The organism is Dehalococcoides mccartyi 195 (assembly GCF_000011905.1).
GTDB lineage: Bacteria > Chloroflexota > Dehalococcoidia > Dehalococcoidales > Dehalococcoidaceae > Dehalococcoides > Dehalococcoides mccartyi.
In genome coordinates this window covers 576110-633780 of record NC_002936.3, presented here as the reverse complement: position 1 = coordinate 633780, position 57671 = coordinate 576110, and the positions used below count along the sequence as shown (strand labels likewise).

General features: G+C 49.1%; 60 protein-coding genes, 2 pseudogenes and 5 riboswitches (2 of these 67 running past the window's edge). Of the genes and pseudogenes, 24 read left to right on the top strand and 38 right to left on the bottom strand.

Annotation, left to right across the window (positions count from 1 at the left end):
* The 7 genes from DET_RS03600 to DET_RS03575 all read right to left on the bottom strand — a co-directional run.
* A protein-coding gene (locus DET_RS03600; protein WP_010936428.1) for an adenosylcobinamide amidohydrolase crosses the window boundary here: on the bottom strand, nt 1-177 show its 5' end (the start). 594 nt of this gene lie to the left of the window's left edge; the window shows 177 of its 771 coding nt (coding positions 1-177); its start codon is at nt 175-177; its stop codon lies off the left edge, out of view.
* Complete coding sequence (locus tag DET_RS03595) at nt 167-991, bottom strand: ABC transporter ATP-binding protein (protein ID WP_010936427.1); 825 nt, start codon at nt 989-991, stop codon at nt 167-169. Before DET_RS03595 ends, DET_RS03600 begins: the two co-directional genes overlap by 11 nt.
* Nucleotides 992-1002: 11 nt before the next feature.
* Complete coding sequence (locus DET_RS03590; protein ID WP_010936426.1) at nt 1003-2007, bottom strand: FecCD family ABC transporter permease; 1005 nt, start codon at nt 2005-2007, stop codon at nt 1003-1005.
* Between the two features lie 138 nt (nt 2008-2145).
* On the bottom strand, nt 2146-3162 hold the full coding sequence (locus DET_RS03585; RefSeq protein WP_010936425.1) for an ABC transporter substrate-binding protein: 1017 nt from the start codon (nt 3160-3162) through the stop codon (nt 2146-2148).
* 104 nt (nt 3163-3266) lie between these two features.
* A riboswitch (cobalamin riboswitch) is annotated at nt 3267-3385 on the bottom strand.
* A gap of 90 nt (nt 3386-3475) precedes the next feature.
* A riboswitch (cobalamin riboswitch) is annotated at nt 3476-3611 on the bottom strand.
* 159 nt (nt 3612-3770) lie between these two features.
* Entirely contained in the window at nt 3771-4256 is a 486-nt protein-coding gene (locus tag DET_RS03580) for a hypothetical protein (RefSeq protein ID WP_234943846.1), read from the bottom strand.
* 20 nt (nt 4257-4276) lie between these two features.
* The gene (locus DET_RS08850) at nt 4277-4399 is read right to left on the bottom strand and encodes a hypothetical protein (protein ID WP_268741269.1); all 123 of its coding nucleotides are present in this window, start codon (nt 4397-4399) and stop codon (nt 4277-4279) included.
* A 139-nt stretch (nt 4400-4538) separates the two neighbouring features.
* Entirely contained in the window at nt 4539-5381 is an 843-nt protein-coding gene (locus DET_RS03575; RefSeq protein WP_010936421.1) for a class I SAM-dependent methyltransferase, read from the bottom strand.
* A gap of 126 nt (nt 5382-5507) precedes the next feature.
* On the opposite strand from DET_RS03575, the gene DET_RS03570 reads away from it, so the two are divergent.
* From DET_RS03570 to rpiB (DET_RS03560), 3 genes are read left to right on the top strand one after another with little or no spacing between them, the layout of a single operon-like run.
* Nucleotides 5508-6023, top strand: coding sequence for a nitroreductase family protein (locus DET_RS03570; protein WP_010936420.1), 516 nt, complete (start codon nt 5508-5510; stop codon nt 6021-6023).
* 44 nt (nt 6024-6067) lie between these two features.
* Nucleotides 6068-8068, top strand: a complete 2001-nt coding sequence (gene tkt, locus DET_RS03565; protein WP_010936419.1) for a transketolase — start codon at nt 6068-6070, stop codon at nt 8066-8068.
* Nucleotides 8061-8519: a ribose 5-phosphate isomerase B gene (rpiB, locus tag DET_RS03560; RefSeq protein WP_010936418.1), complete on the top strand. Its 459-nt coding sequence runs from the start codon at nt 8061-8063 to the stop codon at nt 8517-8519. Before tkt (DET_RS03565) ends, rpiB (DET_RS03560) begins: the two co-directional genes overlap by 8 nt.
* On the opposite strand, the gene DET_RS03555 is transcribed toward rpiB (DET_RS03560), so the two are convergent.
* From DET_RS03555 to DET_RS03535, 6 genes and pseudogenes are all read right to left on the bottom strand, one after another.
* Nucleotides 8516-9178 (bottom strand): ribulose-phosphate 3-epimerase, encoded by a 663-nt coding sequence (locus tag DET_RS03555; protein WP_010936417.1) that lies wholly within the window; start codon nt 9176-9178, stop codon nt 8516-8518. The two genes, rpiB (DET_RS03560) and DET_RS03555, sit on opposite strands and share 4 nt — an antisense overlap.
* A 4-nt stretch (nt 9179-9182) precedes the next feature.
* The gene (locus DET_RS03550) at nt 9183-9809 is read right to left on the bottom strand and encodes a cyclase family protein (protein WP_010936416.1); all 627 of its coding nucleotides are present in this window, start codon (nt 9807-9809) and stop codon (nt 9183-9185) included.
* A 53-nt stretch (nt 9810-9862) separates the two neighbouring features.
* A pseudogene (locus DET_RS08915) lies at nt 9863-10306 on the bottom strand (universal stress protein); the annotation flags it as partial.
* A gap of 51 nt (nt 10307-10357) precedes the next feature.
* A pseudogene (locus DET_RS08910) lies at nt 10358-10753 on the bottom strand (OB-fold nucleic acid binding domain-containing protein); the annotation flags it as partial.
* Between the two features lie 76 nt (nt 10754-10829).
* Nucleotides 10830-11165: a hypothetical protein gene (locus DET_RS03540; RefSeq protein WP_041223348.1), complete on the bottom strand. Its 336-nt coding sequence runs from the start codon at nt 11163-11165 to the stop codon at nt 10830-10832.
* Complete coding sequence (locus DET_RS03535) at nt 11128-11709, bottom strand: hypothetical protein (RefSeq protein WP_010936447.1); 582 nt, start codon at nt 11707-11709, stop codon at nt 11128-11130. Before DET_RS03535 ends, DET_RS03540 begins: the two co-directional genes overlap by 38 nt.
* Nucleotides 11710-11838: 129 nt before the next feature.
* Here DET_RS03535 and DET_RS03530 point away from each other — a divergent pair, with 129 nt between their 5' ends.
* From DET_RS03530 to trxA, 11 genes are all read left to right on the top strand, one after another.
* Entirely contained in the window at nt 11839-13632 is a 1794-nt protein-coding gene (locus tag DET_RS03530; RefSeq protein WP_010936446.1) for a formate--tetrahydrofolate ligase, read from the top strand.
* Nucleotides 13633-13669: 37 nt separating this feature from the next.
* The gene (locus DET_RS03525; protein WP_010936445.1) at nt 13670-15592 is read left to right on the top strand and encodes an ASKHA domain-containing protein; all 1923 of its coding nucleotides are present in this window, start codon (nt 13670-13672) and stop codon (nt 15590-15592) included.
* Entirely contained in the window at nt 15589-16371 is a 783-nt protein-coding gene (locus DET_RS03520) for an AAA family ATPase (RefSeq protein WP_010936444.1), read from the top strand. The genes DET_RS03525 and DET_RS03520 overlap by 4 nt, the downstream gene beginning before the upstream one ends.
* Entirely contained in the window at nt 16371-17261 is an 891-nt protein-coding gene (locus tag DET_RS03515; RefSeq protein WP_010936443.1) for a bifunctional 5,10-methylenetetrahydrofolate dehydrogenase/5,10-methenyltetrahydrofolate cyclohydrolase, read from the top strand. Before DET_RS03520 ends, DET_RS03515 begins: the two co-directional genes overlap by 1 nt.
* Nucleotides 17262-17296: 35 nt before the next feature.
* Nucleotides 17297-18238, top strand: a complete 942-nt coding sequence (locus DET_RS03510; protein WP_010936442.1) for an acetyl-CoA decarbonylase/synthase complex subunit delta — start codon at nt 17297-17299, stop codon at nt 18236-18238.
* A gap of 59 nt (nt 18239-18297) precedes the next feature.
* Entirely contained in the window at nt 18298-20499 is a 2202-nt protein-coding gene (gene acsB, locus DET_RS03505; RefSeq protein ID WP_010936441.1) for an acetyl-CoA decarbonylase/synthase complex subunit alpha/beta, read from the top strand.
* Between the two features lie 20 nt (nt 20500-20519).
* Nucleotides 20520-21866 (top strand): acetyl-CoA decarbonylase/synthase complex subunit gamma, encoded by a 1347-nt coding sequence (gene acsC, locus DET_RS03500; protein ID WP_010936440.1) that lies wholly within the window; start codon nt 20520-20522, stop codon nt 21864-21866.
* Between the two features lie 18 nt (nt 21867-21884).
* Nucleotides 21885-22529, top strand: coding sequence for a DUF3786 domain-containing protein (locus DET_RS03495; RefSeq protein ID WP_010936439.1), 645 nt, complete (start codon nt 21885-21887; stop codon nt 22527-22529).
* Nucleotides 22530-22599: 70 nt separating this feature from the next.
* Nucleotides 22600-23274 (top strand): response regulator transcription factor, encoded by a 675-nt coding sequence (locus DET_RS03490; RefSeq protein ID WP_010936438.1) that lies wholly within the window; start codon nt 22600-22602, stop codon nt 23272-23274.
* A gap of 16 nt (nt 23275-23290) precedes the next feature.
* Nucleotides 23291-24436, top strand: coding sequence for a sensor histidine kinase (locus tag DET_RS03485; RefSeq protein ID WP_010936437.1), 1146 nt, complete (start codon nt 23291-23293; stop codon nt 24434-24436).
* Nucleotides 24437-24526: 90 nt separating this feature from the next.
* Nucleotides 24527-24850, top strand: a complete 324-nt coding sequence (gene trxA, locus DET_RS03480) for a thioredoxin (RefSeq protein ID WP_010936436.1) — start codon at nt 24527-24529, stop codon at nt 24848-24850.
* Between the two features lie 77 nt (nt 24851-24927).
* On the opposite strand, the gene cobU is transcribed toward trxA, so the two are convergent.
* The 13 genes from cobU to DET_RS03410 form a co-directional block, all read right to left on the bottom strand.
* A complete protein-coding gene (gene cobU, locus DET_RS03475; RefSeq protein WP_010936435.1) occupies nt 24928-25494 on the bottom strand; it encodes a bifunctional adenosylcobinamide kinase/adenosylcobinamide-phosphate guanylyltransferase in 567 nt (188 codons plus the stop codon).
* 53 nt (nt 25495-25547) lie between these two features.
* Nucleotides 25548-26150 (bottom strand): alpha-ribazole phosphatase, encoded by a 603-nt coding sequence (gene cobC, locus DET_RS03470; protein ID WP_010936434.1) that lies wholly within the window; start codon nt 26148-26150, stop codon nt 25548-25550.
* Between the two features lie 19 nt (nt 26151-26169).
* Entirely contained in the window at nt 26170-26934 is a 765-nt protein-coding gene (gene cobS / locus DET_RS03465; RefSeq protein WP_010936433.1) for an adenosylcobinamide-GDP ribazoletransferase, read from the bottom strand.
* Between the two features lie 37 nt (nt 26935-26971).
* Complete coding sequence (cobT, locus tag DET_RS03460; protein WP_010936432.1) at nt 26972-28030, bottom strand: nicotinate-nucleotide--dimethylbenzimidazole phosphoribosyltransferase; 1059 nt, start codon at nt 28028-28030, stop codon at nt 26972-26974.
* A gap of 155 nt (nt 28031-28185) precedes the next feature.
* Nucleotides 28186-28384: riboswitch (cobalamin riboswitch) on the bottom strand.
* Nucleotides 28385-28399: 15 nt separating this feature from the next.
* On the bottom strand, nt 28400-29506 hold the full coding sequence (locus DET_RS03450) for a pyridoxal phosphate-dependent aminotransferase (RefSeq protein WP_010936430.1): 1107 nt from the start codon (nt 29504-29506) through the stop codon (nt 28400-28402).
* Complete coding sequence (locus tag DET_RS03445) at nt 29490-30416, bottom strand: cobalamin biosynthesis protein (RefSeq protein WP_010936429.1); 927 nt, start codon at nt 30414-30416, stop codon at nt 29490-29492. The genes DET_RS03450 and DET_RS03445 overlap by 17 nt, the downstream gene beginning before the upstream one ends.
* Before the next feature lies 1 nt (nt 30417).
* The gene (locus tag DET_RS03440) at nt 30418-31188 is read right to left on the bottom strand and encodes an adenosylcobinamide amidohydrolase (RefSeq protein WP_010936428.1); all 771 of its coding nucleotides are present in this window, start codon (nt 31186-31188) and stop codon (nt 30418-30420) included.
* Nucleotides 31178-32002, bottom strand: coding sequence for an ABC transporter ATP-binding protein (locus DET_RS03435; RefSeq protein WP_010936427.1), 825 nt, complete (start codon nt 32000-32002; stop codon nt 31178-31180). Before DET_RS03435 ends, DET_RS03440 begins: the two co-directional genes overlap by 11 nt.
* 11 nt (nt 32003-32013) lie before the next feature.
* Entirely contained in the window at nt 32014-33105 is a 1092-nt protein-coding gene (locus DET_RS03425; RefSeq protein ID WP_041223347.1) for a FecCD family ABC transporter permease, read from the bottom strand.
* 51 nt (nt 33106-33156) lie between these two features.
* Nucleotides 33157-34173 (bottom strand): ABC transporter substrate-binding protein, encoded by a 1017-nt coding sequence (locus tag DET_RS03420; RefSeq protein ID WP_010936425.1) that lies wholly within the window; start codon nt 34171-34173, stop codon nt 33157-33159.
* Nucleotides 34174-34277: 104 nt separating this feature from the next.
* Nucleotides 34278-34396: riboswitch (cobalamin riboswitch) on the bottom strand.
* 90 nt (nt 34397-34486) lie between these two features.
* A riboswitch (cobalamin riboswitch) is annotated at nt 34487-34622 on the bottom strand.
* A gap of 159 nt (nt 34623-34781) precedes the next feature.
* The gene (locus DET_RS03415; protein ID WP_234943846.1) at nt 34782-35267 is read right to left on the bottom strand and encodes a hypothetical protein; all 486 of its coding nucleotides are present in this window, start codon (nt 35265-35267) and stop codon (nt 34782-34784) included.
* A gap of 20 nt (nt 35268-35287) precedes the next feature.
* A complete protein-coding gene (locus tag DET_RS08845) occupies nt 35288-35410 on the bottom strand; it encodes a hypothetical protein (protein ID WP_268741269.1) in 123 nt (40 codons plus the stop codon).
* Between the two features lie 139 nt (nt 35411-35549).
* Nucleotides 35550-36392 carry a class I SAM-dependent methyltransferase gene (locus tag DET_RS03410; protein ID WP_010936421.1) on the bottom strand — a complete coding sequence of 281 codons (843 nt, stop codon included), beginning with the start codon at nt 36390-36392 and terminating at the stop codon, nt 35550-35552.
* Nucleotides 36393-36518: 126 nt separating this feature from the next.
* Between DET_RS03410 and DET_RS03405 the strand changes: the two genes are divergently transcribed.
* The 3 genes from DET_RS03405 to rpiB (DET_RS03395) are packed head-to-tail and all read left to right on the top strand — an operon-like array spanning nt 36519 to nt 39530.
* A complete protein-coding gene (locus tag DET_RS03405; protein ID WP_010936420.1) occupies nt 36519-37034 on the top strand; it encodes a nitroreductase family protein in 516 nt (171 codons plus the stop codon).
* Between the two features lie 44 nt (nt 37035-37078).
* Entirely contained in the window at nt 37079-39079 is a 2001-nt protein-coding gene (gene tkt, locus DET_RS03400) for a transketolase (protein WP_010936419.1), read from the top strand.
* On the top strand, nt 39072-39530 hold the full coding sequence (rpiB, locus tag DET_RS03395) for a ribose 5-phosphate isomerase B (protein WP_010936418.1): 459 nt from the start codon (nt 39072-39074) through the stop codon (nt 39528-39530). The genes tkt (DET_RS03400) and rpiB (DET_RS03395) overlap by 8 nt, the downstream gene beginning before the upstream one ends.
* On the opposite strand, the gene DET_RS03390 is transcribed toward rpiB (DET_RS03395), so the two are convergent.
* From DET_RS03390 to DET_RS03370, 4 genes are all read right to left on the bottom strand, one after another.
* Nucleotides 39527-40189, bottom strand: a complete 663-nt coding sequence (locus DET_RS03390) for a ribulose-phosphate 3-epimerase (protein WP_010936417.1) — start codon at nt 40187-40189, stop codon at nt 39527-39529. The two genes, rpiB (DET_RS03395) and DET_RS03390, sit on opposite strands and share 4 nt — an antisense overlap.
* A 4-nt stretch (nt 40190-40193) precedes the next feature.
* Nucleotides 40194-40820, bottom strand: coding sequence for a cyclase family protein (locus DET_RS03385; protein WP_010936416.1), 627 nt, complete (start codon nt 40818-40820; stop codon nt 40194-40196).
* A 53-nt stretch (nt 40821-40873) separates the two neighbouring features.
* Complete coding sequence (locus DET_RS03380) at nt 40874-41737, bottom strand: universal stress protein (protein WP_010936415.1); 864 nt, start codon at nt 41735-41737, stop codon at nt 40874-40876.
* Nucleotides 41738-41897: 160 nt separating this feature from the next.
* On the bottom strand, nt 41898-42587 hold the full coding sequence (locus DET_RS03370; RefSeq protein WP_010936414.1) for a DUF5343 domain-containing protein: 690 nt from the start codon (nt 42585-42587) through the stop codon (nt 41898-41900).
* Between the two features lie 239 nt (nt 42588-42826).
* On the opposite strand from DET_RS03370, the gene DET_RS03365 reads away from it, so the two are divergent.
* The 4 genes from DET_RS03365 (at nt 42827) to DET_RS03350 (ending at nt 45929) form a co-directional block, all read left to right on the top strand.
* The gene (locus tag DET_RS03365; RefSeq protein WP_010936413.1) at nt 42827-43036 is read left to right on the top strand and encodes a hypothetical protein; all 210 of its coding nucleotides are present in this window, start codon (nt 42827-42829) and stop codon (nt 43034-43036) included.
* Nucleotides 43037-43096: 60 nt separating this feature from the next.
* Nucleotides 43097-44299, top strand: coding sequence for a cell division protein FtsA (gene ftsA / locus DET_RS03360; protein ID WP_010936412.1), 1203 nt, complete (start codon nt 43097-43099; stop codon nt 44297-44299).
* Between the two features lie 32 nt (nt 44300-44331).
* Entirely contained in the window at nt 44332-45462 is a 1131-nt protein-coding gene (ftsZ, locus tag DET_RS03355) for a cell division protein FtsZ (RefSeq protein WP_010936411.1), read from the top strand.
* A 116-nt stretch (nt 45463-45578) separates the two neighbouring features.
* A complete protein-coding gene (locus DET_RS03350; protein ID WP_010936410.1) occupies nt 45579-45929 on the top strand; it encodes a hypothetical protein in 351 nt (116 codons plus the stop codon).
* A gap of 49 nt (nt 45930-45978) precedes the next feature.
* Here DET_RS03350 and DET_RS03345 read toward each other — a convergent pair whose 3' ends face one another.
* The 7 genes from DET_RS03345 to DET_RS03315 all read right to left on the bottom strand — a co-directional run bounded on the left by DET_RS03345 (nt 45979) and on the right by DET_RS03315 (nt 52713).
* Nucleotides 45979-46800, bottom strand: coding sequence for a metal ABC transporter permease (locus DET_RS03345; protein WP_010936408.1), 822 nt, complete (start codon nt 46798-46800; stop codon nt 45979-45981).
* Nucleotides 46797-47561, bottom strand: coding sequence for a metal ABC transporter ATP-binding protein (locus tag DET_RS03340; protein WP_010936407.1), 765 nt, complete (start codon nt 47559-47561; stop codon nt 46797-46799). The genes DET_RS03345 and DET_RS03340 overlap by 4 nt, the downstream gene beginning before the upstream one ends.
* A gap of 2 nt (nt 47562-47563) precedes the next feature.
* Complete coding sequence (locus tag DET_RS03335) at nt 47564-48436, bottom strand: metal ABC transporter solute-binding protein, Zn/Mn family (RefSeq protein ID WP_010936406.1); 873 nt, start codon at nt 48434-48436, stop codon at nt 47564-47566.
* Nucleotides 48433-48864: a Fur family transcriptional regulator gene (locus DET_RS03330; protein ID WP_010936405.1), complete on the bottom strand. Its 432-nt coding sequence runs from the start codon at nt 48862-48864 to the stop codon at nt 48433-48435. The genes DET_RS03335 and DET_RS03330 overlap by 4 nt, the downstream gene beginning before the upstream one ends.
* Before the next feature lie 133 nt (nt 48865-48997).
* Nucleotides 48998-50014: a D-alanine--D-alanine ligase family protein gene (locus DET_RS03325; RefSeq protein ID WP_010936404.1), complete on the bottom strand. Its 1017-nt coding sequence runs from the start codon at nt 50012-50014 to the stop codon at nt 48998-49000.
* The gene (locus DET_RS03320; protein ID WP_010936403.1) at nt 49986-51305 is read right to left on the bottom strand and encodes a KamA family radical SAM protein; all 1320 of its coding nucleotides are present in this window, start codon (nt 51303-51305) and stop codon (nt 49986-49988) included. Before DET_RS03320 ends, DET_RS03325 begins: the two co-directional genes overlap by 29 nt.
* 142 nt (nt 51306-51447) lie before the next feature.
* Nucleotides 51448-52713 carry a hypothetical protein gene (locus tag DET_RS03315; protein ID WP_041223446.1) on the bottom strand — a complete coding sequence of 422 codons (1266 nt, stop codon included), beginning with the start codon at nt 52711-52713 and terminating at the stop codon, nt 51448-51450.
* Nucleotides 52714-52795: 82 nt separating this feature from the next.
* On the opposite strand from DET_RS03315, the gene DET_RS03305 reads away from it, so the two are divergent.
* The 3 genes from DET_RS03305 (at nt 52796) to DET_RS03295 (ending at nt 56875) form a co-directional block, all read left to right on the top strand.
* Nucleotides 52796-53128: a YkgJ family cysteine cluster protein gene (locus tag DET_RS03305; protein WP_010936401.1), complete on the top strand. Its 333-nt coding sequence runs from the start codon at nt 52796-52798 to the stop codon at nt 53126-53128.
* Nucleotides 53129-53282: 154 nt separating this feature from the next.
* Entirely contained in the window at nt 53283-55844 is a 2562-nt protein-coding gene (locus DET_RS03300) for a PAS domain S-box protein (protein WP_010936400.1), read from the top strand.
* 26 nt (nt 55845-55870) lie between these two features.
* A complete protein-coding gene (locus DET_RS03295; RefSeq protein WP_010936399.1) occupies nt 55871-56875 on the top strand; it encodes an HD domain-containing phosphohydrolase in 1005 nt (334 codons plus the stop codon).
* Here DET_RS03295 and DET_RS03290 read toward each other — a convergent pair.
* Nucleotides 56872-57671, bottom strand: partial view of an adenosylcobalamin-dependent ribonucleoside-diphosphate reductase gene (locus DET_RS03290; protein WP_010936398.1) — the end only. The gene runs 1000 nt beyond the window's last position; only the last 800 of its 1800 coding nucleotides appear in the window; its start codon lies off the right edge, out of view; the stop codon is at nt 56872-56874. The genes DET_RS03295 and DET_RS03290 overlap by 4 nt on opposite strands.

The following is a 57671-nucleotide window of genomic DNA, read 5'->3' as shown; positions in this document are numbered from 1 at the left end:
ATTGCAGACTGCCTTGACCTTGCGGTAACCCTGCCTGCCGGAAAGTGCCCGCCGTTCTTCGGGAAAAGTAACCACTAAAGCATTGGCGGGAACACCCCAGACCTCATGCTCAATAACCTCGGCCTTTATGCCGTGAAATTCGGCAACTGTCCGGATATTTACCTTCTCAGCGGGCACCCGTGCCTCCCTTTTCGCCGTTTGCACAGCGGGTATTACCTAAACGCGGCAGTACCGCCGGAAGTCCGCTTAGGGGATGAGTATGGACATAACTGCCGGGGCCGTAAACACGGCTGATATTTTCAGTGGTTATTACCTCGGCCGGACTGCCGTCTGCATGAATGCCGTTGTGATCAATAAGTATCAGCCTTTCACAATAGTGGGCAGCCAGATTAAGGTCGTGCAGGGCGGCAATTACGGTAATATTCCGTTCGCGGCACTCTGATTTTATAAGGTCAAGTACCTCTATCTGGCGGCCTATATCCAGATTGGAAGTAGGCTCATCCAGCAAAATAGCCTCGGTTTTCTGGCATAACGAACGGGCAATGACTACACTTTGTATTTCACCACCCGAAAGTTCGCCTATTTGTCTTTCAGCCAGATGCAGTACCCCTGCCCTCTCCATCGCCTCCCAGGCAATGGCAATATCCTTGCGGCTTTCATATTGAAACGTTCCCATATGAGGGTTTCGGCCCATCAGGACAATCTCAAAAGCGGTAAAAGCGCTGGGAAGTACCGGTATCTGAGGCACAACCCCTACCATCTTAGCCAGCTCCAGGCGGGGAATAGTACGCGAATCACGCCCGTTTATGTAAATATGCCCCAGACGCGGCTCTATAACTCTGGCCAAAGATTTTATCAGGGTAGACTTGCCTGAACCATTCAGCCCTACCAAGCCTATCATTTCACCGGGCATGGTTTTAAAGCTGACATTCCTCAAAACATCAACCGCACCATAGGCCAGGGTTATATCCCGGACTTCAAGTTCAAACATTTTTCATATACCTAAAAGAGCATTCGGGTGCGTTTTCTAAGCAAATACAGGAAAAAGGGCGCACCCACCAGTGCCGTAATAGCCCCCACCGGGATTTCATTGGGAGCAACCAACGTACGGGAGGCAATGTCAGCCATTATCATAAATACCGCCCCCACCAGAGCCGAAAGCGGCAGCAGGAAACGGTAATCCGCCCCCCAGATTAGTCTCACGGCGTGGGGAACTATAATACCCACAAAACCGATAATACCCACAAAAGATACCGCTGCGGCTGTTATCAGGGTAGCTGCCGTAAGGAGGAAGATTTTCATCCGCTCCACATCTACCCCCAGTTCCTGAGCCTGCTCTTCACCCAGCTGAATAAGGTTCAGCGAACGGGCAAATAAAAGTATAACTATAGTACCTATGATTACAATAGGTACAACTATTTTTACACTGTCCCAGGCAGCCATAGAAAAACTGCCCATCAGCCAGAACATAACAGAGTGAATCTTGTCGCCGCTGACCGTAATCAAATACGATACAACAGCCGTAAGGAATGAGCCCAGTGCCACACCGGCCAGTATCAAAGTGGTAACCGTAAGGCGGTTTCCCACCCTGGCCAGCATATACACAACACCTACCGCCCCGAACGCCCCCACAAAGGCAAACAGCGGGGTTGCGAAAATACCCAGTATATCAAAACCGATACCTAGTATCAGCCCCAGTACAGCGCCTACCGCCGCCCCTTGGGCCACACCGATAAGATAAGGGTCTGCCAGAGGGTTACAGAAAAGCCCCTGATATGTAGCCCCGGCCACAGCCAAAGCCATACCCACCACTCCGGCCAGCAGGACTCTGGGCAAACGGATATCCCAAATAATAGTCTGGGTATTTACAGTCCAGTCAGGGCTGATATGTATAAAGGGGATTTTTGAAATTATAATGGATATAGTGGTAAAAAACGGCACTTCAACCGAGCCGAATGAAATAGCAAAGATTGCCGCCAGCAGCAGCAATCCAAGCAACCCGAGCATTGCATAAAGCCTGCCCTGCTAGTGAGGGTGCAGACCGCCGGGTACTGCCGGGCAGTTTTCTTTATTCAGACTTGTATTAACACCCATTCTTACCTGCAAAACTGTGGGGCAGGTATATACCTGCCCCAGCCGAATTCTTTATCCGCTGAAAGCCCCGAATATTTCAGGGTGGAGCATCTGGGCCAGCTGCTCCAGAGCATCTACAATCCGCGGGCCGGTACGGCCGATAAGGTCTGTATTGATACTATATATATTGCCGTTTATTCTGGCATCAATAGCCGCCAGACGGGGCTCATCCTGCATAAAAATCAGCGGCGCATCCGCCCCTGAACCCATACCGGTACCCACCACTATCACCTGGGGATTAGCCCCGAGTACTGTTTCCAAACTAATGGTAGGATAAGCTTCTACAGAATCAGCAGTAATACTAACGCTTCCGGCAGCAGTAATCAAGCCGGTTATAAAGGCAGTAGAACCAACACTCATAAGAGGTTCATGCCAGACAATGTATAAAACACGCGGTTTCTGACTGTCAGACAGGTTTTTGACCTTGGCTGTTACCGCATCTATACGGGTTTGCATCCCGTCTACCAGCGAATTGGCTTTTTCAACCTGATTAAGGCATTTGCCAATAAGCTCAATAGATGAGATTACTTCTTCCAGATTATCCGGGCTGATAGCTATCACAGTCAGACCCAGCTGTTCAAGCTGAGGGATAACGGTAGATTCATGAAGATTGGAGGCCAGAATAATATCAGGTCCTATAGCAGTCACCGCTTCAACATCTACGGTTGAAAAACCGCCCACCTTGGGCTTATCTGCGGCGGCCTCAGGGTAGTTGCAGTAAGTAGTCACACCCACCAGTTTATCTTCCAGTCCCATAGCATAAATAGTTTCGGTATTGCTGGGGGAAAGAGAGACTATAGTCTGGGGTTCGGACTGAATAGTTACCGTCCTGCCCAGCTGGTCTGTCACTGTCAAGGGATAGCTTACTTCGGTTACTACCGGGGTATCATCTTCATTTTCGGTATCGTCTGCCGTTTTACAGCCGCCTGCCAAACCCAGCAGCAAAACCAAACTTAAGAAGATACTGGCAACAGCCGTACCCAAGCGGGCACTCTTACTGTTAAGTTTCATTTTAATATCACTCAGCATAACTGCTCCATTCATTTTTAATATCGGAAACCAAAACCACGGGCAAAACTGTTTCCTCTTACAAGTTTTTCTGCATGGCCACGTACCTCCTCTTACCGCGGAGAGCCTCTAAAACCGAACTTTGAAGTTCTGACTTCGGGGTATTTGCCCCATTACAGCAGGCGGTACTGCGCCGGAATTGCACCGGTCTTGCACTCAAAGTTCAAGGCCCTGTTATTTTTTATATACTCTGCCAGACATAAAAAATACCTCTGCCTCATCGGACAAAGGTATTTCAGTCACTTTAAAATGACTACCCTCCCTATTCCGCGGAGTGCCTGGTAACGGAATTTGAGGTTCTGGCTCCCGAAGGTCTCCCCTCGGTCACAGTAGGCGGTACTGCGCCGGATTCGCACCGGTCTTGCACTCATAGCTATCCCGTCATATATTCAACTAAATTTTAGTTTACTCCAGTTATTTTGTTTAGTCAATACATAAACGAAAAACCTGAAATATATTCTCAGGGAAACCAGACCCGTAAACCTGCTTTGACAGACCCCCTATCCCAAGCATTCCGGGGACATAAAAAAGGGATTTAGAAACTAAATCCCTTTCAGATTAAAATTAGATTAGCCGTCGTAAATACCGTCAGGGCTGTGGTTTTCCAGCAGAAGCTTATGCCTGGGGAAAATACGTTCCCGGTAAACTGCTTCCAGTACGTCCAGCAGTTTATGCGGGTCTGATTCGTAGTAGACCCGGGCACCGGTTTCCTTGTCCACCATGGCAATAATCTTGTCCAGATGGTCAGCAATACCGCCGCTCCCCCGCAACACGCCTATAACCTTGCCTTCGTCATAAGCTATGGCAAACTCACCCAGAGTGCCGGAGCGCCCCCCGGCAAATATAACTACGTCACAGCTGCGGATATTTTCAATCTCCCGTCCCATCAGACCTGAGCCGGTATAGATAATGGCGTCATATCCGCGGGTGGGAGAATGGTATTTTTCTACGTGTTCTTCCAGATTGAGGGCCGGAGAAATACCCACTACTACTCCGCCTTCTTCCTTAGCCCCCAGCACAGTTTCATGGGGCATACCGGGACAGGCACCGGTAATAAGTACATGTTTACGCTTGGCTATGCACTCACCCAGACAACGTAGATTTTTTTGGTTTCATCAGACATTGCCCCGCCGGCAGAACCCATAACCCCTATTGTCATCTGGGGAAAAGGCGGAATCAGCTTGGTTGGTTTTATCATTACGCTCGCTTCTCTCTTGTAAGGTTTAAGGATATATAACTGCAAACCATTTTACCTAATAAACGGGTTTATCTCAATCAATAAAACAGCCGCAGACTCAAAAACTGCGGCTGTTAAAACCAGTATCCTAGCTAATAAGTTAGTTTTTCTTGCGGGCAACTACGGCAATTTCAGGTGAAGTTTCGCAGTAAACCTTCCCGGCAACATCTGAAAATACACCTGTTACCTCAAACCCGTTTTCGGCTAACTCGTCTTTCAGCTCTGCGGCAGAAAAATACTTCAGCCAGTTGAAGACCTGCCACTCCCTATCCGCCTCTATAATAGTGTATTTATCCAGCACTACTTTTTCGAGCGGATATTTAAAAGTGTTAACAAAGCCGAAATAATCATGGCCTGACCAGAAGCCGTCCATCAAGCGGTGTCCGTAAGCTGCACTTTCCGCCCGCCCTTCGTAAGCTGAAAGAGAAAATACATCCAGCAATATCTGCCCGCCATCTTTCAGGCATTTCCGCCAGACCGAAAGAAGCCGGCAACGCTGGGCCGGGCTGAGCGCGCAGTAATCACAGTAGATAAGAGTTATCAGGTCAAACTTCTTCGGGGCAGCAAACTCCAGATAGTTTTGCTCTATATAATGGATATCCAGATTATGGGCAGATGCGGATTCACGGGCATAAGCTATAGAGCGGCTTGAAAAATCTATACCGGTCACATCTGCACCCGCAGCCGCCAAATGGCTGGTATAAAGCCCCGGCCCGCAACCGAAATCACAGACCCGCTTGCCGTCACCCAAACCAAAATATTCTGCTATCCAGCGGGCAGATTTTTCAATGAAGACTGCTTTGCGTGATGCAGGCTCAATATCCGGGTTGAGGTGAAACTCCAGCATACGGGAGGAGATATGAGGGTCATTCCAGAGTACAGGCGCACTGTACTGCTGATATAACTCAGGCTTATTATTTATATCTGCCAGTTTTTTAAACACAAACTTCCCCTTTTATTTTAAAAAATGGAAAACCGGGCACTTAAGCCCCTGACATTCGGGAAGTATTTAGCAGATCATAATACGATATGATATAAAGAGATAACAGTATTCGTCAAGGAGTATGAAATGGACACACTTGAAGCAATATTCAGCCGCCGAAGCACCCGCCACTATCAAAACGGAGATGTAAGCCCCTCCGAACTGGATACCCTTTTGAGGGCAGGCATGGCCGCCCCTTCCGCCGGAAACCAGCAAGTCTGGCATTTTGTAGTTATAGATGAACGCCGCATACTTGATAAAATACCCGACATTCACCCCTACTCTAAAATGCTGAAAGAAGCCCCCATGGCTATTATGGTCTGTGCAGATACAAGCGCCGAAACCAAACCCGGTTACTGGATACAGGACTGCGCTGCCGCCAGCCAGAATATCCTGCTGGCGGCCGAGGCTTTGGGCTTAGGTGCCTGCTGGCTGGGGCTGCACCCCCGTGAGGAACGGAAAAAGGGCATCTCACAGCTTTTAAACCTTCCGGCCAATATCTCTCCGCTTAGCCTTATAGCCATTGGCAAGAAGGGGGAGGTAAAACCTCCGGCCGGGCGATATTTGGAAAGCCATATACACAAAAATGGCTGGCAGGTTTAGACCAGATTTGAAAAAGAGCCCGCTAAACGTTAAAATTAAACGCCATGTCAAATACAAAATCAGATAGTTTATGTATAAATGCCCTGCGCTTTCTTGCGGTAGACGCCGTTCAGAAGGCAAATTCGGGGCATCCCGGAGCACCTATGGGTATGGCCGCTATGGCCTATGCCCTGTGGCAAAATTTCCTCAAGCATAACCCCCAAGACCCGGCCTGGCCTAACCGTGACCGTTTCATACTTTCTGCCGGCCATGCCTCAGCCTTGCTTTACTCACTTCTCCACCTTACCGGTTATGATTTGCCGCTGGATGAGCTTAAAAATTTCCGCCAGTGGGGCAGTAAAACCCCGGGGCACCCGGAATACGGCCTGACCCCCGGCGTTGAGATGACTACCGGCCCGCTTGGGCAGGGTTTTGCCAGCGGTGTGGGTATGGCTATGGCCGAAGCCCATCTGGCCGCGGTTTTTAACCAGCCGGATTGCAAAATAATAGACCATTATACCTACGGCATAGTCTCTGACGGGGATTTGATGGAGGGCGTAGCCTCGGAAGCCGCCTCTTTGGCGGGGCATTTGGCACTGGGTAAGCTGATTTACCTGTATGACGATAATGAAATATCTATTGAAGGTTCAACAGAGCTGGCTTTTACCGAAAATACGGCTCTGCGTTTTGAAAGTTACGGCTGGCAGGTAATTGGCCCGGTAGACGGGCTTAACCCTGAGGCAGTTTCAGGGGCTATCAAAGAAGCCCAGTCAGATTCCGCCCGCCCCAGCCTGATTATCTGTAAAACAGTTATCGGTTTTGGCAGCCCGAACAAGGCCGGCAAGGCCTCTGCCCATGGTGAGCCGCTGGGAACAGACGAAGTGGCCAAAAGCCGCAAATCTTTAGGGTGGGATTACGAGCCTTTTGTAATACCGCCTGAAGCTCTGGCGGAATTCCGCATGGCACTGGATAAAGGCAAAACAGCCCAGCAGGTTTGGCAATCCAAGCTGGACTACTATTCAAGCCGTTATCCCGAAAAAGCCGCCCTTTTGCAGGACAGGCTTTCTGGTAAGCTGCCAGACAACTGGGATAATGAGCTGGATAAACTTTTTGACAAGGCTATGGCCAGCCGCGAGGCTTCCGGTTTGATTATAAATACACTGGCTTCCCGCCTGCCAGCCCTTATGGGCGGTTCGGCAGACCTCAGCCCGTCTAACAAAACTGTTATCAAAGACGGCGGCGAATATGAACCGCCGCATTATGAGGGGCGGAATATCCATTTCGGCGTACGTGAACACGCCATGGGAGCAATAGCCAACGGGCTGGCTCTCCACGGCGGGATTATACCTTATGTTGCCACTTTCCTTATATTTTATGATTACATGCGTCCGGCGGTAAGGCTGGCATCCCTTATGGGTCAAAGGGTTATTTATATTTTTACCCATGACTCTATCGGTCTGGGAGAGGACGGCCCTACCCACCAGCCTATTGAACAGCTGGCCGGTTTACGTTCGGTGCCCGGTCTGGTTACTATCCGCCCGGCAGATTCGTATGAAACAGCCCAGGCATGGAAAACGGCCATACTCCGCAAGGACGGCCCGACCGCCATTGCCCTCTCCCGCCAGAAACTGCCTCTCTTAGATAACTCACAGGCAAATTCCGTAAACTTGGCCAAAGGGGCATATATACTGGCAGAAACAGATTCCCGCCCGCAGGTTGCCCTGGTAGCCAGCGGCTCAGAAGTAAGCATAGCCGTTCAGGCGGCTGAAATACTTAAAAATAAAGGCGTCTCGTCAAGGGTAGTATCCTTCCCTTCGTGGCAGCTTTTTGAGGCCCAACCCCGGACCTACCGCCAGAGCATCTTGCCCGCTTCCCTGCCGCGGGTAATAATAGAAGCCGGCAGTGCACAGGGATGGTGCAAATATTTGGGCGCAAACGGTGATATTATTTCCATTGACCATTTCGGGGCATCAGCCCCGGCGCCTGTGCTTTACCAACACTTTGGGCTAACCCCGGAAAATATGGCTGAAAAGGCTTTAAAGCTTTTGGAGAATGAAGATGAGTAATATCTCTGTTGCCATCGGGGCAGACCACGGCGGTTACGGCCTGAAAACAGACCTCTTACCCTTTTTAAATCAATTGGGGATAAAGGTGCTGGATTTGGGGGCATGTACCTATGATAGTGCTGATGACTATCCTGATTTTGCTTTAGCGGTGGCCCGAAAGGTTGCCTGCGGGCAGACAGACCGCGGCATTATCATCTGCGGCAGCGGGGTGGGCGCCTGTATCACCGCCAATAAAATCAAAGGCGTCAGGGCCGGCCTCTGCCACGATGTTTACTCCGCCCACCAGGGGGTGGAGCATGATGATATGAACGTGCTTTGTTTAGGGGCCAGGGTAATAGGCATTGAAGTAGCCAAAGAGATTATTACGGCCTTTTTAAATGCCCGCTTTACCGGCGAAGAACGGCACAAACGCCGCCTGGAAAAGCTGCTTCAGGCTGAAAAAGAGGGCTAAATACCCGCTTCTTTGGAGGCATTTTTAGCCAGTTTATCCAAATACAGGTAGCTTGACTTAGGGTCAGTTTGCCGGAAGATAGCACTTCCCACGCATATATCATTTACCCCGGCCGCCACAATCTCAGGTATGTTGCCCTCTTTAGCACCGCCGTCCAGACCTATTTCAGTTTCGGGAAAACGGCGTTTAAACTCTTTTACCTTCAGGAGCACCTCAGGTATAAACGGCGCGCCGTAAAAACCGGGAATAACCGACATAAAAAGCACCATGTCCAGCTGCGGCACCAGATAAGCAAAATCTGAAACAGGTGTTTCAGGGTTCACCGCCAGCCCTGCTTGAAAACCCAATTCCTTTATCCTGCTGATAACATATTCGGGGCGGGTTGTTGCTTCAAAATGGAATATTACCCTGAAAGCGCCGTGCTGCTTGCAATAGGTAAGGTATTCTTCTGGATTAAGGGTCATCAGGTGTATTTCAGAGGCAAAACGGGGCTTGTATCTGCCCAGTACTTCAGGTGGGATGCTTAGCGAAGGCACAAACTGCCCGTCCATAATATCTATCTGGGCAGAAGGAGCAAAACTCTCCAGCTGGTTTAGCATACACTCAAAGGCCGCAGGGTCATCGGTAAGTACAGCCGGCACTATCTTTACGTCTTTCAAACTGTTATCTCTCTATTAATATTACTCTGGCGGGGGCACCGTCTACTTTACCCAGTTTCAAGGGCAGGCAAAAAAGCTCATAATCCCCTTCAGCCACACCTGCAAGCTGCAGACTTTCCAATATAACTACCCCACGGCTTAAAAGGTGCTTGTGCACTCCCTGAGTCTCTTCAAAATCCTCTACCGAAAGGTAATCTATACCCAGCAGGCGTATACCTATCTCGGTCAGATAACGGGCAGCCCCGATGTCTATATAAGTATAGTTCCGGTCAAAATCAGGCTTATCCCAAAGGGTTTCATTATCCGTAGCCAGTATAAGCCGGGTTACCCCCCTTAGTTCAGCCTGCTCAAGCATATCACGGGTTATAGTTTTCACCCCGCTAAAGCACAAAACACGGACATTGCCAATAAGTATCTCAAGGGGTATCTCACCCACCCCATCGCCATCTTCAAAAAAATGGAGGGGGGCATCAATATGGCTGCCGTTATGTAATGTCATGGTAAGCTGACCGAGGTTGGTGGGAAAACCACCCCTGATACTATGCAAAAGCTTTATCTGCGGAGGGCCATCACCCGGCCAGCTAATCATTTCAGGGCGTATTTCGGGGCTTAAGTCATAAATCTTTTTCATGCCTTTTTCTTGTCTAATTGTAGGAAGGAGTAAAGGCAAGTGTCAAGCAAAGTTTAAATGCTGTTCCGCCATAACAGCATGGGGCGCGGGGAATTTTCAATCAAACCGGCTGCCACACTTCCATAATACCATTTCTCTATTCCGGAGCGGTTATGGGTGGTAAATGAAATAAGAGAGGCATTTATATCTTCGGCGGTACTCAAAATAGTTTCAGGAATATTATCTGAAACTTCCATACGGAATTCAGTTTCAATTCCATTTTCCCGCAATTCGCCGGTAAGCCGCTCCAGATAGGCCTGCGCCTGTTGTTTAAGCTCCTCCAGAAGCGCCTGATAGTATTCATCCCAGCTGGGTTGAATACTGGGGGAACGATCTGAGGGTATGCAGGGGGGCTGAATAACCACCAGCAGGGTAAGTTTGCTTTTAAAATCACGGGCCAGAACTGATACCTGCTTCAGACAAGCCTCTGAAAAAAGAGAGCCATCCAGTGGCAATAAAATATTCCCGAAAGCTGCCTTGTCTGCGTCGTACCCATCTTTTACCAGCAAAACCGGCAGATTGGTAGATTTAATAAGCTTTTCGGAAACGCTGCCCAGTACCATTTTCTTAATACCGGTATATCCATGAGAAGCCACACACAGCAGGTCAATATCATTATCCCTTATACACTTCAAAATGAGCGGCAGCAGTTCACCGCAAAACATTTTTCCGCTGGATTTAATGCCTTTTACCTGCAGGACATATTCACTCCGCAGTTCTTTACCGATATCCAGACAGGCAGCGGACTGTTCGGGGTTAAATACCACCTGAACAATGCCTTCCCGGTCACGAAGGTCAATAAATATAACCCCGCCATGGTCTCGGCGGCGGTGTACCCAACCTGCCAGAGTAACTTCAGTGCCAATATTTTCCTGAGTTAAGGCACAGCTATGAGTTTTAAGCATGCGCACCTTCTAAATTTAGTCAAGACAATTAGAAAAGATTATATCCTATACATTGTGTTTGTTCAAACGCTGAAAGCTATTTTTTTTCGTATTCGCCCAGCAAAAAATCCACCTCATCCAGCAGGCATTTTACAGCCGCCTCGCCGAAAGCACCCGGCTCTATATCCAGTATTACCCGGCTGTCCTTACGTTCAGACCCCATTACATACACACTGGCACAGGCAGCAGAGCTGTTTTTCACCCGGCTGAAGACCATAGTTCCTTTGAAAATGAAATCTGAAGAAGAGTCGGTTACAGAGTAATTGTCACTGCTGGCACTTTCCAGATGCCCGCCATGTTTGGTAATTAAGTCTTTAAGGGTATCAAAAAGAAGCTCAGGTTTTAGGCGGCTGTATATTTTCCGGTACTCCATGCAGGCCTTCCTCCTTTAGAAACTGTGCAAAACGGTTAACAATATTTTTATCCCTTACCAAGGCAAACTCTATGCCGTACTGGTGCTTTAGACGGTACGGCACACAGCAGCAGCGGCAGCAGTTGCAGATAGAATAAAAATGCTCTTTGCAGTGTACCAGGGTGGTCATCAGCCCGGCCTGCTGGCAGGATATAATAACCTCCAGTGCCTGCTCACGGCTGATGGGCTTAAACTTTCCAAGTGTATCCCGGTAGACATGCCCGCCCGCCCCTATTATAATCTCCGCCATAACCGGGGCATCACAGTTTTTAAAAACCTCACGGCAGCTGCACGGGCCGAGATAAATATTTTCGGACATGTCCAGTATCTCTTTGGCTTCGGACAGATTCAGCAAATACCCGCCATGCTGTTTGCGGGCATAATGGTTGGCATATTTCTTTACCAGACCGCCTGCAAGCGGCCAGCGGCTGAGTGATGCCAGACGCATATACCACTTCAGAAATGACTTCTGGCGTTTGCCGTAAAAGGGCAATAGTTCGTGCATTTTTTTATTATACCAGAACCGGCAGGAAAAGCCTTTCGTATTACCATTTTCTATACTTAAATCATTGCAAAAAAGGGGCTGTCTGATATACTGGGTTCAGTACCTTTTAAAGATTTTACGGGGAGTATTTTGACTATAAATAACCGCAAATCACACTTAAAAGACCTTGACCCCGGCCTGATGAAAGACTGGGAAATAGCCGAAAAGGCCGAAGAATTCCTGAAACCGTCAAAAATGCTGGCCGAGGAACTGGGCCTGACCGAAGATGAAATAATCCCCCACGGCAAATATGTTGCCAAAGTGGATTTTGCCGGGGTACTTACCCGCCTGAAAGACAGACCAAACGGCAAGTATATAGATGTAACCGCCATTACCCCCACCCCGCTGGGTGAAGGTAAAAGCACCACCACTATGGGGCTGGTGCAGGGGCTGGGAAATCTGGGCAAGAAAGTAACCGGAGCAATCCGCCAGCCTTCCAGCGGCCCCACCTTTAATATAAAAGGCTCGGCAGCCGGGGGAGGACGCTCCCAGTGCCTGCCGCTTTCACCCTTTACTCTGGGGCTGACCGGGGATATAGATGCTGTTACCAATTCCCACAATCTGGCCATGGTCGCCCTTCAGGCCAGGATTCAGCACGAAGCGAATAATACAGATGAATTTCTGTCCAGCCGCAGTTTAAAACGGCTGGATATAGACCCTGCCAGAGTGGAACTGAAATGGGCAATAGACTTTTGCGCCCAGTCCCTCAGGGAAATCATAATGGGTATAGGCGGTAAAACAGACGGCTACCAGATGCACTCCGGCTTCGGCATATCCGTAAGCTCCGAGGTGATGGCCATACTTTCGGTTTTTACCGGCTTGGCAGACCTGCGGGAACGCATGAGCAAGATAATTGTAGCCTACCGTCAAAACGGCGAACCGGTTACCACCGCAGACCTTGAGGTAGACGGCGCCATGACCGCCCTGCTCCTTCGGGCGGTAAACCCGAACCTGCTTCAAACTATAGAAGGCCAGCCGGTGTTTGTCCATGCCGGGCCTTTTGCCAATATTGCTATCGGGCAGTCATCTATTGTGGCTGACCGGCTGGCACTTAAACTGGCTGATTACCATGTGACCGAAAGCGGTTTCGGGGCGGATATCGGTTTTGAAAAGTTCTGGAATATAAAGTGCCGCTTAAGCGGCTTAAAACCGGATTGTGCAGTTATTGTGGCTACGGTCAGGGCTTTAAAGATGCACGGCGGCGGGCCCAAAGTAACTCCCGGCGCCCCCCTTGACCCTGCCTATACCACTCCCAATGCGGCGCTGGTGGAAAAGGGCTGCCAGAATATGCTTGCCCACATCCAGACCGTAAAAACGGCAGGCATAAACCCGGTGGTCTGCATAAACCACTTTGCCGCAGACACAGCTCAGGAAATAGATATTATCCGCCGCACAGCCGAGCAGGCAGGTGCCAGAGTAGCTGTTTCCTATCACTGGGCAAACGGCGGTGAAGGGGCAGCCGAACTGGCCGAAGCAGTGATAGATGCCTGTAACGAACCTAATGACTTTCACTTCCTTTACCCCGAAGATATGCCGCTGAGGGAACGGATTTATACCATTGCCCGTAAGGTTTACGGGGCAGACGGCGTTTCCTACACCCAGACAGCCTTGGAAAAACTTGCCCGCCTGGAAAACACGGGCAACACCCAGTTTATGCCCAGCTGTATGGTCAAAACCCACCTCAGCCTCTCGCATGACCCCGCACTTAAAGGACGCCCCGGCGGCTTTACCCTGCCTATACGTGATATACTCACCTATATGGGGGCAGGCCTGGTAGTGCCGGTGGCGGGGGATATCAAACTTATGCCCGGTACTTCGTCTGACCCCAATTTCAGGCGGATAGATATAGATACTCACACCGGCAAGGTTAAGGGCCTGTTCTAAATTGGTCTAATCTGTTTAAAGCTGATAAAATAGTAAGATGACCGAGAAGAAATTTAGCGTCTGCTTTGAGCCCGGCCATAAAATTATAAATGGCCAGAAGGGGGACAGCCTGCTTGATTTGGCTATTGCCGCCGGAACAGGGCTATGTGCCTCCTGCGGGGGCGAAGGCGTATGCGGACGCTGCCGTATAAAACTGGTGGAAGGCGAACTGGAGTGCGAAGACCACCTCCAGATAAGCGCTGAAGAGTTTGCCCAGGGAATACGGCTGGCCTGCCAGAGCCGTCTTATATCAAACGTAACAGTGGAGATTCTGGCCGAATCACGTTTTGATACCGCCCTAAGCGGTGATACTATAAGCTGCACCCTGCAAAGCCAGCCTGAACCTGCTGAAAATAAAGCCGTTTTGCCTCTCCGAAAGGTTTTTCTGAAACTTACCCCCCCGTCCGGTACGGATAACGCAAGTGACCTTGCCAGATTAAAACGTTTTCTTAAACCTGTGTGTCCGGCAGAGCCGGATATAGATTATCACCTGCTTTCGGGTCTTTCCGAAACCCTGCGGGAAAATAACTGGGAAGTAAGTGTGAGTTTGCTTAAAACCCCCGGCGGGGAAAAGATAATAAATATCCAACCGGGAGACCAGACTAAGGCAACATACGCTTTTGCTTTTGATATAGGCACTACCGGTGTCCGCGGACAGCTAGTGGAGTTTACCGAATCTAAGGTGCTGGCACAGGCAACCGAATATAACGGTCAGATACCCTTCGGGGAAGACGTTATCAGCCGGATAAACTATGCTGCCAGAGAGGGCGGTCTTATTCAGCTTCAGCGGGCAGTAGTAAACACCCTTAACAATCTGGGTAACGCCATGCTTTCCGAATACGGACTTACCGCGGAGGATATTTCGTTTGCAACCATAGCCGCCAATACCACCATTACCCAGCTGCTTTACGGGCTTGACCCCAAACACCTCAGGCTTGCCCCGTACGTACCCGCGGCAAATGAGCTGCCGCTGATACCTGCCCGCCATATAAATCTGAGCATCTGCCCGCAGGCATATATATACACCCTGCCCTGTGTTGCCAGCTACGTGGGCGGTGATATAGTGGCCGGAGTAATAAGCACCAATATCCCCCGCCGGGAAGGTTTGGTGCTGTATATAGATATTGGCACCAACGGGGAAATAGTAGTTGGTAACAAAGACTTTATGTTAACTGCTTCCTGCTCTGCCGGGCCGGCTTTTGAGGGCGGCGGCATAAAAAACGGCATGCTGGCCAAACCGGGGGCGGTAGAAGATATTGAACTGGATACCCAAAATTTTGAACCCAAACTTAGCATTATAGGCGGCGGCAGTCCCAAGGGCATCTGCGGTGCAGGTCTTATAAATACGGTATCCGCCCTGCTCAAATGCGGCCTGCTGGGGCAAAACGGCAAATATAACTCAAATATTAAAACCAACCGCCTTCGCAAAGGTGCTGACGGCTGCGAATATGTACTGGCCTTTGGCCGCGAATTCGGGCAGGGACAGAATATAACCCTTTCAGAGGTAGATATAGACAACCTTATCCGGGCCAAGGCTGCCATGTATGCCGGTTACCAGACACTGCTGGAAAGTGCTGGCGCCGGTTTTGACAACCTTGAAAAGGTGATTATTGCCGGGACTTTCGGGGCCAAACTGAATATTAAAAAAGCTATCAATATAGGCTTGCTGCCCGAACTTCCCGAAGAACGTTTCATTTTTGTAGGCAACGGCTCTTTGGCGGGTGCCAGGTTGTGTGCTTTTGATGCCAATGCCCAAACACAGGCCGCTGCCGCCGCCAAAATGATGACCAATGTAGAGCTGTCTGAAAGCACCAGCTTTATGGATAACTATATGGCGGCCATGTTCCTGCCTCATACCAAATCCAGTGATTTCCCTGAGGTATATGCCGCTTTAAGTAAATTTAACGGAGGCAATACTTGACCTATACTATTGCACTGGCAGGCAAGGGCGGGGTAGGCAAAACATCCGTTTCCAGTCTGATTATACGCCAGCTTTTAAAAAACTCTCTCACCCCGGTGCTGGCGGTAGATGCTGATGCCAACGCCAATCTGGGGGAAAGCCTGGGTTTAGACGTGCCGCAGACTGTGGGCGGGCTGATAGCCAGCTTTAACAATGTAAAATTAAACCTGCCGCCCGGCATGACCAAAGAAGCTTATCTGGAATATCAGCTGAATACCACTCTGGCGGAAAGCACAGGGCTGGATATGATAAGCATGGGCCGGGGCGAAGGTGATGGCTGTTACTGCTACCCTAACAGCATCCTGCGCAGTTATATAGACAAGCTCAGCCAGAACTACCGCTATGTGGTTATGGATAACGAGGCCGGTATGGAACACCTGTCCCGCCGCACCACCCAGAATGTAGACCACCTTTTTATAGTATCTGACCACTCGGTCAAAGGGGTGCGGACACTGGGGCGGATACGCCAGCTGGTAGATGAAATGAAACTTAATGTCAGCCAGATTTCTGTTATTATAAACATGGTCACCGGAACGCTTGACCCGCGTCTGGAAGCAGAGATTAATAAACTGGGCATAGCCTATACAGATACCGTGCCGGCAGATGAAATGATACGTGAATTTGACCTGAAGCAAACCCCCCTGCTTAAATTGCCTGACAACTCTCCGGCAGTGCAGGCAGTGGCCAAAATACTTTCAACCCGGCTTGGCATTAAAAACCGTACAGAGGTATCAGAATAATGAGCGCACATATTATAAACGGCACAGAAATAGCCGCCGCCATCCGCGAAGAAATACGCAGTGAAGTAACTGCACTTAAAGCCAAGCACGGCATAGTACCCGGTCTGGCCACCGTACTGGTGGGAGATGACCCTGCTTCGCACTCTTATGTAGACTCCAAAATAAAAATGTGCCAGAATCTGGGTATATATTCAGAGCATCACCCGCTGCCACAGAGTGCCACCAATGAGGATTTGCTGACCCTGATAGCCAGGCTGAATGCAGACCCCAAAATAAGCGGTATTCTGGTACAGGTACCCCTGCCCGTCCAGATTTCGGAAAATCTGGTCTTAAATGCCATAAATCCGGATAAAGATGTAGACGGTTTCCACCCGGTAAACGTAGGCAGAATGTGCCTGGGTGAACCCTGCTTTTTGCCCTGCACCCCCCACGGCGTTCAGGAACTCTTAATCCGTTCGGGCATAAAGATAGAGGGCACCCATGTAGTTATAGTGGGGCGGAGCAATCTGGTCGGCAAACCGCTGGCCAATATTCTGCTCCAAAAAGCCCCGGGGGCAAACGCCACAGTCACTATCTGCCACAGCGGCACTAAAAACCTGCCGCTGATAACTTCGCAGGCAGATATACTGGTATCCGCCATGGGCAAGCCCAAATTTATCACCGCAGATATGGTCAGGCAGGGCGCGGTGGTGATAGATGTAGGCACAACCTGTATAGGCTACACACCCGAAGGCAAGCGGATACTTTCCGGTGATGTTGATTTTGAAGCCGTCAAGGAAAAGGCCTTTGCCATTACCCCCGTACCCAAAGGTGTAGGTCCTATGACTATTATTATGCTTATGCTAAATACCCTGACCGCCGCCAAAAGGGCTGCCGGTCTGGTAAAATAGACAAATACTTTTAACCCCCTCATGGAGGAAAGTTTATGGCATTTGAAATACCCAAAATAAACTACAACGGCCGTATCAAGGAAATAACCCTGGGTGAAGGGCCGAAAGCCGTCACTGTAGGCGGTGAAACTTCCATGCCCTTTTACCTGTTTGAGGGGGAAATGCCCCGCAAACCTAAAATAGCCATGGAAATACAGGACACCCCGCCTGAAGATTGGCCGGAAGATGTTTTAAAGCCCTTTGGGGATGCAGTCAATAACCCGGTCAGCTGGGCTAAAAAATGTGTTGATACATACGGGGCGGAGCTTATCTGCCTTCAACTGGAAAGCACTGACCCGAACGGGCTTGACCGTTCTGCCGAAGAATCTGCCAAAATTGTCCGGGAAGTGGCAGATGCCGTGGATGTACCCCTGATAGTCTGGGGAACGGCTAACCATGAAAAGGACACCGAGGTACTCCGCAAGGCAAGTGAAGCCTGCCCTGATAAAAAGCTTATACTGGGGCCGGTGGAAGAGGGTGACTATAAGAAAATAGCCGCCCAGGCCATGGCCTATAAACATACTATTATCGCTTCGTCACCCATAGATATAAACTTGGCTAAACAGCTTAATATCCTGCTGGGCAATCTGGGCGTACCCGCCGAAGGGCTTATTATGGACCCCACTGTCAGCAGCATAGGATACGGCATAGAATATTCGTATTCGGTGATAGAACGCATCCGTCTGGCGGCGCTCACCCAGCAGGACGAACGTCTCCAGTACCCCCTTATCTGCAATATCGGGCGGGAAGCCTGGAAAACCAAAGAAGCCAAAATACCCGAAGCGGAAAGCCCGGAAATGGGCAATACCGAAAAACGGGCTATTATGATTGAAGCTATGTCCGCTGCTATTTTACTTATTGCCGGGGCGGATATACTGGTAATACGCCATCCGGAATCCATGCGGCTGGCGGGTGAACTGATAGACGAACTTAGCTAACCCCGCCCGCGTAATGCACTTACAGGTAATGCCCTGATTATCAAGGAGGGACATGAAAAATGAGTAATACAGTAGCCGAAGCTTCTATAAATAGCGCCAGAAACATAGTAAATGCCAGTTATAAAATATTTAAACAAGAACTAGCCGCAAACTGCCCTGATACAGCAGTAGGTTTCCCGAATACCGCCTATTTCCTGCCGGTTATTTACGGCATACTGGGTATTCAGGTTGAAAAACTGTCTGATATGGAGGCCGTTTTTGATAAATGCTTCAAAATGCTGCCTCCGCCGGAGGTAAAAGCCGAAGAGATAACCGAGCTGGGTGCGGTGCTGGAGGCCGGTCTGGCCACCCTGTTTGCAGAGGAAATGCTGGAAGCTCTGCGTTATCTGAGCCAGCCGGAATATTACACCAATACCGAAGACCCCACCCCGGATAATATCTGGCTGGGTGCGGCTGATGATATTATTCTGCGTAAACGCGGGGTAGAGTTTGTAGACGGCACCGCCCCCGGTTTTGCCGCCATTATAGGTGCGGCACCTGATAACGCCACGGCCGAAAGCATAGCCGCCGAGCTTCAGCAGAAAAACCTTTATACGTTTATGTGCGGTGAATCTCAAGGCAAGCGTTTTGCCAGCCAGCTGGCTGATGCCGGGGTTGAGCTTGGCTGGACACCCCGTCTGGTTTCCTTCGGGGATGAACCCACCGCCGCCATCTTTGCCTTCGGCTTTGCCGTCAGGGTAGCCCTGTCATTCGGCAATGTAGAGCCGGGCAACCGGGCCAAACTGTTTGAATACAGCCAGGAGCGCATAAAGGCCTTTGTTATGCCGCTGGGAGATATAAGTGACGAATGGTATGCCAATGCCGCCGGGGCGCTAAATTTCGGCTTCCCCATAATTGCGGACAAATCCGTGCTGCCCATTCTGCCGGGGGTAGATACGGTTGATTCAGTGCTGGCAGGCATACCTTATGACCGTATTGTCTCCAAGGCTATGGACGTCCGGGGAATAAAAGTAAATATAACCAAAGTGCCTGTTCCGGTGGCTTACGGCCCTGCCTACGAAGGCGAACGGGTACGGGGTGAACAGATATATCTGGAATGCGGCGGCGGACGCACCCAGATGGTAGAGCTGGTAACAACCGCCGGAATGGATGATGTTACCGACGGCAAAATAGAACTGTTCGGGCAGGATATAGCAAATGTGCCCGAAGGCTCCCGCCTGCCGCTGGCTATAGTGGTAGAAGCAGCCGGACACAAAATGAATGAAGATTACGAACCTATACTGGAACGCCAGATACACCACCTCCTGAACTACGCCCAGGGTGTTATGCATATCGGCCAGAGGGATATAGCCTGGCTGCGTGTAAGCAAAGGCGCAGCCGCCAAGGGCTTTTCCTTAAAGCATATCGGCTCTATTCTCCATGCCAAACTGCATCAGGATTTCGGCGGTATAGTAGACAAAATACAGATAAAACTATATACCACCCCTGAAAAAGTGGCCGAGATAAGCGGGCAGTCCAAAAAGATTTATGCCAAACGGGATGAACGCATTGAGGGTATGACTGACGAAAATACCGAGACTTTTTATTCCTGCACCCTCTGCCAGTCATTTGCCCCCAGCCATGTCTGTATAGTCAGCCCAGAAAGAACCGGGCTGTGCGGGGCTTACAACTGGATGGACTGCCGGGCTTCCAACGAGATTAATAATTTAGGGCCTAACCAGCCGGTAAACAAGGGGGCAGTTATTGATGCCAAGCTGGGGCAATGGTCAGGTATAAACCAGTTTGTAGAAAAAACATCCGGCGGGGTGGTCAGCCATTACAATCTTTACAGCATAATCCATGACCCCATGACCACCTGCGGCTGCTGCGAATGTATTGCGGCCATACTCCCCCTGTGCAACGGGGTTATGACCGTAAACCGGGAATACGCCGGTATGACCCCCTGCGGTATGAAATTTACTACTCTGGCCGGGACTATCGGCGGGGGCATTACCACCCCCGGTTTTCTGGGCCACAGCAAATACAATATTACCCAACGCAAATTTATCTCCGCCGAAGACGGACTGCTCCGGCTGGTCTGGATGCCCAAATCTCTGAAAGACGAGATACGGGAACGGTTTAATGCCAGAGCCGCCGAACTGGGTATACCGGATTTACTGGAGCGGATTGCAGACGAAAGCGTAGGCACTACCGAGGAAGAAATACTCCCCTTCCTTGAAGCAAAACAACACCCGGCGCTGACCCTTGAGCCACTTATCTAGAAAGGAGCCCGTTTGATATTATGTCACCTACCGGTATAGAGATTTATAAATTTTTGCCCCGAACTAACTGCGGCGAATGCGGCGTACCCACCTGTCTGGCATTTGCCATGAGTCTGGCAGGAGGCCGGGCTGAACTTTCTGCCTGCCCTTACGTTTCGGAAGAAGCCAAACAGAAGCTGGAGGAAGCTTCCGCCCCCCCGGTCAGGACAGTGAGCATAGGTACAGGTGATTACTCTTTTAAAACCGGCGGCGAAACTGTCATGCACCGACATGAAAAACGCTTTGAGCACCAGCCGGGTATTGCCCTGCTCATCTCAGACAGCCTGAGCGAGACGGAACAGGATGCCAAACTGGCCGCTTTCACCCGTTTTCAGTACAAACGGGTGGGTGCTATCCTGAAGCCGGATATGCTGGCACTCAGGGCAGACAGCGGCTCAGGTGAAAAATACCTGAAGCTGGTCAAACTGGCCGCCGGAAAATGCCCGGCCAGCCTCATGCTGATGTGTGCTGATACAGCCGTACTTGATGAATCTTTGAAGATTTGCGCTGAACGCAAACCGCTTCTTTACGCCGCCACAGCCGAAAACAGCAGCGAAATGGCAGAGCTGGCTAAAAAATACAACTGCCCGCTGGTAGCCAAAGCGGCTAACCTGGCAGATTTGGCTGACCTTAGCGTCAAGCTTCAATCACTGGGAATAAAAGATATTGTGCTTGACAGCTCTGCCGAAAATTTAAAACAGGCCTTATCTGACAATGTTGCCATAAGGCGCTCAGCCATTTTGAAAAAGTTCCGCCCCATGGGTTTTCCGGTCATCAATTTCCCCGGCCAGATGACCCAAGACCCCATGAAAGAATCACTGTTTGCCGGCATACTGACTGCCAAATACGCCGGTATACTGGTGCTGTCTGACTTTAGCGGCGAAACCCTGTTCCCTTTGCTGGTAACTCGTATGAACCTTTACACTGACCCCCAGCGGCCTTTGGCTACTACCGAGGGTATTTATGAAATAAACAACCCGGATGCCAATTCACCGGTCATACTCACCTGCAATTTTTCGCTGACATATTTTATTGTCTCCGGTGAGATGGAAAACAGCCGCGTACCCTGTTACCTGATGATAAAAGACACCGAAGGGCTTTCGGTCATGACCGCCTGGGCGGCAGGCAAATTCGGGGCGGATACAATCGGTAAATTTGTAAAAAACAGCGGTATTGCCGCTAAAATCAACCACCGCAAGCTGATTATACCGGGCTACGCCTCAATGGAAAGCGGTGGCTTGGAAGAAGAGCTGTCCGGCTGGGAGATAATGGTCGGCCCGCGTGAAGCCGCCCATATACCGGCCTATTTAAAGCAGTTTAAACCCTAACATAAACCGGAGGGTTAAATGATAAATTCAGGAGAAGGTTTCCGCCTGCCTGACCAGCGCAATTTTGAGCTGGCCACCCAGCGCACCCTTGAACTTAACCGCAGCCGTTTTCTGGCCACGCAGGATTTTAATAAGATATGCCAAAACTCAGGTGCGGTATTCCAGCCGCCCTTTATCCAGCTGGAATATTTCGGGTTTAAGGTAAAGGTAGACACCCGAAACGCAGCCGTAACCAGCCCTGATACAGACCTGTCACTGCGTGAAGAAGCCCTGATACTGCATTACCTGCTAAAGGCAGACAGGACACCAGTTCTGCACGAACAGATAAGCTTTAAAGAACTGCCCGAAGGTGCCAACTACCAGCCTGTTTTCTATAACAGGGTGCTCAAAGGGCTGATAGCCCTTTATACCGCAGATAAGGCTAAACTGAGCTTATCCGCTCTGTCACTAGGCGGTAAAAAAACAGACCAGGCTGATATGAGTTTCTTATTTCAAGCCCTGCCCCGACTGCCCCTCTGGCTGGTATTCTGGCAGGGAGACGATGAATTCCCCCCGGAGGGTAATATTATCTTTGACCGCTCCATTTCACACTATCTGGATACTGAAGCCATTACCGAAATCTGCCAGAACCTTGGCCACAGGCTCAGCCAAAAAACCCCTTGAAGATATGCCGTCTGATAAATGCGTTGAAGCAGCCCAGTCCTGAGTATATAATTAGAACGAGGGAAATGAAATGCAAACTACCCAGATGATAAAGGTGCTTTTGGCAGATGACCACGTAATTGTGCGTGAGGGCACGCGTGAGCTTATCCAGCGCGAATCCGGCATGATGGTCGTCGGCGAAGCCTCAGACGGGGTTGAGGCAGTGGAAATGTCCATGAAGGTTCACCCTGACGTAGTTGTTATGGATATTGCCATGCCCCGCTTAAACGGGATTGAGGCCACCAAGCAAATAAAACAGCTTTTGCCCACCACGGCTATACTTATACTTACCGCCTACGAATCTGAGCAATATATTTTGGCCATACTGGAAGCAGGCGCAGCCAGCTTTCTGCTGAAAAATGTTAAAGGTACTCAGCTGCTGGAAGCTATCCGGGCTGTATATGCCGGAGAATCAGTACTTCAGCCCTCTACCACCCGCCGGGTTATTGACCAGCTGATTAACAAAGCCACTAAGACAGAAGAGGTTTCAGCCGTAAACCCGCTGACCGACCGCGAGATAGAAGTGCTTAAGATGGCCGCCCGGGGGGTCAGCAACAAAGATATAGCCGACCAGCTTTATTTATCCAACCGTACCATTCAGACCCATCTCTCCAATATTTTCAAAAAGTTATCCGTAGGGTCGCGGACTGAAGCTATTCTCTACGGGCTTAAACGCGGCTGGTTTATTATGGAAGATTTGCCCTAGAACTTGATATTACCCTATGAAAAAAGTATTTAGTTTCTTCTACAGCCAAATCCGCCGCCTGCCCAGATTATTTGCCAATGTGCATATCTGGATACTGATACTACTTTTTACCGGCGGTTTTTTCCTGCATTACCCCCAGTTACTGCCCTTTATAGGCCAGATAGAACCTGATTCTTTTCTGTACCTGACCCGCCATTCGGTAGGACGGCTTATAATGCTGCTGCCGGTTACCTACACCGCTCTGGTATTTGGCTTAAGACCGGGCCTTCTCTCCCTGGTACTGGCTATTGCTATTATTATTCCGAATATTTTCGTAACTGATACGGTCACCCCTGATGATATTATTGAAATTATCGGCATTATTATCATCGGGCTGGTGGTAAACCTCTGGCTGGAAAGCTATGAGACTGATAAAAAACACCGCCAGCAGGCTTACCTCAAAATGGAAACAGCCCAGCGCGAACTTCAGCGTATGCAGCAAAACCTGCGTTTTTATCTTAAACAAATCACTATAGCCCAGGAAGACGAACGCCGCCGTATTGCCCAGGAGCTGCACGATGATACCGCTCAGGACCTGATTGTCATATCACGAGCCATAGACCGCTTTGTTACCCAAAACCCCAATCTGGGCGAAGACAATCTGGCTGAACTGGAAGAGCTGCAGAACCATGTAAACCGCACCTTAAGTGAAGTCCGCCGCTTTGCCCAGGATTTACGGCCTTCGGTACTAGATGATTTGGGGTTGATTCCGGCTTTGGAATGGCTGATACCTGACCTTTCAAAGCACTTCGGCATAAATATTGATATAGATGTAAACGGGGAAATCCGCCGTTTTGCCCCCGAAACCGAACTGGTGTTATTCCGTATAGTCCAGGAGTCATTGCGTAACGTAGGCAAGCACGCTCAGGCAACCAAAGCCTGGGTTTATATAGACTTCGGCAAATACAAAGCCACCCTGACCATAAAAGATAACGGCAGGGGGTTTTTGCTGCCGGAACGGGTAGGAGATTTGGCCGCTCTGGGCAAACTGGGACTGACCGGTATGCAGGAACGGGCACAGCTTATTGGCGGGCGGCTCTCCATCCAGTCCAAACCGGAGGTAGGTACCATGGTAACAGTAGCCGTACCAAATTCCGGCAACCTGGAGGATAATGAGGTTTAAAGCCTGATGCCAGTTTCGGGCCGCCTTGACAGCAAATGAACCTCAAAGTAGTATTAAAAGAGACAGGAATATACACTAAGGAGAAACAAGATGGTAATGGAAATAACCGACCAGAGTTTTGCGGCCGAGGTACTAAAATCAGATAAACCCGTGCTGGTAGATTTTTGGGCACCGTGGTGCGGCCCCTGCCGCATGGTAGCCCCCATAATAGACAAATTATCTACTAAATACGAAGGCAAGTTTAAATTTTGCAAGCTGAATGTAGATGAAAATAAAACTACTGCCGCCCAATACCGGGTTATGTCCATACCTACCCTGCTGTTTTTCAAGAGCGGTCAGGTAGCTGACATGGTGGTAGGTGCAGTACCCGAATCTGCCTTAAGCCAGAAGATTGACCAGTTACTCCAGAAGTAAATTTTTTAATACCCTATAAACAAAAGCCCCCGTCTTTAGCGGGGGTTTTTCATATTCTTTTTACTATAAAATTGCCCCTAGCGGAGCAAAGGCTTAACCTGCATGGGCAGTCCGGCCACCATAAGGTACACATATTCCACATATGCACCCAGCATCTGGTTTGCCCTGCCCAGCAAATCCCGGTAAATTCTGGCCATGGCATTAGGGGGGATAAGCCCCGCACCCACGTCATTGGTCACCACAATAAATGACGCACCCGTCTTTTCCATAGCTTTTATAACATCGTTTATTTCTTTTTTAACCGCCGCATCCAGATAGTCAGCCGCATCACCGGTAAGCTCATCACCATGTTCAAGCATATACCGGCACATTATGTTATTTACCAGCAGGGTAATGCAGTCCAGTATAATCACATCGGCATTTTTCCCGTGAGCGCTTATTTTTTCACCCACCCCCAGACTGGCCTCTATAAGACCCCACTCAGGCGGACGGGCCTGCTGATGCCGCAGGATACGGGTTTTCATTTCATCATCACCGGCTTCGGCTGTTGCCACAAACACAATATTGCCACCTATGGATTTGGCCAGTTCCTCCGCATAACTGCTTTTGCCGCTGCGGGCACCGCCGATAAGTAAATAATTCATTTTAATGACCCTCCGGTATTATAAAAACGCCCTGCCTGAACAAAAGTTAAAAATCAGCCCAGATGGGATTTATCGTTCAGTTTTTCCAGTATAGACCCCTCGGGATAAATATCCAGAACAGTTACCGAGCCAACACCCAGCGTAAACTGCCACCAGTGTTTGTAATCAATGCCCAGAAAATGGCAGATAAGGATACGGAAAACACCCCCGTGCCCCACCAGTAATAAAGTCTCATCCTCCCGGTGCTTGGAGAGCATTTTTACAAATTTAACAACCCGCTGGGCAAAATGTTCCATGCCTTCCCCGTCCGGGAAATGCACGTCAAAACTGCCCTCAGCCCATTTCTGGGCAATATCCGGGTAGCGTTCTAAAACATCATCGTAGGTAAGGCCCTCTACCCGCCCGAAATCTATTTCCTTCAGGTCATTATTTTTATTGACTGAAAGAGGCCGCCCGTAGGCAATGGTTTCAGCAGTTTCCATGCAGCGTTTAAGAGGGCTGGAATAAATGGCATCTATCCTGACCGCAGACAAATATTCCCGCAGGGAGTTAGCCTGAGCATGGCCGGAGTCTGAAAGGCCGATATCACTATGCCCCCAGTAACAGCGGCAGTTATCTGTTTCGGTCTCCCCGTGACGCACCAGTATCAGTTTCATGCTATAAACTCCCTCTATTTCAGCTGAAATACCCGGACAAGGCCACTATAAATATCAGCGCCGCTACCTCGGTAAACTCGTTAATTGAGCCGTAAGTATCCCCGTTTAGTCCGCCAAGCCTGCGTCTGAAGAAAGATGCCAGATACATAATCAGCAGCCAGCTGCCGAACATAGCCAGCAACCCTGCCCAGCCACCCAGTATTACACAGACTGCCAGACAGAAAATGGTAGCAAGCCACAAGCTGGCTTTTGCAGACCCGCCCTTAAGCTCTTTGCCCAAACCCTGTGACCTGACATACGGGTAACAAACCACCGCATAGACCATAGCCCAGCGGCTGATTACAGGAAACAGGATAAGCCCGGTTATGAAACTGCCTGAAGGAAGGCTAACGATAGCGGCAAACTTTGAAAGTAACAGGCAGATTGCCGCAAGTACCCCGATAGCCCCCACCCCCGGCAAATGCATTACCTCCTGGGCGCGTTCAAAGGACTTGTGGCCGGCGGCAATACCGTCAAAGGTATCTGTCAGGCCGTCAAGATGCAAACCGCCGGTAATCACCACCAGGCTTACTGTCAGCAAAGCGGCCGTAAGTACATCCGGTAAAAAAAGGCTGAAAACCCAGCCCAAAACGGCCAGTATCAACCCGACAATTAAACCCACCAGGGGGTAGAAGCCAAGTGAGCGGGCAAAATCCAGATGTGACTTCTCCCCCTGCCAGTCTTCTTTCAGCCAGGGTACAGGTATATTGGTAAGAAAGCGGAAAGCCGCTAAGAATGAACCCATATATATTTCCTCAAACCGGGATTATACCAGAATACACCTAACTTTGCTTTTCGGAAACCCCGGCATCTGCAAAAGAGGCCATCTCGTGCTGGATACGGTTGGATGCTTCGATAATATTCATGGCAAGGGCGGCACCAGTGCCTTCACCCAGCCGCATATCCATTTTCAAAATAGCATCCAGCCCCATGTGTTCAAGCAAAATACGGTGTCCCGGCTCTACCGACTGGTGAGCGGCAAACATAAAGTCCTTTGCCTGCGGGCAGATAGTATACGCAATAAGTGCCGCCGCACCTGAAATAAAGCCGTCTACAACCACCCCCACTCTGTTGGCTGCCGCACCCAGTATTACTCCTGCCAGACCGCCTATTTCATAGCCGCCCACCTTGGACAGCACATCCAGCGCATCTTGGGCATTGGGTTTGTTAAGGGCAATTGCCTTGGCAATGGCATTGCGTTTCAGCTTCATCTGCTCGTCTGACGCACCGGTACCCCGCCCGGTTACCTCTTCAAGTGACCGCCCGGTAATGACAGAGCAGATAGCGGCGGAAGGGGAAGTATTGCCGATACCCATATCACCGGTACCTACCAAATCCAGCCCCTTTTTAACCTCGGCGTTTACAATCTCTATACCTGTTTCAATAGCTTTTACCGCCTGCTCGCGGGTCATAGCCGGACCGTAAACCATGTTATTGGTACCGGGGGCAATATTGCGGTTGATTATATTCGGGTCTTCCGCCATGGGGGTGGCCACCCCCAAAGCAACCACCACATTACGCGCCCCCACCTGTCTGGAAAGGACATTTATGGCGGCACCGCCATGGGCGAAATTTTGCAGCATCTGGGCGGTTACTTCTTTGGGCCAGTTGTGAAACTTTTCATCAATAATACCGTGGTCGCCAGCCATGGTGATAATGGCTTTGCGGGCAGTTTGGGGCTTAGCATTCCCCTGAATGCCTGCAAGCTGAACCGCAATGGCTTCCAGCTTGCCTAAAGAACCCTGTGGTTTAGTCAGGATATCCTGATGGGCCTGAGCCTTGGTCATGGCCTCTTTATCAAGCCCGTGTATCTTTGCCAGTGTTGCATTTAATAGTTCCATATTTTTAAAACTCCTATATTACAAACTTTGGTCATAATATCCATGGTGGTATTTCAGGCTATGCTCAGTTTATCCTCCTCTGGCGCCTGCCCAAATAAAAAAGGGGCTGGCACATCTCAAAATATCTTCAAGATGAGCCGGCCCCTTTACCATCAGGTATCCGGTTTGGTGTTAACACGTCTTCTGGCTTCCGGATTATCCCCCGGTTCCGCCCTTCCCATCAGGGTACTGCCCTGACAGTGGCCGCACAAAAAGTGCTTTAAGAAACCAAAGTCCCCGGTTACAGCGGCGGGACCGCCACGGATTCAAACCGTGTTCCGTTTGCTAATCACCATTAAAAACTATATCAGACAAAACCCTGTCAGTCAATCAGGCTGGATAAATCTCAGACTTACTTTTCAATTCAGCCGCAACCGCAAGCAGGCGTTCACACTCACTTTGGGTGCGGGGAGCAATACGGACATACTGTGGCAAGCCGAATGAAGTGCAGTCCCGCACCATAAGCCCGTGCTTAAGGAGTGCCGAACGGAAATCCGCGGCCTTTTTCACTTTCAGCAGGAAAAAATTGGTCTCGGAGGGCAGCACTCTAAAGCCCAAGCCTGCAAAACCCTGCCTGAGATACTCCTTAGAGGCCTTTATCTTTTTCTCAGATTCCGCCAGATAGCTGGGGTGACACAGGCAAACAAGCCCGGCTTTCTGGGCGGCAGAATTAACATTCCACGGCGGACAGACCTTTTTGAGGTTGGTTATTATCTCCGCCGAAGCCATGCCATAACCAAGCCTCAGCCCGGCCAAAGCGCAATCTTTGGTCATAGAGCGGATAACTATAATATTGCCCGTTTCGAGCAAATCTGTTGATTTCCAGCCGCCTTCAGCAAAGGCTATATAAGCTTCGTCCAGCACCAGCAGGGTATCAGTGCAGACGCTCAGCACTTTTTCAATATCCGCTTTGGAAAGATAAACCCCGGTAGGGTTATTGGGATTGCAGATAAATACCGCTTTGGGCTGGTGTTTTTTAATAATGCGGCAGGTTAAATCCAAATCAAACTTAAAGCCGCTCTCTTCGTCTGCCCACTGCTCAATTATATCCGCACCGGCCACTTCTGCTGCCAGTTCATATTCCCCGAAGGTGGGTTTGAGTATTAAAACCGTATCCCCCACCCCGAAATATGCCCCGGCAACCAGACGGATAATTTCCATAGAGCCGTTGCCCATAATCAGGTTTTCGGGCTTAAGTGAAAGCCTGCCTGCCAGGTATTCTTTTAGTTCGGCAGAATCTGAATCAGGGTAGCGGTCAATAACCAAAGAGCAAAGGGCGTTTTTGAGCTCAACAGGTGCCGGATAGGGATTTGAGCTTACCGAAAAATCCATAACCGCATCCGGGCTGATACCCAGTTTTCTAAGCTCGGCATAGTTCGGCCCGCCGTGGTAACACGGCTTTAATTTTTCTACCTGCGGCTTAGGCGATACGGACAAAATAAATCACTCCCGCGCTTATTAAAACCCAGATAAAGGCCGCACTGTTTATAAGCAGCAGCGAACGGCTGATAGTTTGGGGAACAAGCTCCCTGATATTATCCCCCAGTGAGTAGTGTCCCACTTTTTCCAGACAAACTTCAAGGGCACCGGCCGCAGTCGCCATTGGCCAGCCGGCATTGGGGCTTTGGGTCTTGGCGTGGTCACGCCACATTATCCGCCATGCCCCTGCCGGGCTGTAACGCCCAAATAAGCTGGCAATCAGTATGCACAAGGCAGACAGTCTGGCCGGAATAAAATTAAGCACATCATCAAATCTGGCGGCAAACTTGCCCAGATATTCGTATTTGCCGCGGTAACCCACCATGCTGTCAAAGGTGCTAACTACCCGGTAGGCCATAACACCGGGCACGCCGAATATCAGAAAGAAAAAGAGCGGCGCCACAAACCCGTCTCCGATACTCTCCGCCACAGATTCCACCGCCGCCGCCACCAGTTTGGGCTGAGGCAGTTTGGAGGTATCACGTGAAACCAGTGAGCGGAGCTCAAAACGGGCCTGGGCAATGTCATCTTTTTCTAACAATTGTTTAATCAGCAAAGCGGCCTTACGCAAGCCGGTTACCGTAAAACACATCTTGAGTAAAACGGCCGACACTATTATGTAAACTACACTGTTTACTCCATGCAGCCAGTCCAGCAGAAAATATACCGGTATAAAAAAAAGTGCCATGGCAATAAAAACCATGACTATACCGTAAACAAACTGGTAGACCCTACCGCCCTTAAACCCTGCCCGCTCAAAAAGGGCAATTACCCTGCCCATATAGGCTACCGGATGAAAAGCATTAGGCGGGTCTCCAAAAACCAAATCAATAATGAGCGCCAGCAGGAATATAAAAAGGACTTCCAACCTAATGCCCTTTTCTGCTGGCCATACGCTTGGTCAGGGCTTCTTTTATAGCCAGGGTAACACTCCGCCCCATCAGTTCACCCAGCAAAGTATGCCCGCCCACGTAGGTTGCCTTGTCACCTGTGCCGGAAACTGCCACTATCTGGTCAGTGCCGGTGCCGCTGGCTTTTAGGCCGGGGGTATAAGCACTCATGACACCCAGTTCATCCAAAGCGATAGTCTTCGCCTCAGTAGCGGTTATAAAACAGGAAGCCAGAGCAGACTGCGGCAGGCTTTCACTGGTAAGAATAATAGTATTTATAGTGCCGAAGGGTTTGAACTTGCCGTTACGGTCAATACCCGAAGACTTATCCTGCCCAATGCGTAAGGCATTAGACTCCACCCCGGCGGTAGCCAGAACCACCACCCATAAATCACCCTGTTTTTCTTCATGGAAGGCCAGATGGTCCATGGTAACCCCGGTGGATAAAACCAGCACTTTGGAAAGGGGAATGCCGATAGCACTCAGGGCTTTGGAAAAAACCTGACGGTAATAGCCATTCCAGCTTAATTTATCATTATGCAGACGCGGCCAGATAGCATCCGGCAGATAAATATTGCAGACTGCCTTGACCTTGCGGTAACCCTGCCTGCCGGAAAGTGCCCGCCGTTCTTCGGGAAAAGTAACCACTAAAGCATTGGCGGGAACACCCCAGACCTCATGCTCAATAACCTCGGCCTTTATGCCGTGAAATTCGGCAACTGTCCGGATATTTACCTTCTCAGCGGGCACCCGTGCCTCCCTTTTCGCCGTTTGCACAGCGGGTATTACCTAAACGCGGCAGTACCGCCGGAAGTCCGCTTAGGGGATGAGTATGGACATAACTGCCGGGGCCGTAAACACGGCTGATATTTTCAGTGGTTATTACCTCGGCCGGACTGCCGTCTGCATGAATGCCGTTGTGATCAATAAGTATCAGCCTTTCACAATAGTGGGCAGCCAGATTAAGGTCGTGCAGGGCGGCAATTACGGTAATATTCCGTTCGCGGCACTCTGATTTTATAAGGTCAAGTACCTCTATCTGGCGGCCTATATCCAGATTGGAAGTAGGCTCATCCAGCAAAATAGCCTCGGTTTTCTGGCATAACGAACGGGCAATGACTACACTTTGTATTTCACCACCCGAAAGTTCGCCTATTTGTCTTTCAGCCAGATGCAGTACCCCTGCCCTCTCCATCGCCTCCCAGGCAATGGCAATATCCTTGCGGCTTTCATATTGAAACGTTCCCATATGAGGGTTTCGGCCCATCAGGACAATCTCAAAAGCGGTAAAAGCGCTGGGAAGTACCGGTATCTGAGGCACAACCCCTACCATCTTAGCCAGCTCCAGGCGGGGAATAGTACGCGAATCACGCCCGTTTATGTAAATATGCCCCAGACGCGGCTCTATAACTCTGGCCAAAGATTTTATCAGGGTAGACTTGCCTGAACCATTCAGCCCTACCAAGCCTATCATTTCACCGGGCATGGTTTTAAAGCTGACATTCCTCAAAACATCAACCGCACCATAGGCCAGGGTTATATCCCGGACTTCAAGTTCAAACATTTTTCATATACCTAAAAGAGCATTCGGGTGCGTTTTCTAAGCAAATACAGGAAAAAGGGCGCACCCACCAGTGCCGTAATAGCCCCCACCGGGATTTCATTGGGAGCAACCAACGTACGGGAGGCAATGTCAGCCATTATCATAAATACCGCCCCCACCAGAGCCGAAAGCGGCAGCAGGAAACGGTAATCCGCCCCCCAGATTAGTCTCACGGCGTGGGGAACTATAATACCCACAAAACCGATAATACCCACAAAAGATACCGCTGCGGCTGTTATCAGGGTAGCTGCCGTAAGGAGGAAGATTTTCATCCGCTCCACATCTACCCCCAGTTCCTGAGCCTGCTCTTCACCCAGCTGAATAAGGTTCAGCGAACGGGCAAATAAAAGTATAACTATAGTACCTATGATTACAATAGGTACAACTATTTTTACACTGTCCCAGGCAGCCATAGAAAAACTGCCCATCAGCCAGAACATAACAGAGTGAATCTTGTCGCCGCTGACCGTAATCAAATACGATACAACAGCCGTAAGGAATGAGCCCAGTGCCACACCGGCCAGTATCAAAGTGGTAACCGTAAGGCGGTTTCCCACCCTGGCCAGCATATACACAACACCTACCGCCCCGAACGCCCCCACAAAGGCAAACAGCGGGGTTGCGAAAATACCCAGTATATCAAAACCGATACCTAGTATCAGCCCCAGTACAGCGCCTACCGCCGCCCCTTGGGCCACACCGATAAGATAAGGGTCTGCCAGAGGGTTACAGAAAAGCCCCTGATATGTAGCCCCGGCCACAGCCAAAGCCATACCCACCACTCCGGCCAGCAGGACTCTGGGCAAACGGATATCCCAAATAATAGTCTGGGTATTTACAGTCCAGTCAGGGCTGATATGTATAAAGGGGATTTTTGAAATTATAATGGATATAGTGGTAAAAAACGGCACTTCAACCGAGCCGAATGAAATAGCAAAGATTGCCGCCAGCAGCAGCAATCCAAGCAACCCGAGCATTGCATAAAGCCTGCCCTGCCAGTGAGGGTGCAGACCGCCGGGTACTGCCGGGCAGTTTTCTTTATTCAGACTTGTATTAACACCCATTCTTACCTGCAAAACTGTGGGGCAGGTATATACCTGCCCCAGCCGAATTCTTTATCCGCTGAAAGCCCCGAATATTTCAGGGTGGAGCATCTGGGCCAGCTGCTCCAGAGCATCTACAATCCGCGGGCCGGTACGGCCGATAAGGTCTGTATTGATACTATATATATTGCCGTTTATTCTGGCATCAATAGCCGCCAGACGGGGCTCATCCTGCATAAAAATCAGCGGCGCATCCGCCCCTGAACCCATACCGGTACCCACCACTATCACCTGGGGATTAGCCCCGAGTACTGTTTCCAAACTAATGGTAGGATAAGCTTCTACAGAATCAGCAGTAATACTAACGCTTCCGGCAGCAGTAATCAAGCCGGTTATAAAGGCAGTAGAACCAACACTCATAAGAGGTTCATGCCAGACAATGTATAAAACACGCGGTTTCTGACTGTCAGACAGGTTTTTGACCTTGGCTGTTACCGCATCTATACGGGTTTGCATCCCGTCTACCAGCGAATTGGCTTTTTCAACCTGATTAAGGCATTTGCCAATAAGCTCAATAGATGAGATTACTTCTTCCAGATTATCCGGGCTGATAGCTATCACAGTCAGACCCAGCTGTTCAAGCTGAGGGATAACGGTAGATTCATGAAGATTGGAGGCCAGAATAATATCAGGTCCTATAGCAGTCACCGCTTCAACATCTACGGTTGAAAAACCGCCCACCTTGGGCTTATCTGCGGCGGCCTCAGGGTAGTTGCAGTAAGTAGTCACACCCACCAGTTTATCTTCCAGTCCCATAGCATAAATAGTTTCGGTATTGCTGGGGGAAAGAGAGACTATAGTCTGGGGTTCGGACTGAATAGTTACCGTCCTGCCCAGCTGGTCTGTCACTGTCAAGGGATAGCTTACTTCGGTTACTACCGGGGTATCATCTTCATTTTCGGTATCGTCTGCCGTTTTACAGCCGCCTGCCAAACCCAGCAGCAAAACCAAACTTAAGAAGATACTGGCAACAGCCGTACCCAAGCGGGCACTCTTACTGTTAAGTTTCATTTTAATATCACTCAGCATAACTGCTCCATTCATTTTTAATATCGGAAACCAAAACCACGGGCAAAACTGTTTCCTCTTACAAGTTTTTCTGCATGGCCACGTACCTCCTCTTACCGCGGAGAGCCTCTAAAACCGAACTTTGAAGTTCTGACTTCGGGGTATTTGCCCCATTACAGCAGGCGGTACTGCGCCGGAATTGCACCGGTCTTGCACTCAAAGTTCAAGGCCCTGTTATTTTTTATATACTCTGCCAGACATAAAAAATACCTCTGCCTCATCGGACAAAGGTATTTCAGTCACTTTAAAATGACTACCCTCCCTATTCCGCGGAGTGCCTGGTAACGGAATTTGAGGTTCTGGCTCCCGAAGGTCTCCCCTCGGTCACAGTAGGCGGTACTGCGCCGGATTCGCACCGGTCTTGCACTCATAGCTATCCCGTCATATATTCAACTAAATTTTAGTTTACTCCAGTTATTTTGTTTAGTCAATACATAAACGAAAAACCTGAAATATATTCTCAGGGAAACCAGACCCGTAAACCTGCTTTGACAGACCCCCTATCCCAAGCATTCCGGGGACATAAAAAAGGGATTTAGAAACTAAATCCCTTTCAGATTAAAATTAGATTAGCCGTCGTAAATACCGTCAGGGCTGTGGTTTTCCAGCAGAAGCTTATGCCTGGGGAAAATACGTTCCCGGTAAACTGCTTCCAGTACGTCCAGCAGTTTATGCGGGTCTGATTCGTAGTAGACCCGGGCACCGGTTTCCTTGTCCACCATGGCAATAATCTTGTCCAGATGGTCAGCAATACCGCCGCTCCCCCGCAACACGCCTATAACCTTGCCTTCGTCATAAGCTATGGCAAACTCACCCAGAGTGCCGGAGCGCCCCCCGGCAAATATAACTACGTCACAGCTGCGGATATTTTCAATCTCCCGTCCCATCAGACCTGAGCCGGTATAGATAATGGCGTCATATCCGCGGGTGGGAGAATGGTATTTTTCTACGTGTTCTTCCAGATTGAGGGCCGGAGAAATACCCACTACTACTCCGCCTTCTTCCTTAGCCCCCAGCACAGTTTCATGGGGCATACCGGGACAGGCACCGGTAATAAGTACATGTTTACGCTTGGCTATGCACTCACCCAGACAACGTAGATTTTTTTGGTTTCATCAGACATTGCCCCGCCGGCAGAACCCATAACCCCTATTGTCATCTGGGGAAAAGGCGGAATCAGCTTGGTTGGTTTTATCATTACGCTCGCTTCTCTCTTGTAAGGTTTAAGGATATATAACTGCAAACCATTTTACCTAATAAACGGGTTTATCTCAATCAATAAAACAGCCGCAGACTCAAAAACTGCGGCTGTTAAAACCAGTATCCTAGCTAATAAGTTAGTTTTTCTTGCGGGCAACTACGGCAATTTCAGGTGAAGTTTCGCAGTAAACCTTCCCGGCAACATCTGAAAATACACCTGTTACCTCAAACCCGTTTTCGGCTAACTCGTCTTTCAGCTCTGCGGCAGAAAAATACTTCAGCCAGTTGAAGACCTGCCACTCCCTATCCGCCTCTATAATAGTGTATTTATCCAGCACTACTTTTTCGAGCGGATATTTAAAAGTGTTAACAAAGCCGAAATAATCATGGCCTGACCAGAAGCCGTCCATCAAGCGGTGTCCGTAAGCTGCACTTTCCGCCCGCCCTTCGTAAGCTGAAAGAGAAAATACATCCAGCAATATCTGCCCGCCATCTTTCAGGCATTTCCGCCAGACCGAAAGAAGCCGGCAACGCTGGGCCGGGCTGAGCGCGCAGTAATCACAGTAGATAAGAGTTATCAGGTCAAACTTCTTCGGGGCAGCAAACTCCAGATAGTTTTGCTCTATATAATGGATATCCAGATTATGGGCAGATGCGGATTCACGGGCATAAGCTATAGAGCGGCTTGAAAAATCTATACCGGTCACATCTGCACCCGCAGCCGCCAAATGGCTGGTATAAAGCCCCGGCCCGCAACCGAAATCACAGACCCGCTTGCCGTCACCCAAACCAAAATATTCTGCTATCCAGCGGGCAGATTTTTCAATGAAGACTGCTTTGCGTGATGCAGGCTCAATATCCGGGTTGAGGTGAAACTCCAGCATACGGGAGGAGATATGAGGGTCATTCCAGAGTACAGGCGCACTGTACTGCTGATATAACTCAGGCTTATTATTTATATCTGCCAGTTTTTTAAACACAAACTTCCCCTTTTATTTTAAAAAATGGAAAACCGGGCACTTAAGCCCCTGACATTCGGGAAGTATTTAGCAGATCATAATACGATATGATATAAAGAGATAACAGTATTCGTCAAGGAGTATGAAATGGACACACTTGAAGCAATATTCAGCCGCCGAAGCACCCGCCACTATCAAAACGGAGATGTAAGCCCCTCCGAACTGGATACCCTTTTGAGGGCAGGCATGGCCGCCCCTTCCGCCGGAAACCAGCAAGTCTGGCATTTTGTAGTTATAGATGAACGCCGCATACTTGATAAAATACCCGACATTCACCCCTACTCTAAAATGCTGAAAGAAGCCCCCATGGCTATTATGGTCTGTGCAGATACAAGCGCCGAAACCAAACCCGGTTACTGGATACAGGACTGCGCTGCCGCCAGCCAGAATATCCTGCTGGCGGCCGAGGCTTTGGGCTTAGGTGCCTGCTGGCTGGGGCTGCACCCCCGTGAGGAACGGAAAAAGGGCATCTCACAGCTTTTAAACCTTCCGGCCAATATCTCTCCGCTTAGCCTTATAGCCATTGGCAAGAAGGGGGAGGTAAAACCTCCGGCCGGGCGATATTTGGAAAGCCATATACACAAAAATGGCTGGCAGGTTTAGACCAGATTTGAAAAAGAGCCCGCTAAACGTTAAAATTAAACGCCATGTCAAATACAAAATCAGATAGTTTATGTATAAATGCCCTGCGCTTTCTTGCGGTAGACGCCGTTCAGAAGGCAAATTCGGGGCATCCCGGAGCACCTATGGGTATGGCCGCTATGGCCTATGCCCTGTGGCAAAATTTCCTCAAGCATAACCCCCAAGACCCGGCCTGGCCTAACCGTGACCGTTTCATACTTTCTGCCGGCCATGCCTCAGCCTTGCTTTACTCACTTCTCCACCTTACCGGTTATGATTTGCCGCTGGATGAGCTTAAAAATTTCCGCCAGTGGGGCAGTAAAACCCCGGGGCACCCGGAATACGGCCTGACCCCCGGCGTTGAGATGACTACCGGCCCGCTTGGGCAGGGTTTTGCCAGCGGTGTGGGTATGGCTATGGCCGAAGCCCATCTGGCCGCGGTTTTTAACCAGCCGGATTGCAAAATAATAGACCATTATACCTACGGCATAGTCTCTGACGGGGATTTGATGGAGGGCGTAGCCTCGGAAGCCGCCTCTTTGGCGGGGCATTTGGCACTGGGTAAGCTGATTTACCTGTATGACGATAATGAAATATCTATTGAAGGTTCAACAGAGCTGGCTTTTACCGAAAATACGGCTCTGCGTTTTGAAAGTTACGGCTGGCAGGTAATTGGCCCGGTAGACGGGCTTAACCCTGAGGCAGTTTCAGGGGCTATCAAAGAAGCCCAGTCAGATTCCGCCCGCCCCAGCCTGATTATCTGTAAAACAGTTATCGGTTTTGGCAGCCCGAACAAGGCCGGCAAGGCCTCTGCCCATGGTGAGCCGCTGGGAACAGACGAAGTGGCCAAAAGCCGCAAATCTTTAGGGTGGGATTACGAGCCTTTTGTAATACCGCCTGAAGCTCTGGCGGAATTCCGCATGGCACTGGATAAAGGCAAAACAGCCCAGCAGGTTTGGCAATCCAAGCTGGACTACTATTCAAGCCGTTATCCCGAAAAAGCCGCCCTTTTGCAGGACAGGCTTTCTGGTAAGCTGCCAGACAACTGGGATAATGAGCTGGATAAACTTTTTGACAAGGCTATGGCCAGCCGCGAGGCTTCCGGTTTGATTATAAATACACTGGCTTCCCGCCTGCCAGCCCTTATGGGCGGTTCGGCAGACCTCAGCCCGTCTAACAAAACTGTTATCAAAGACGGCGGCGAATATGAACCGCCGCATTATGAGGGGCGGAATATCCATTTCGGCGTACGTGAACACGCCATGGGAGCAATAGCCAACGGGCTGGCTCTCCACGGCGGGATTATACCTTATGTTGCCACTTTCCTTATATTTTATGATTACATGCGTCCGGCGGTAAGGCTGGCATCCCTTATGGGTCAAAGGGTTATTTATATTTTTACCCATGACTCTATCGGTCTGGGAGAGGACGGCCCTACCCACCAGCCTATTGAACAGCTGGCCGGTTTACGTTCGGTGCCCGGTCTGGTTACTATCCGCCCGGCAGATTCGTATGAAACAGCCCAGGCATGGAAAACGGCCATACTCCGCAAGGACGGCCCGACCGCCATTGCCCTCTCCCGCCAGAAACTGCCTCTCTTAGATAACTCACAGGCAAATTCCGTAAACTTGGCCAAAGGGGCATATATACTGGCAGAAACAGATTCCCGCCCGCAGGTTGCCCTGGTAGCCAGCGGCTCAGAAGTAAGCATAGCCGTTCAGGCGGCTGAAATACTTAAAAATAAAGGCGTCTCGTCAAGGGTAGTATCCTTCCCTTCGTGGCAGCTTTTTGAGGCCCAACCCCGGACCTACCGCCAGAGCATCTTGCCCGCTTCCCTGCCGCGGGTAATAATAGAAGCCGGCAGTGCACAGGGATGGTGCAAATATTTGGGCGCAAACGGTGATATTATTTCCATTGACCATTTCGGGGCATCAGCCCCGGCGCCTGTGCTTTACCAACACTTTGGGCTAACCCCGGAAAATATGGCTGAAAAGGCTTTAAAGCTTTTGGAGAATGAAGATGAGTAATATCTCTGTTGCCATCGGGGCAGACCACGGCGGTTACGGCCTGAAAACAGACCTCTTACCCTTTTTAAATCAATTGGGGATAAAGGTGCTGGATTTGGGGGCATGTACCTATGATAGTGCTGATGACTATCCTGATTTTGCTTTAGCGGTGGCCCGAAAGGTTGCCTGCGGGCAGACAGACCGCGGCATTATCATCTGCGGCAGCGGGGTGGGCGCCTGTATCACCGCCAATAAAATCAAAGGCGTCAGGGCCGGCCTCTGCCACGATGTTTACTCCGCCCACCAGGGGGTGGAGCATGATGATATGAACGTGCTTTGTTTAGGGGCCAGGGTAATAGGCATTGAAGTAGCCAAAGAGATTATTACGGCCTTTTTAAATGCCCGCTTTACCGGCGAAGAACGGCACAAACGCCGCCTGGAAAAGCTGCTTCAGGCTGAAAAAGAGGGCTAAATACCCGCTTCTTTGGAGGCATTTTTAGCCAGTTTATCCAAATACAGGTAGCTTGACTTAGGGTCAGTTTGCCGGAAGATAGCACTTCCCACGCATATATCATTTACCCCGGCCGCCACAATCTCAGGTATGTTGCCCTCTTTAGCACCGCCGTCCAGACCTATTTCAGTTTCGGGAAAACGGCGTTTAAACTCTTTTACCTTCAGGAGCACCTCAGGTATAAACGGCGCGCCGTAAAAACCGGGAATAACCGACATAAAAAGCACCATGTCCAGCTGCGGCACCAGATAAGCAAAATCTGAAACAGGTGTTTCAGGGTTCACCGCCAGCCCTGCTTGAAAACCCAATTCCTTTATCCTGCTGATAACATATTCGGGGCGGGTTGTTGCTTCAAAATGGAATATTACCCTGAAAGCGCCGTGCTGCTTGCAATAGGTAAGGTATTCTTCTGGATTAAGGGTCATCAGGTGTATTTCAGAGGCAAAACGGGGCTTGTATCTGCCCAGTACTTCAGGTGGGATGCTTAGCGAAGGCACAAACTGCCCGTCCATAATATCTATCTGGGCAGAAGGAGCAAAACTCTCCAGCTGGTTTAGCATACACTCAAAGGCCGCAGGGTCATCGGTAAGTACAGCCGGCACTATCTTTACGTCTTTCAAACTGTTATCTCTCTATTAATATTACTCTGGCGGGGGCACCGTCTACTTTACCCAGTTTCAAGGGCAGGCAAAAAAGCTCATAATCCCCTTCAGCCACACCTGCAAGCTGCAGACTTTCCAATATAACTACCCCACGGCTTAAAAGGTGCTTGTGCACTCCCTGAGTCTCTTCAAAATCCTCTACCGAAAGGTAATCTATACCCAGCAGGCGTATACCTATCTCGGTCAGATAACGGGCAGCCCCGATGTCTATATAAGTATAGTTCCGGTCAAAATCAGGCTTATCCCAAAGGGTTTCATTATCCGTAGCCAGTATAAGCCGGGTTACCCCCCTTAGTTCAGCCTGCTCAAGCATATCACGGGTTATAGTTTTCACCCCGCTAAAGCACAAAACACGGACATTGCCAATAAGTATCTCAAGGGGTATCTCACCCACCCCATCGCCATCTTCAAAAAAATGGAGGGGGGCATCAATATGGCTGCCGTTATGTAATGTCATGGTAAGCTGACCGAGGTTGGTGGGAAAACCACCCCTGATACTATGCAAAAGCTTTATCTGCGGAGGGCCATCACCCGGCCAGCTAATCATTTCAGGGCGTATTTCGGGGCTTAAGTCATAAATCTTTTTCATGCCTTTTTCTTGTCTAATTGTAGGAAGGAGTAAAGGCAAGTGTCAAGCAAAGTTTAAATGCTGTTCCGCCATAACAGCATGGGGCGCGGGGAATTTTCAATCAAACCGGCTGCCACACTTCCATAATACCATTTCTCTATTCCGGAGCGGTTATGGGTGGTAAATGAAATAAGAGAGGCATTTATATCTTCGGCGGTACTCAAAATAGTTTCAGGAATATTATCTGAAACTTCCATACGGAATTCAGTTTCAATTCCATTTTCCCGCAATTCGCCGGTAAGCCGCTCCAGATAGGCCTGCGCCTGTTGTTTAAGCTCCTCCAGAAGCGCCTGATAGTATTCATCCCAGCTGGGTTGAATACTGGGGGAACGATCTGAGGGTATGCAGGGGGGCTGAATAACCACCAGCAGGGTAAGTTTGCTTTTAAAATCACGGGCCAGAACTGATACCTGCTTCAGACAAGCCTCTGAAAAAAGAGAGCCATCCAGTGGCAATAAAATATTCCCGAAAGCTGCCTTGTCTGCGTCGTACCCATCTTTTACCAGCAAAACCGGCAGATTGGTAGATTTAATAAGCTTTTCGGAAACGCTGCCCAGTACCATTTTCTTAATACCGGTATATCCATGAGAAGCCACACACAGCAGGTCAATATCATTATCCCTTATACACTTCAAAATGAGCGGCAGCAGTTCACCGCAAAACATTTTTCCGCTGGATTTAATGCCTTTTGCCTGCAACTCAGCCGCTTTGATATCCAAATACTTCTGGCGCTCATCGGTGATTTTGGGTTTGGGGTCACATATACTTACCAGCAGGAGTTGTGTTTCGGCAGCCCCAGCCATACATTCAGCTATGGGCAGGGTTTTTTCAGCAGTTTTTGTCCCATCAAGAGCAACCAGTATGCGCTTAAAATACATCTTCTGACCTCAAATGTTCTCAGAAGATTATACCCCATACATCTAGTCTGTGGAATATTATTTTTCATGGGCAAAGAAAAAATATGGCGTAATTTTTAAAATATGCCATAATATTAGAGGGCGTACAATCAAAATCTAGCGGATAGTACTACTTTTAAGGTCAGCTCTTTGACACTTTTTTAAGCAAAACGTCAAAAGCTTCAAACCATTTTACCTTAACTTCGTCCGTCCAGGCAGGGTCAAAAGTGGGGAATTTACCCAGTAATACCTTGTCCATATCTGAATTTTCTGGAATTTTCATTGTATTATCCGGAATTAGAACATGCGAAGCAGTCCTCGGCATAATCTTCCGTGACACCTTTTTAGTACCGGCACCTGACCTGGCAGTACGTGATTTTTTGGTAACAAACGGGGAAATTGGTATATCCGCATCTTCCGCCAGCCCCAAAAAGAACTTTATGCACTTGCGGACTACGTCATCCGCTACTTTAAAGCTATTATGAAAGAGCTCTTCCAGCTGGGCATAGGTAAGGGACTCCGGGTCAGCAGACGAATTAAACACAAACTCATACCCTTCAAGGGCAATCTGCCTGAGTATCAGCGTTCTGTCTTCCCCTTTGGCATCCACCAAACGGCGCAGCTTTTCCCTCGGCATACCCTCATTATCCGCCAAGCCCAAAAACCGCAAAGCCGCCATTAGCTGGGTACCGGTACTGCCTGACCACTTATCACCCCAAAAACTGCGGTCAAGGCGGGACGGAATGGCCTCCTGTAAGCCTAAAAGAAAGTTTAAAAAGGTCCGGTATGATACATATGGGGGTAAGGGTTTTGAGCCTTTCAGATTAGCCATTTCTCCTCCGTCCAGATATTCTATTCCATAAATTCTGAAATGGCAAGGCTTTCAGCTGTTTTTCTGTATATTCCAGATCTGGATTAGTTGGTATTCTTGAGGACGTTTTTTAATATAGTTCCAAGTGTTCTAATTCCAGCTAGAATATTCCAAAATTTTTTTGGACTAAATTTGACGGCTCTATTTGGAACGGACTAATATGTGGCACAACTGAATCTTCAAAGGGAGGGAAAATACCTATGGGGACTGCAATTGAGTATCAGAAGCTGATGACGGAGATTGTACACATCAATCTACCCGGCCCGGCCGAGCCTATGCCCGGCATGAGCGGCGGCGAACTTCTGCACGGATTCCTGGCTGAATTATACCGCGCGCCCAGCACTGATTCAAAGGCTTTTATTGAGTCACTATCCGGTAAGTGGAATGTCCATTTTCGCCAAGTCAAGTAGGTAACTACCTATTATATATAGGGGTTGCCAGGGGATAAAAAATGAGGGAGAGGCAATAAAATGAAAAGGAGACAGATAGCAGCCATAGACGTTGGTACAAGTAAAATCTGTACCGTTATGGCTGACACCGAAAACGGAGACCTTAGGATACTGGGCGTAGGGGTGGTAGCATCCCGCGGTATGCAAAAGGGCATGGTGGTTAACCTGAATGAAGCCAAAGAAGCCATCCGTGAGTCGGTAAGCATGGCAGAGAGAACTGCCGGTTATAAACTCAAATCCGCCCTGATAGGCGTGACCGGAAAACACATTAACTCCAAAAACAACCGCGGGGTTATCAGTATAACCCGCAATGACCACCTGGTGCGCCAGAGTGACCTGCAAAGGGCTATAGATATTGCCAGCAGCATCACCATGCCCCAGGACAGAAAAGTACTCCACATCATCCCCCGCAATTATTCGGTGGATGGGCAGGAAGGCGTCAGTAATCCGGTGGGCATGCATGGCTTCCGCCTGGATGTAGAAACCCATATTATTACCGCCGCTTCCAATTCAATTGAAAATTTAACCAAGTGCATCCGTGCTGCCGGCGTAGAGATTGATGACCTGGTCTTCAATCCTTTAGCCAGTGCTGAAGCAGCACTAACCGATGAGGAACGCGAAAAGGGCGTTATTCTGGCTGACATCGGTGGCGGCACTACAGATATAGCTGCCTTTAAAGGCAACAGTATTTACCATACATCGGTTCTGCCCATTGCCGGTTCACAGGTAACCCATGATATTTCTGTGGGCTTGGGCATCCCCTTTGAAATGGCCGATGATATCAAACAGAGATACAGCAGTGTAATACCCGGTGAATGTAATGACGCAAGCTTTGTTGAAAGCGGACATACCTTCTCTTATCCTGACCTTTGCGAGATTGTCAGGATGCGGGTGGAAGAGCTGCTTCGCCTTACTATCCTTGAGTTACCCAGTGATGATTATTCCAAGATGGTGCCTTCCGGGTTGGTAATAACCGGCGGTACTGCCAACCTGCCCGGCATTGCCGAGCTTGGCAGCGAAGTACTGCGGATTCCGGTACGGGTAGGTACTCCCCCCAATTTATTTGGTGTATCGGATATCTTAAATGACCCCGCCTGTACCAATGTTGTCGGTATGCTGCTTTGGAGTATCAATAACCGTGATGCTTCAAAAAGCCATCCAGCCAATGAAGAGAGCGCCAAAGGCGGCTTTATCTCACGAATGTTCGGGAATCCAAAAAATTAACGAAAGGATAATAGTTTACTAAGGATAATAAAATGTCAAAGAAAGTATATGTACCCAGTGGCGCAAAGATTAAAGTTATCGGGTGCGGCGGCGCAGGCAGCAACGCTGTAACCCGTATGGTCAGGGATAATATCCAGGGGGTAGAGTTTATAGCCGTAAATACAGATGCCCAGCATCTGGCTATTACCGAAGCAGCTACCCGAATCCAGATTGGCGAACGCTGCACCCGCGGGTTGGGTGCCGGCGGTAACCACACCATGGGCAAAGCTGCTGCCGAAGAAAGCATGAGTGAGCTCAAGGAAAACGTAATAGGCGCTGATATGGTTTTTGTAACCGCCGGTATGGGTGGCGGCACAGGCACAGGCTCAGCCCCGGTGGTTGCCAAAATAGCCAAGGAATCAGGTGCCCTGACCATTGCAGTATGCACCAAGCCTTTCTGCTTTGAGGGCGCTCACCGTATGCAAACCGCCGAAGAGGGCATAAATAATATAGTAGACAGCGTGGATACGCTTATAATTATCCCCAATGACCGCCTGCTGGACATGGTTGACCAGAAAACAGGGGTTGACGGGGCTTTTAAACTGGCTGACGAAGTTCTGTGCAACGGCGTCAAAGCTATTGCCGAGGTTATCACCGTGCCGGGTATCATCAACCTGGACTTTGCAGATGTAAAAGCCGTCATGAAAGATGCCGGTCCCGCCTGGATGTCTATAGGCAAAGGTGCCGGACAAAACCGGGCTTCCGATGCCGCCAGAGCCGCCCTGGCCAGCCCCCTGCTGGATATTGCGGTGGACGGGGCTAAGGGTGTTATTTATAACGTCTGCGGCGGTGAAGACCTGTCCCTTATGGAAGTAAACTCCGCGGCTGATGTTATCCGCCAGGCGGTTGACCCTGAGGCCAATATTATCTTTGGTGTAAGCACTGACCCCCGCATGGGTAAGGAAGTACAGATAACCCTGATAGCCACCGGCTTTGCCACCAAAGAGAGCATGCTCTCCAATAACCATGAAAAAGAAATGACCCGTATGATGAAAGGTCTGCGCAGCAAGACCCAGGAAGAACTGGAAGTGCCCTCGTTTATGCGCTACCGCTCCGCTCAGCCTTCCATCCGGAAACCGGCTCCCCCCGCCCATCAGGCCCCGCCGCGTTTCTTAAGCAGATAATAACCTACATTTTTATATCTTGAAAGAGAGTGGCAGGTTGAACTCCCTCCCCTGCCACTCTCTAGACATTAAAGTCTAAAAAGCTAATGAGGGTTGACATAGATAAGGAAACGAAGATGGAACTTGACGAGTTTCTGAAACAGAGTGCCGTAGATTATACCAGCCGCCAGATAATCCTTCTTTTCAGCAAACACCCCTTTGCCCGTTTTGACCGCTCTGCCATTGCCAGCACTATAGAAGGCGGCAGCGATATCCTGCCCACCCTGCAGTCACTGGTTTCCAGCGGCATAATTAAGCTCTGCCAGAAAGGCGGGGCTGAGCTGTATTATCTGACCAGTGAACCGGAACTCAGGGAAATGGTAACCCGCCTGGGGAATATGGAATGGAAACAGCAGCAAAACTTTTCCAGACGAAAGCTAATCGGGCTGAATGTTTTTCCCCAAACCAGACCTCTGGGTACACACTAGTTTTTTTAACCAGAAAAGAAGGGCTTTATCCGGAGCGGGTACAGCCGGTTTAGTCTCTGACCGGCTCTTGCTTCTTTTTGTTTTTAAAAGCCCAAACCAAAAGGAATACAGCCGCACTAAAGAGTATGATAGTAGCCCCCGAAGCCAGGTCCAGCACATATGAAAGCCACAAACCGCCCAAACAGAAGACCATACCAAATCCAATTGAAAGCAGCATCATTTTAAAAAGGTTATCAGTAAAACGGCGGGCAACCGCTGCCGGTATAGTCAGCAAAGCTATCACCAGTATTATGCCCACTACCCGTATCAGCATCACTACTGTCAAAGCTATAAGCCCCAGCATTATTATGTATAAAAGGCCGGTAGGCATACCGCTGACACGGCAAAACTCTTCGTCAAAAGATATACCCAGAAACTCTTTATAAAAAAGCCAGACCACCCCTATTATCAGGGCATCCAGCACCAGCATAAGCAGCAAATCTGAAGACGGCACTGTCAGAATATTGCCGAAAAGATAACTGAATAAGTCCGGGGCATAACCGGGTGTCAGCCCTATAAAAATAACACCCAGAGCCATACCCAAAGACCAGAGCATACCGATAACCGTATCTTCACTTATACGTCCCCGGCGGGTAATGGCACCCATGCCGGCCGCGGCCAGCAGACTGAATACCAATGCCCCAAGCACAGGGCTGATACCCAGCAGATATCCCAACCCTATTCCCCCGAATGAAGCATGGGCAATACCGCCGCTTATAGATACCAGTTTTTTTACTACTACATAACTGCCAATAATCCCGCAGCCTATGGCCGCCAGCAGACCAGCCCAAATAGCATTCTGGATAAAACCATACCCCAAAGCCTCTATCATACGTGTTCCTTCAGCACCCGGTGGGGCACCTGCCCGTGCGCAATAAGCTGGATTGGGCAGTTATAGGTTTCAGACAAAGCTTCTGCGGTCAGCCCTTCCTCGGCATGGTGATACGACAAATGCTTGTTTAAACAGGCTATATCATCTATACATACTGCTACCGCACTGATATCATGGGTAACCATAATAATGGTCATCTCTTTTTTTAATGTTTCCAAAAGTTCATACAGCCCGGTTTGCATGGCGGCATCTACCCCGGCAGTCGGTTCATCCAGGATAAGCAGTTTCGGCTGATTAACCAACGCCCGCGCAATAAATACCCTCTTTTGCTGACCGCCTGAAAGCTGGCCAATCTGTCTGTGAGCAAACGGCAGCATACCCACTTTATCCAGATACTCCTTAGCCAAGGCCACATCCCCACTGGAGTAGCGGCGGGCTAAACCCCTTTTGGCATACCTGCCCATCAGCACCACTTCCAAAACACTTATGGGAAAGTCACGGTCAAAAAGGTGATATTGGGAAACATAGCCAATCTCTGGCCGGGCATCTTCGGGGCTTTTACCCAAAACCTTGATACTGCCGCAGTCAGGCTGAATAAGACCCAAAATCAGCTTTAGGAGGGTAGTTTTTCCCCCGCCATTCGGGCCTATAATCCCCAGCATCCGTCCTGCAGGCTGGGAAAAAGTAATATCTTCCAGTACTGTAAGGCCGTCAAAACCGGCACTAACTCCCCTAAACACCAGGGCTGGCGTGTCAGACATTTTCAGCTCATAACCTCTTGCATTTGCTTGTAAACAAATTCCATATTCTTTATGTAATCTTGGGCCAGCGGGTCTATCATTATCACCTGCCCGCCTATTTCAGAGGCAATTGACTCTGCACTCCGGCTGGAAAATTGGGGGGAAGCAAAGACAATGCTGATATTATTTTGTATAGCCAAATCTATTATTTCTATCATCTGCTGGGGGGTGGGTTCTTTGCCTTCTATTTCAATGGAAAGTTCTTTCAGATTATAGTCTCTGGCAAAATAAGCCCAGGCAGGATGAAAAACCAGAAAGGTACGGTTATGCAGGTGGCTGAGAGCCAGGGTTATTTCATTATCCAACTGCTCAAGCTTTGCTAAATAAGCATCCCGGTTGGCTACATAATAGCTCTTGTTTTCCGGGTCCAGGCTCATCAGCCCCGTAGTGATATTTTTGACCATCTGGATAGCATTACGCGGTGAAAGCCAGATATGCGGGTCTGCCCCGTCACCTTCCGAACTGCTTTCCAGTGTAATATTTACCGAACTATCTACCATCAGCATAGAGTGGTTTAAAGCCAATATTTTTGAAATCCAGGTTTGCTCAAAACCAAAATCAGAGCCCAGCTTCACGTACATATCTGCCTGGCTTATATCTACCATTTGGGAAGGAAGCGGCTGGTAGGTATGCGGCTCCGCCCCGGGAGGAACCATAAGAATTACTTCAGCCTTATCCCCGGCAATTTGCTGGGTAAATTCTTTCAGGGGCACTATACTGACTGCAATTTTGAGCTTGGCAGCAGAAGATGAATCTTCCTGACAACCCGCCAGCAGTAAACTGCTAAGCAGGGTAACGCCTAAAGCCAAACTCAAAAATAATGTCCTTAATTTCATACTTTCCCCGCCTCTTTCTGACAATTCCGGCAACGCCCGATAAACTCCAGCAAATGGGCATCTATAGCAAACCCGGTCTGCCGGGACAAATTTTCCGTAATCTCTTTAAGCCCGCACCCCTCCACGTGAATAACCTGACCGCAACCGGAACAAATCAAATGGTGGTGATGGGAATCAATACGCCTAAGCAGATAGCGGTGGCAATTACCGGCGGTATGCAGCTCGCAAACAAGCCCCAGTTCGGACAAAAGCTGGAGAGAACGGTAGACAGTTGCCATACCGGTTGAAGGTTTAGCCGCCTGCACCAGTTCATGCACTTCTGACGGGCTTAGCGGCTGGGTAGCAGCAGACAATACCTTTAAAACAGCCTGCCGCTGGGGCGTAATCTTGTATTTATTCTGGCGGATACGGCTCTGAATAGTTGGCACTGTAATCCTTCTAATTGATAGGTTTTCTCAATTATAGCTTCGGCTTTTTCAAATAGCAAGAATCACGGGGGTTAATTATCCCTTAAAATAAAAAGCCTCCCGGAGGAGGCCTTTATATAACATTTTATTTAACCTAAGGCAGGCAGTTTGCCGCAGTCAGACTGTGGCGGGCCAGAGCAGTGTCAAGTATTTTTAACACCAACTCAGCATGACTGATACCCAGTTTAGATGCCATAATCGGCAAATCTCCGCTGACAGGGTTCAGACCGGGCAAAGGGTTTACTTCCAGAAAATAAGGTATGCCGTCAGGGCTGACCCTGAAATCCATACGGCACAGGTCACGGCAGCCCAGCACCTTATACGCATCCAGCGTAGCCTTTTCAATGCGGGATAAAGTCTCAGCAGGCAAAGCCGCCGGTACCTCATACTCCACCATCTGCCGCCAGTTGCGTTTCACCTCTACAGAGTAGACAAAATAATCAGTTTTGGTTTTGGGGACAACCCGCATGATACCCAAAACTTTGGGCTGTATATTACCGATAACCCCTACCGTAATCTCTTCGCCGCTTATAAATTCTTCTATCAAAACAGGCTGCTCATAGGCAGTAAGCAGCTCTGCCGCCATGCTTACTATTTCTTTGGCACTTCCGGCGCGTGAAGCAAACCTGACACCCTTGCTAGAACCCTCACAGGCAGGCTTAAGAAAAGCCGGCAAGGGGAACCCTGACCAGTCTATAGCCGAAAGCTCTTCGCAGCTGGTGACTAACTGCCACCGGGCAGTTTTTATACCGGCATCAGCTACCAGTTTCTTAGTCAGGGGTTTATCCAGACAGACCGCCAGTGTCTGCGGATCTGAGCCGGTGTACGGTATATCTAACATCTCTAAAATACCGGGAATTTGAGCCTCACGGCTGCGGTAATTGCCCAAACCCTCCGCAATATTGAAAACCAGGTCAAGTTTTTGTTCCTGTACCCTGCGTAAAAACTCTTTTCCCCCACCCAAGCGGTAAACCGTATGCCCGGCCTGGGTTAAAGCATTAGTGATAGCTTCAACCGTCTCCGGTGAGTCATATTCTTCCAGCGCATCATCAGGGCCGCCGCTAACCGGATTTAACGCCTGTTTAAGATCGTATGACAGCCCTATCTGCATCTGTTTCTCTCTTTATTTTAGCGGCATTATTAAGTAAATCTGTCCGGCCGGTATTGCTGTAAACTTTGGGGTCACCCGGATTTTTAAAACGGATTATATCACCCTTGTAATTACGGATTATATATTCGTCAGCCTGTTTATCCAGCACGTAGTCCGGCTGAATAGTTATTTTGCCGCCGCCACCCGGTAAGTCTATAACGTAATTCGGCACAGCCAAACCGGAGGTATAACCGCGCAAGCCCTCAATAATCCCCACCCCGGTTTCAATGGGGGTATGGAAATGCTCTGTACCCTGCACATTGTCACACTGGAAAAGGTAGTAAGGGCGCACTTTGCTCATTAAAAGCTTGTGGCAAAGGGATTTCTGCACAGACACACTGTCATTTATGCCTTTTAAAAGTACCGACTGGTTATTTACAGGTACGCCCGCCCTGACCAGACGGTCACAGGCCTGACGGGATTCTTCGGTAATTTCATTAGGGTGGTTATAATGGGTATTAAGCCAGATAGGACCGTACTTGGAAAGCATATTGCATAGTTCATCATCTATCCGCTGGGGTAAGACCACAGGATAGCGGGTACCTATACGGATAATTTCCACATGGGGTATTGAACGCAGAGCCGAAAGAACACTTTCCAAGCGGGGTGTAGACAGGGTTAAGGGGTCACCGCCGGAGATAATTACGTCCCGGATAACCTGATGCTGGCGTATATATGCCAGCATGGCATCTATCTCTGCCTGGGTATGCACCCAACCGCCGTTTTTCCATTCCCTTTTACGGGTGCAGTGGCGGCACAGTACCGGGCATATATCAGTCAGCACCATGACCACCCTGTCAGGATAACGGTGTACCAGCCCAGGCACTACCGAACTATGAGCCTCTTCCAAAGGGTCAGAACAGCAGCGGGTATCAAAATTAAGTTCAGCTGTATCCGGCATAAGCTGACACTTTACCGGGTCATTTACATTGTCAAAATCTACCAGACTGAGGTAATAAGGGGTGGCGGAAAGGGGGAAAACCGCAGAAACGGCCTCCATATCCCTGTATTCTTCTGCAGACAAATGAAAAAACCTTGCTATTTCTGTTACAGAAGTAACACGGTTTTTAAACTGCCAGTGCCAGTCATTCCAGTTCTGGTCACTTACTTTGGGGAAATATTTAAGTCTAAATCTTTTTGTTTGGCCAAGCCTACTGGGAGGCTCATCGTCTACCTTGCCATAAGTTTCGACTGCACCTGCGCCGAGAGGGTCATCTGATTGTGTGTTTTTATTTTCTTCGGTAGTGGTCACGTTAGGCCTGAAGCCTCCTTAAGAATTTATGGCGTTTACTCACAATTACGTATAATTGTGAGTAATATTCTACACGAAACATAGCTACTGTCAAGGAAGCCCAAACGTGGGTCAGGGGAAGGCAAAAAATATTTTTTATGAACTAACGGCGGTTCCGGATAGCCCACCACATAAATATTATAATAGCCACCAGCCCCACACCGACCCCGACTACCAAACCCAGATTTTGAACCAGAGAAGTCCTGGTAAAAGTACCTGTTTCAGACCAGGCACTTGCATTACCGGCACCGTCAACCGCCTGAACCCGCCAGTAAAAAGTGTCCGCCGAAGAATTATTTATGTCCTGGTTATCGGCCAGAATATACTGGCTGGTTTTTATATCTTTCAGCTCAAAGAGGATATTGCCGAACCCGCTGTCAGAGGCTACTTGCAAAGTATAGGTAACACCGCTTGAATCACTCACCCCTGCCCAGCCGAAAGTAAAGGGGTCATCAAGTGCCTCACCCGAAACAGGTATTGTTATATCAGGTGCAGGCGGCGGCGTATTTTCCAGCCAGATTTCACGCACTATCCGGTTCTGCCCGTCATCCAGTATCAGGCTGTGGCTGGCAGATGCACTTGAAGGAATAACTATCTGGGCAAAGAAGGTGCCCTTATCATCTACACTTACCTTTAATAAAGAAACACCATCATACTGCAAATCTACCTGGCCGTTAGGTTTAAAACCTTTGCCGGAAATATTCAGTTGCGTTCCAACATCAATTAATTTACCCAGACCTATTTCCGGGTTAATATCCAGCCAGACATTGGCCTTGAGACTCTGGCTGTTTATATAATCACCCTGGCGTACTTCCACCAGATAAACTCCGGCAAAACGCTCCGGAACAGCAAAACTCACGGAAAAGCTGCCTGTTATATCAGCTTTAACATTAGCCGGAATTACTTCCAGCGGGGTGTTATTGTAATAAAAATTTACCGAGGCTAAAGGAGTAAAACCTGTACCGTTTATATTAACAGTCTCGCCAATGGCGGCCTCAGATTTTGACAGGTCAATCCAGCTTTCAATCAGAACTAGCCCGCTGCCCGTATTATAATCAGCATCCAGCGCCTTTATAAGGTGTAATCCCCGCCCTGATGGCGGAACAACAAAGCTAAGGGTAAACTCCCCCAGCTGGTTGGTAGCCCCGAAGGCGACCTCTTCATCATCAAAATAGAGCTTAATATCACTCTGGCGCAGGAAATTCTGACCATATACGGTCAGCTCAGCACCTACCTTGAGAATAATATCAGAAAAAGACAACTCACCTTCCAGAGCTGCTTTGTTTACAACGGGAGAACCCAAAAACAGCACTCCGCTTATCACCAGAGTGGCTAAAAGTCTAATTATGTAGTCTTTTTTCTTTTTCATATTTTTAATGATTATATCACTTACACATGAGTATTCAACATTACCTTGATAATAGCATAAACCGGCATCTATAATGAAGCCCATGAGTGATATTGAAAACACTGAGGTTTTTGAATGCAGACGCTGCGGCAACTGCTGCTCTCACTTTCAGCCCCATTTGGAAATGGATGAGGCTCAAAGAATTGCAGGACATCTAAGTCTAAGTCTGGAAGAATTTAAGCAGAAATACGCTGATAAACGCTGGCCAGGCCAGCGCACCATGCTAATCCGCCACAATGAAAACGGCTGTATTTTCCTGGGCCGCGGCGTAGACAATTTATCCCTGTGTACCATTCATGATTTCAAACCTCAGGCCTGCCGTGACTACCAGCCCAGTCTCAAACACCGCGAATGCCGCGAAGGTTTGCAGCCTTAGTGCTTTTTGTCTTTATTTTCCCGAAGCAAAGCCTTTTTTTTGACAAAACACATGACAACTGGGCACTTCCCCTGCTATACTAAAATCAGTTATACTTGGGTATATATGAGACCTCTGCCTGCTTCTTTAACAAAGTATAGAAAAGCGTTAGGATATGCAAGACCAATATAAATCCTGCCGCACCAATGCAGAGCAAAGCGTTTTGCCCGAAAGTGCCTGCCTGGCCGAGATACTTTCCATGATAGAAAGTACCCGAACTATGGCATTTATATTTGAAACCTCCTCCCCATTCCGCTTGATTTATGCCAGTTCAAATACACCCGCTCTAAGCGGCTATTTGCCTGCTGATTATCTGTCTAACCCTGCTTTGTTAGATGAAATATTGAAACCCGCTGGTTTAAACCTTGATACCCAAACACCCAAACAATTTAAAACACCCCTGGGCCCTATACCCTGCTATATCCCCAGCAAAACTGGATTACCCCTCTCAGGTGAATTGTTATGTAAACTTTATTCGGGCAAACTAATCTGCCTTATACACTGTCACGGCCAGGTGCAGAATAACCCCAATCAACTGGCCTTTTTTGATGAAGCCCCTACCCTTATGCCGCTGATAATAGGTTTTGAACCGGACGGCAAACTATTATTTGCCAACCGGATATTTGAGGAAGCAACCGGTTATCCGGCAAGTGAAATAAGCGGTGATAAATGGCAGTCCTGCGGGCTGTTTAGTGAGGAGGCAAGGGAGCGTATTGCCCAAATGCTCCAGAACAGCCAAAATGACAGTATTCAGCCCTTTGAAATCCGCCTGATACATAAAAATGGCCAGACTTGCTGGCTTTCCGGCCACAGCCAGATAATAAACCCGGGTACTGTTTCCCCATACTTGCAGCTCTCTGCCAGAGATATCACCATCTGCAAAAAGTCTGAAAAAATGCTCCTGCTAACCAGATTTGCGGTAGAAAGGGCTACAGATGCAATATTCTGGACTGATGCCGGGGGTAAATTTGTAGATGTAAATCAATCAGCCTGTGACTCACTTGGCTACCAGCGCGAAGACCTGCTCAAATTAAAAGTTACTGATATAGATACCCTCATAACCAGCCAGACGGATTGGGAAAAACATTGGGAAAAGCTGAAAGCCCGTACTTACCTGCACTTTGAATCTGTTCACCGGAATATACAGGGCGGCAGTATTCCAGTGGAAATAACCGCCAATTATCTTCAGTACGACAAGATGGAATACAACATAGCCATAGTCCGGAATATCCGCCAGCGCAAAGAAGCCGAAAAGCATCTAAAGTTCACCTCTTTCTCAATGGAACATTCGGCAGATCTTATAATATGGGTAAATCAGAACGGCAATATCATAGGTGCCAACCGCTCAGCCTACCAGTCACTGGGCTACACCCATGACGAGCTATGCAGTTTAACCGTAGAGGATATAAACCCTGTCTGCACTCCGGAAAGGTGGAAGACCCTCTGGGGCAGACTAAAGCATGATATAAAATATGCTATGGAAACTGCCCTGATTACTAAAAACGGTCAGAAACTACCTATTGACGTGATGTGCAATTTCCTGGAGTTTGAGGGAGTTGATTATTGCTGTGCAGTAGTGAGGAATATAACCGAACGCAAGAATGTATATGCCAAGTTGCTACATGCCGCCGAGGAATGGCGAATCACCTTTGATAATATATCCGAAATAGTGTTTCTGCTGGATAATGATTTTAATATCCAGCGGGCAAACCGGGCTTTTGCCAAAGCTTTGAACTGCCAGCCGCAAGAAATCTTAAACAAGAAATGCTACGAGGTGCTGCACCACACCAATTGCCCTCAAGTAAACTGCCCCAAGTTAGTAGCTTCCGATACCCAAAAGACCCAGTATATAAATTACTTTGAAGAAACTATTGAGAAGCATTTTCAGGAAACCATTGACCCCATTCTGGATACAGACGGGCAATCTCTGGGAACTGTCCATATCCTAAAAGACCTCACTGAGCACCATAAAATGGCCGCCCAGCTGATGATAACGGATAGACTGGCTTCGGTAGGTGAAATGGCCGCCGGGCTTGCTCATGAACTTAATAACCCCCTGACCAGCGTTATAGGATTTTCCGAACTCCTTCAGGAAAAAAAACTGCCCGAAGACCTGCAGCGTGATATCCAGATAATAAGCCAGGAAGCCCTGCGGGCAGCCGAAGTAATCCGCAATCTGCTGGCATTTGCCCGCCGCCATGAACCATCTAAAGACTGGGTGGATATGAATGTGCTAATCCACAAAGTGCTTGATATCTGCAACTACGAACAAAGGGTAAACAATATTCATATAGTTACCAATCTGGATGCAGATCTGCCGGAAATAAAAGCGGACTATTTTCAGATGCAGCAGGTACTTTTGAATATAATTATAAATGCCGAATATTTCATAACCAAGGCACACGGTGAGGGTACTATAGTTATCTCCAGTTCCCGATTCGGAGATAATATCCGGATATCTATTAAGGACGATGGTCCGGGCATGTCTGAAAACGTCTTAAATCGTATATTTGACCCGTTTTTCACTACTAAAGAAGTAGGCAAAGGTACGGGGTTAGGATTATCCATCGGACATGGTATAATCACCCAGCATGGTGGTAAACTGTACGCAGAAAGTTCCGAAGGTAAGGGCGCTACCTTTTTTATAGAGCTTCCAATCAACCCGCCAGCCCAATAAACTGTCAGACATTCTAAGGGGTATGCATGACTACAAAAAATGAAACCGTTCTAACAGTGGACGACGAAGATACAATACGCCGCCTGCTTTACCAGAAACTAACCAGCGAAGGCTACAAATGCCTGACCGCCTCAAACGCCACCGAAGCTATGGAAATAATAAAGAGCCAGGATGTTTCACTGGCCATACTGGATATAAAAATGCCCGGCCTTTCCGGAATGGATATTTTCCCGGAAATCCGTACTATCTCACCTGATACCGCAGTTATAATGGCTACAGCTATAAGCGACACCGATACTGCTATAGCCTGCATGAAACTGGGTGCATATGACTATGTGACTAAACCCTTTAAACTGGATGCAGTCATGATGAGCATAGAACGGGCACTGGAAAAACGCCGCCTTGTACTGGACAACCGGGATTACCAGCAGCATCTGGAAATAAAAATCAAAGACCAGGCGGAAAAAATCCGCAGTTCTTTTTTCAACGCCATTACTTCCCTGGCTTATGCGCTTGAAGCTAAAGACAGCTATACCATAGGCCATTCACAGCGGGTAGCTGAAACCTCGGTTTCTATTGCCAGCGCTATGGAACTGCCGGTTGCTGCCATTGAGCAGATACGTCTGGCCGGGCTGGTGCATGACATTGGCAAAATAGGTATCAGAAGTGCCTGCCTGAATAAGGCCGGCAACCTGACCGAAGAGGAATACACCCATATCAAAACCCACCCCGGCATAGGTGAACGTATTCTTTCCCCTATAACCGAGGACCGCGAAATCCTGAGAATAGTCCGCCACCACCACGAACATTTCAACGGGAGCGGATATCCTGACGGACTAAAGGGCGAGGAAATACCGCTGGGCGCCAGGATAATGGCGCTGGCTGATGCCTATGACGCCATGACCTCCCTGAGGCCATACCGCAAAGCAATGACAGATAAAGAAGCCTGGGAAGAACTGAAGAGATGTTCAGGCACACAGTTTGACCCGGAGATTTTAGCTGTTTTTTCCCGTGTAAACAACAATACCTAATGGCAAGAGCAGTTATCCAGATACTGGTCTACCAGCTTGACGCCGGATTCACTGGTGCATAAAGGCTGGGCTGCCCGGCTTCCGTCACGGTAAACCGTTATCCCTTTAAGACCCTTGTCGTAGGCCAGATTAAACACATTGGCCATATCCTCACGGGTAGCTTCATGGGAGAAATTTACCGTCTTGGAAACAGCATTGTCAGTATACTTTTGGAAAGCCGCCTGAATGCGGATATGCCATTCGGGGCGAATGCGGTGAGCGGTAACCAGCAGCCGTTTCAGCCAGTCCGGCACACACTCCATATCATGCAGATGGTTTGACGAAACCAGCTTTTCAAACAGCTCTTTGGAATGAAAACCCTCACGTCTGGCCATTTCCTCAAAATAGGGGTTTATCTCCAGCAGATTTTCACCATCCAGAATATTCCTGACGAATACCATAGCGAAAGAAGGCTCTATGCCCGAAGAAACCCCGGCGATAATGGAAAGGGTGCCGGTGGGGGCTATACTGGTACAGGTGGCGTTCCTCATGGGGCGTCCGCCGGGTACGTCATAAATACTGCCCTCATAAGCAGGGAAAGAGCCTCTGGCTTCGGCCAGTTTGGACGAAGCACGGTGGGAGGTTTCCTTGATAAACTCCATTATCTGGTCAGCCTGAAATATAGCCTCTTCGGAATTATATGGTATACCCATCAAAACCAGCATATCGGCAAAGCCCATCACCCCCAAGCCTATCTTGCGGTTACGCAAGGTGGCTTTTTCAATCTCAGGGGTGGGGAATCTATTTACATCTATTA

Coding starts and splice junctions, on each gene's coding strand:
- cobU (WP_010936435.1), bottom strand. CDS start 25,494: ATGAATTATTTACTTATCGGCGGTGCCCGCAGCGGCAAAAGCAGTTAT.
- cobC (WP_010936434.1), bottom strand. CDS start 26,150: ATGAAACTGATACTGGTGCGTCACGGGGAGACCGAAACAGATAACTGC.
- DET_RS03595 (WP_010936427.1), bottom strand. CDS start 991: ATGTTTGAACTTGAAGTCCGGGATATAACCCTGGCCTATGGTGCGGTT.
- trxA (WP_010936436.1), top strand. CDS start 24,527: ATGGTAATGGAAATAACCGACCAGAGTTTTGCGGCCGAGGTACTAAAA.
- DET_RS03510 (WP_010936442.1), top strand. CDS start 17,297: ATGGCATTTGAAATACCCAAAATAAACTACAACGGCCGTATCAAGGAA.
- DET_RS03300 (WP_010936400.1), top strand. CDS start 53,283: ATGCAAGACCAATATAAATCCTGCCGCACCAATGCAGAGCAAAGCGTT.
- acsB (WP_010936441.1), top strand. CDS start 18,298: ATGAGTAATACAGTAGCCGAAGCTTCTATAAATAGCGCCAGAAACATA.
- DET_RS03340 (WP_010936407.1), bottom strand. CDS start 47,561: ATGTCTGACACGCCAGCCCTGGTGTTTAGGGGAGTTAGTGCCGGTTTT.
- DET_RS03550 (WP_010936416.1), bottom strand. CDS start 9,809: ATGAAAAAGATTTATGACTTAAGCCCCGAAATACGCCCTGAAATGATT.
- DET_RS03540 (WP_041223348.1), bottom strand. CDS start 11,165: ATGGAGTACCGGAAAATATACAGCCGCCTAAAACCTGAGCTTCTTTTT.
- DET_RS08850 (WP_268741269.1), bottom strand. CDS start 4,399: ATGATAAAACCAACCAAGCTGATTCCGCCTTTTCCCCAGATGACAATA.
- DET_RS03405 (WP_010936420.1), top strand. CDS start 36,519: ATGGACACACTTGAAGCAATATTCAGCCGCCGAAGCACCCGCCACTAT.
- DET_RS03295 (WP_010936399.1), top strand. CDS start 55,871: ATGACTACAAAAAATGAAACCGTTCTAACAGTGGACGACGAAGATACA.
- acsC (WP_010936440.1), top strand. CDS start 20,520: ATGTCACCTACCGGTATAGAGATTTATAAATTTTTGCCCCGAACTAAC.
- DET_RS03535 (WP_010936447.1), bottom strand. CDS start 11,709: ATGCACGAACTATTGCCCTTTTACGGCAAACGCCAGAAGTCATTTCTG.
- DET_RS03570 (WP_010936420.1), top strand. CDS start 5,508: ATGGACACACTTGAAGCAATATTCAGCCGCCGAAGCACCCGCCACTAT.
- cobS (WP_010936433.1), bottom strand. CDS start 26,934: ATGGGTTCATTCTTAGCGGCTTTCCGCTTTCTTACCAATATACCTGTA.
- DET_RS03495 (WP_010936439.1), top strand. CDS start 21,885: ATGATAAATTCAGGAGAAGGTTTCCGCCTGCCTGACCAGCGCAATTTT.
- DET_RS03335 (WP_010936406.1), bottom strand. CDS start 48,436: ATGAAATTAAGGACATTATTTTTGAGTTTGGCTTTAGGCGTTACCCTG.
- DET_RS08845 (WP_268741269.1), bottom strand. CDS start 35,410: ATGATAAAACCAACCAAGCTGATTCCGCCTTTTCCCCAGATGACAATA.
- DET_RS03435 (WP_010936427.1), bottom strand. CDS start 32,002: ATGTTTGAACTTGAAGTCCGGGATATAACCCTGGCCTATGGTGCGGTT.
- DET_RS03325 (WP_010936404.1), bottom strand. CDS start 50,014: ATGCAGATAGGGCTGTCATACGATCTTAAACAGGCGTTAAATCCGGTT.
- DET_RS03425 (WP_041223347.1), bottom strand. CDS start 33,105: ATGGGTGTTAATACAAGTCTGAATAAAGAAAACTGCCCGGCAGTACCC.
- DET_RS03385 (WP_010936416.1), bottom strand. CDS start 40,820: ATGAAAAAGATTTATGACTTAAGCCCCGAAATACGCCCTGAAATGATT.
- DET_RS03370 (WP_010936414.1), bottom strand. CDS start 42,587: ATGGCTAATCTGAAAGGCTCAAAACCCTTACCCCCATATGTATCATAC.
- ftsZ (WP_010936411.1), top strand. CDS start 44,332: ATGTCAAAGAAAGTATATGTACCCAGTGGCGCAAAGATTAAAGTTATC.
- DET_RS03365 (WP_010936413.1), top strand. CDS start 42,827: ATGGGGACTGCAATTGAGTATCAGAAGCTGATGACGGAGATTGTACAC.
- cobT (WP_010936432.1), bottom strand. CDS start 28,030: ATGGAACTATTAAATGCAACACTGGCAAAGATACACGGGCTTGATAAA.
- DET_RS03380 (WP_010936415.1), bottom strand. CDS start 41,737: ATGTATTTTAAGCGCATACTGGTTGCTCTTGATGGGACAAAAACTGCT.
- DET_RS03420 (WP_010936425.1), bottom strand. CDS start 34,173: ATGCTGAGTGATATTAAAATGAAACTTAACAGTAAGAGTGCCCGCTTG.
- DET_RS03490 (WP_010936438.1), top strand. CDS start 22,600: ATGCAAACTACCCAGATGATAAAGGTGCTTTTGGCAGATGACCACGTA.
- DET_RS03485 (WP_010936437.1), top strand. CDS start 23,291: ATGAAAAAAGTATTTAGTTTCTTCTACAGCCAAATCCGCCGCCTGCCC.
- rpiB (WP_010936418.1), top strand. CDS start 39,072: ATGAGTAATATCTCTGTTGCCATCGGGGCAGACCACGGCGGTTACGGC.
- rpiB (WP_010936418.1), top strand. CDS start 8,061: ATGAGTAATATCTCTGTTGCCATCGGGGCAGACCACGGCGGTTACGGC.
- ftsA (WP_010936412.1), top strand. CDS start 43,097: ATGAAAAGGAGACAGATAGCAGCCATAGACGTTGGTACAAGTAAAATC.
- DET_RS03305 (WP_010936401.1), top strand. CDS start 52,796: ATGAGTGATATTGAAAACACTGAGGTTTTTGAATGCAGACGCTGCGGC.
- DET_RS03585 (WP_010936425.1), bottom strand. CDS start 3,162: ATGCTGAGTGATATTAAAATGAAACTTAACAGTAAGAGTGCCCGCTTG.
- DET_RS03515 (WP_010936443.1), top strand. CDS start 16,371: ATGAGCGCACATATTATAAACGGCACAGAAATAGCCGCCGCCATCCGC.
- DET_RS03590 (WP_010936426.1), bottom strand. CDS start 2,007: ATGCTCGGGTTGCTTGGATTGCTGCTGCTGGCGGCAATCTTTGCTATT.
- DET_RS03350 (WP_010936410.1), top strand. CDS start 45,579: ATGGAACTTGACGAGTTTCTGAAACAGAGTGCCGTAGATTATACCAGC.
- tkt (WP_010936419.1), top strand. CDS start 37,079: ATGTCAAATACAAAATCAGATAGTTTATGTATAAATGCCCTGCGCTTT.
- DET_RS03525 (WP_010936445.1), top strand. CDS start 13,670: ATGACCGAGAAGAAATTTAGCGTCTGCTTTGAGCCCGGCCATAAAATT.
- DET_RS03345 (WP_010936408.1), bottom strand. CDS start 46,800: ATGATAGAGGCTTTGGGGTATGGTTTTATCCAGAATGCTATTTGGGCT.
- tkt (WP_010936419.1), top strand. CDS start 6,068: ATGTCAAATACAAAATCAGATAGTTTATGTATAAATGCCCTGCGCTTT.
- DET_RS03315 (WP_041223446.1), bottom strand. CDS start 52,713: ATGAAAAAGAAAAAAGACTACATAATTAGACTTTTAGCCACTCTGGTG.